Genomic DNA, 50,117 nt, shown 5'->3' with positions numbered 1-50,117 from the left:
GTAAGGCTCCCAGTAGACGACTGGGTTGATAGGCCGGAGATGGAAGCCAGGTGACTGGTGGAGTTGACCGGTACTAATAGGCCGAGGGCTTGTCCATAGAGACTCGCGTCCACTGTGTGGTTCCCGGATTGCGAACAGTCGCTGCCGGTGACTATGTGCGTCATGCATTACTCAACTGAAGAGAGTGCTTGTTCGCCGATCCATTAGGGTGTCGGTGGTTATAGCGTAGGGGAAACGCCCGGTTACATTCCGAACCCGGAAGCTAAGCCTTATTGCGCCGATGGTACTGCAAGGGGGACCTTGTGGGAGAGTAGGTCGCCGCCGAACAATCATTGAATAAAGAGGGAGGGCCCGCGCCGGGTGGTGCGGGCCCTTTCTGCGTTCACGGTACGGTGGCCCTGCGGATGGTTCGAGCAGGCCCCCTGATCGGGTATGCTTTTCTTGTCGCTGCGCCCCAATAGCTCAGTCGGCAGAGCGTCTCCATGGTAAGGAGAAGGTCTACGGTTCGATTCCGTATTGGGGCTCTGATATGAGGAAGGCCCCCGCCAGTCGGCGGGGGCCTTCCTCATATGCGAGGGCGGTCAGCCGAGTTCCGCGAGCGCCGTGCGGACGGAGTCCGCGAGCGGGGTCGTGGGGCGGCCCAGGAGGCGCGCCAGATCGCCGGGCGTCGCCGCGAGCAGACCGCGGCTGATGGCCGCGTCCACGTCCACCAGAATGTCGGCGAAGGTCTCGGGGAGGCCGGCGGCGACGTAGGCGGCCTTCTGCTCCTCGGGGGTCACCCGCCGGTGAACGACCGTACGGCCGGACTGGCGTGACACCTCGTCGGCGATCTCGTCCATGGTCCACGCGGTGTCGCCGCTCAGCTCGTACGCCGTGCCGAGGTGGCCGTCCTCGCGCAGCACGCGGGCTGCGGCCTCGGCGAAGTCGGCGCGCGGCGCAGCCGCGATCCGCGCACCGGGGGCGGTGCTGCTGGTGATCTCGCCGCGCTCCAGGACGCCGCCCAGGTCGCCGACGATCGTCGGGGCCTCCGTGTACCAGCCGTTGCGCAGGAAGGTGTACGGCAGCCCCGACTCCAGGATCAGGCGCTCCGTCTCCCGGTGGTCGGCGGCGAGCAGGAAGTCCGCCTTCGGGCCGCCGAGTATGCCCGTGTAGGCGAGCTGGGCCACCCCCGCGGCCTTTGCCGCGTCGATCACGACGGCGTGCTGGGCCGCGCGCCTGCCGATGTCCGTACCGGAGATCAGCAGGACCCGGTCGCCGGGGTGGAACGCGCCCTCGAACAACGCCGGGTCGTCGTAGTCGGCGATGTGCACCCGCACGCCGTCCGCCGCCAGGCCCTCGGCCTTCTCCTTCGTGCGGGCCACCGCCGTGATGCCGTCCGCCGGGACACCGGCAGCCAGCAGATCGGCCACCACACGTCGGCCCAGGTGCCCTGTCGCCCCGGTGATCACGATGCTCATCGCGTCCATCTCTCCGTTCCTCGCGCTTGCGCACGCTGTACGTTCGCCGGGCCGTGCCGCGGCACGGTCCCTGAGCACCCACCGTAGGTTGGGTACAGGAAGTTTTGTAAGTACCCACTTTGAAGTAAGGTACTGGTGTGAACGTGAGTGGGACATCCGAGGTGAACCGCTTCATCACCGGCCATACGCCGGCACCCGGGACGCGGCCGAACGTCAACCTGTCCGACTGCCCGTCGCGGCTCGTTCTCGAGCATGTGACGAGCCGGTGGGGCGTACTGGTGCTCGCCGCGCTGCTCGACCGGTCGTACCGGTTCAGCGAGCTGCGGCGTGAGGTCAGAGGGGTGAGCGAGAAGATGCTCGCGCAGACCCTCCAGACCCTGGAGCGCGACGGCTTCGTGCACCGGGACGCCAAGCCTGTCATCCCGCCGCGCGTCGACTACTCGCTGACGGGGCTCGGCCGCCAGGCGGCCGAGCAGGTGTGGGCGCTTGCGCGCTGGGCCGAGGGCAGCCTGCCCGAGGTCTTCGCGGCGCGCGCCGCGTACGACGGCGCCCGCACCTGAGGGCCTGCGCCCTGGGCCCGGGTCGGCCCGGGGCCCGGACAGGGCACGGACCGGTCAGTTCTGCGGCTCGGGGACGCGCAGCGCCAGGATCGCCATGTCGTCGGAGGCAGGCGCCGCGGCGAACCGTTCCACTGCGCGCAGGATCCGCGCGGCGACCGCACCGGCCGTCAGGCCCGTACATGTGGCGAGGACCTCGGCGAGGCCGTCGTCGCCCAGCATGCGGGAGCCCTCGCGGCGCTCCGTGACGCCGTCCGTGACGCAGAGCAGCACGTCGCCGGGGTCGAGCGTCACGGTCTGCTCGTACAGCCCCAGGTCGTCCATGACGCCCAGCAGCGTCTGCGGCTCGGCCGCGGGCTCCACCGAGCCGTCCTGGCGCAGGCGCAGCGGGAGGGGGTGGCCCGCGCAGACCATCGTGAGCTTGGCGCTGCCGTCGTCCTGCGGGCGCAGCTCGCCGTACAGCAGGGTGAGGAAGCGGCTGCGGGGGCCCTCGTCGAGGATGGCGGCGTTGAGCCGCTCCAGGACGGCGGGGCCGCCGAGGCCCTCCCTGGCCAGGAGGCGCAGGGCGTGCCGGGCGAGGCCTGTGACGGCCGCGGCCTCGGGGCCCGTCCCGCAGACGTCGCCGATGGCGAAGCCGTACGTGCCGTCCGTGATGGGGAACAGGTCGTAGAAGTCGCCGCCGACCTCGTTGCCCTCGCCCGCCGCGCGGTAGATGACCTCGACCTCGACGCCCGGGATCACCGGCAGCTCGGGCGGCAGCAGGCTGCGCTGGAGCGACTGGCTGATCGCGGTGCGCTCCGAGTAGAGGCGGGCGTTGTCGAGGGCGAGCGCGGCCCTGCGGGACAGGTCCTCCGCGAGCTCCAGGATCTCCTGGCGGAAGTGGTCGTCGGAGGGCTTGCCGAGGGTGAGCAGGCCGATGACGCGGTTGCGGGCGACCAGCGGCAGGACGACCGTCTCGCCGCCGACCGCGGCGGCCGTCGCGAGGGAGGGGCCGACGCCGGCGCCCGCGGTCGCGGAGCCGCTGGCCAGCTCCCGCATGGAGGAGCGCAGCGCCGACTGGTGGGCGGCGTCGGCGGGCGCGGTCCAGATGCGGGCGCCCGGCGTGGGCACGGGCTCCGGCGGGTTGATCTTGGTGAGCAGCGACTTGAGGCCGTCGATGCGGTCCTCGTCCTCGTGGAGCACGAAGGAGAGCTCGGGCTCCGAGGCCTGGTCGGCGATGGTGTAGACGGCGCACCAGGTGGCGAGCGTGGGGACGGTCATCTGCGCCATCAGCGCGAGGGTCTGGTCGCGGTCGAGCGTCCCGGCCAGCAGGTCGGACGCCTCGACGAGGAAGGAGAGCGAGCCGCGGCGCAGCCGCTCCAGCTCGCCGAGGCGCGCGGACTCGACGGCGAGCGCGATGCGGTCGGCCGCGAACTGGAGCCTCAGGGCCTGCTCGTTGGAGTAGCGGCCCGGTGCCTCGGACGCGACGCCGAGGGAGCCGGTGAGGCGGCCCTCGACCTTGAGGGGCACGGTGACGACGGAGCGCATGCCGGTGCCGGCGAGCAGCGGCACGGCGCCGGGCACGGCGCCGAGGTCGTCGTGGACGGCGGGCAGCCGTGCGGAGCCGTAGCGGCCGGTGCCCGCCTCGACGGGGACGCGGGCGAAGCGCTGGCGTGCGGAGGGCAGGCCGGTGGTGGCCCGCACTTCGAGCTCGGTCTCGTCGTCGGTGGCGAGGAGGAGGAAGGCGGCGTCGGCGTCGAGCATGTCGCGGGAGCGCTCAACGGTCCGCTGGAGGAGGCCGTCGAGGTCGTCGGGGGCGGGGGAGCCGATGAAGACCTCGAAGGGGTCCGCGCTGCGGTTCTCGCCGCCGTTGTCGTTGGCGCTCTGCCGCGGGGGCGTCTGGATGACGGCGCGCTCGCTGTCCCGCACCAGCAGGCAGACGGTGGACGGCTCGCCGTGGGTGTCGCGTACTCGCAGGTGGGAGGCGTAGACGGGGATCACGCGGCCGTCGGAGCGGCGGATGCCGTAGCTGCCTTCCCAGCGGGAGAGCTGGAGGGCCTCCACGATGCCCATGCTGATGCCGGGGGTGTGCGGCCAGGCGGCGAACTCGGTGAGCGGCTTGCCGAGGGTCTGCTCCGGGGCGTAGCCGAACAGGGCCTCCGCGTCCTCGTTCCACCCGGCGACGGTCGCGGCCTGGTCGACCTGGAGGACCGCGACACGCACCCGGTCCTCCTCGGCGACGGGCAGCAGCGCCGTGGGCAGGGCGGGCCCGGCGGAGCGGGTGCCGACGGGCCGCTCCGGCATGTCGAGCTGGAACCAGACCTGCTTGTACGAGGGGGTGTACTCGACGCCCCAGCGGGAGGCGAGCGCGGCGCACAGCAGCAGTCCTCTGCCGTGCTCGCTGTCGAGGTTGCCGAAGGAGGGGCCCGTGGCCTGCACGGGGACCTCGCGCTCGGGGTAGCGGTCCGCGACCTCGATCCGTACGCCGTCGTCGGTGCGCAGGCAGCGCACATCGGCCGCGGTGCCCGCGTGGACCACGGCATTGGTGACGAGTTCGCTGGTCAGCACGACGGCGTCGTCCACGACGTCGGAGCAGCCCCAGCCCTGGAGGGTGTCGCGGACGAAGGCCCGGGCCGCCGCGACGGACCGCCCCTCGGGGTCGAAGGTGGCAGCCGCCCGCGCCGTGATCACAGAACTCCTCGTAAGCGTTTCCACGCCCGGCTCCGCCATGAAACGGCCCCGCCCCTCCCGGCGCCCGGTGTAGTACGTCAGTCACACCGCCCCTTGCCGGGCGACCGGGACGGGTGGACAGCCGCATGCCAGGTTACTTACCTTCGCTGTCCCGGTGGATGCCGGTCGGCTCTGATTCCGTCCTTCGAGGATGCGACGCTGGAGGAAGCTGCCGAACTGTTATCGCCTGGTTCGAGCATGGTGAAACACTGGGCAGGCTTCCGGTGAGAGACCGGAGCGGTACGGTCGACCCCTGTGGGAGGGACGCGGTGGAGTCTGGCGTGGCAGCGCGCGGCGAGCGGTCGCACGCGAAAGGCGGACGGTCCCGGAGCGGCGGGACGACCGAGGTGGACTCGGCGGCCCTGAACAGACTGCTGACGGCCCTGGTCGCGATGCGGGACGGGAACTTCCGCAAGCGCCTGACGGTGACGGGTGACGACACGATGGCGCAGATCGCCGCCGTGTTCAACGAGGTCGGCGACCGCAATCTGCACCTCACGGGCGAGATCGCGCGGGTGCGCAGGATGGTGGGCCGTGAGGGAAAGCTCACGGAGCGCCTGGAGACGGGCACCTGCGAGGGATCCTGGGCCACCGCGATCGACGCGGCGAACGCGCTGGTGGACGATCTGGCGCGGCCGGTGTCCGAGGTGGGCAGGGTGCTCTCCGCGGTCGCCGAGGGCGACCTGTCGCAGCGGATGGAGCTGCGCTCGCCGGGCGAGGGGGCGCAGGGCTCCGTCGCGGAGCGGCCGCTGCGCGGCGAGTTCCTGAAGGTGGCCCGTACGGTCAACAACCTCGTCGACCAGCTGTCCGCGTTCACCGACGAGGTGACGCGGGTCGCCCTTGAGGTCGGCACGGAGGGCAAGCTCGGCGGCCAGGCGAAGGTACGGGGCATGTCGGGGTCCTGGAAGGACCTGACGGACTCCGTCAACACCATGGCGTACCGGCTGACGGCGCAGGTGCGGGACATCGCGCTGGTGACGACGGCCGTCGCCAAGGGCGACCTGTCGCGCAAGGTCACGGTGCACGTGGCGGGCGAGATGCTCCAGCTGAAGAACACCGTGAACACGATGGTCGACCAGCTGTCGTCGTTCTCCTCCGAGGTGACGCGGGTCGCGCGGGAGGTCGGCACGGAGGGCGAGCTGGGCGGCCAGGCGGAGGTGGCCGGGGTCGCGGGCGTCTGGAAGGACCTGACGGACTCCGTCAACACGATGGCGACCAACCTGACCAGCCAGGTCCGCGGGATCGCGTCGGTGACGACGGCCGTCGCCAACGGCGACCTGTCGCGGAAGGTGACGGTCACGGCGCGCGGCGAGGTCGCGCAGCTCGCCGACACGATCAACCAGATGACCGAGACGCTGCGGACGTTCGCCGACGAGGTCACCCGGGTGGCGAGCGAGGTCGGCGCCGAGGGGCTGCTCGGCGGGCAGGCGCAGGTGCCGGGGGCCGCGGGGACCTGGAAGGACCTCACCGACTCGGTGAACACGGTCTTCCGGAACCTGACCACCCAGGTCCGCGACATCGCGCAGGTCACGACCGCGGTGGCCAACGGCGACCTGTCCAAGAAGGTGGAGGTCGAGGTCGCCGGCGAGATGCTGGCGCTCAAGAACACCGTCAACACGATGGTCGACCAGCTCCAGTCGTTCGGCTCCGAGGTGACCAGGGTCGCGCGGGAGGTCGGCGTGGAGGGCCGCCTCGGCGGCCAGGCCAGGGTGCCGGGCGCGGCCGGCACGTGGAAGGACCTCACCGACTCGGTGAACAACGCGTTCCGCAACCTGACGGGCCAGGTGCGCGACATCGCGCAGGTGACCACGGCGGTGGCCAACGGCGATCTGTCGCAGAAGGTCAAGGTCGAGGTCGCGGGCGAGATGCTGGAGCTGAAGAACACCGTCAACACGATGGTGGCGCAGCTCTCCAGCTTCGCCGACCAGGTGACGCGGATGTCCAAGGACGTGGGCTCCGAGGGCCGTCTCGGCGGCCAGGCGCGCGTCCCCGGGGTCTCCGGCACGTGGAAGGAGCTGACGGACTCCGTCAACGGGATGGCGGGCAACCTGACCGGCCAGGTCCGCAGCATCGCGCAGGTGACGACGGCCGTGGCACGCGGCGACCTGTCCAAGAAGGTCGACGTCGACGCCAAGGGCGAGATCCTCGAACTGAAGAACACGATCAACACGATGGTCGACCAGCTCTCCGCCTTCGCCGACCAGGTCACGCGGGTGGCGCGCGAGGTGGGCACCGAGGGCAGGCTGGGCGGCCAGGCGCAGGTGCCGGGCGTGGCCGGTGTGTGGCGCGACCTCACGGACTCCGTGAACGGCATGGCGGGCAATCTGACGGACCAGGTCCGCAGCATCGCCCAGGTCGCGACGGCGGTCGCGCGCGGCGACCTGTCGCAGAAGATCGACGTCGACGCGAAGGGCGAGATCCTCGAGCTGAAGTCGACGCTGAACACCATGGTCGACCAGCTGTCCAGCTTCGCCGACGAGGTGACGCGGGTGGCGCGCGAGGTGGGCACCGAGGGCATCCTCGGCGGCCAGGCCGAGGTCAAGGGCGTCGCCGGTACGTGGAAGGACCTCACGCAGTCCGTCAATTTCATGGCGAACAACCTGACGTCGCAGGTCCGCAACATCGCCGAGGTCACCACGGCGGTCGCCATGGGCGACCTGTCGAAGAAGATCACGGTGGACGCGCGGGGCGAGATCCTCGACCTGGTCACCACGGTCAACACGATGGTCGACCAGCTGTCGAACTTCGCGGACGAGGTGACCCGGGTGGCCCGCGAGGTCGGCACGGAGGGCATCCTCGGCGGCCAGGCGCGGGTGCGCGGCGTGGTCGGCATCTGGAAGGACCTCAGCGACAACGTCAACACGATGGCGAACAACCTGACCAGCCAGGTGCGGAACATCTCGCGGGTGTCGTCCGCCGTCGCCCACGGCGATCTGACGAAGAAGGTCACGGTCGAGGCGCGCGGCGAGGTCGCGGAGCTCGCGGACACGGTCAACACGATGGTGACGACGCTCTCGTCGTTCGCCGACGAGGTGACCAGGGTCGCCCGCCAGGTGGGCACGGAGGGCGAGCTGGGCGGCCAGGCGCGCGTCCCGGGCGTCTCCGGCACCTGGAAGGACCTCACCGACTCGGTGAACCTGATGGCGTCGAACCTGACCGGGCAGGTGCGGCAGATCGCGACGGTCACCACCGCCATCGCCAAGGGCGACCTGACGCGGAAGATCGACATCGACGCGCGCGGTGAGATCCAGGAGCTCAAGAACACCGTCAACACGATGGTCGACCAGCTGTCGAACTTCGCCGACGAGGTCACGCGGGTGGCGCGCGAGGTCGGCACCGAGGGCATCCTGGGCGGCCAGGCGCGGGTCCGCGACGTGGACGGCACCTGGCGCGACCTGACCGAGTCCGTGAACGAGATGGCAGGCAACCTCACCGGCCAGGTGCGCGCGATCTCCAACGTCGCCACCGCGGTGACCCGCGGCGACCTCGGCGTGAAGATCGACGTGGACGCGGCGGGCGAGATCAAGGACCTGCAGGACTACATCAACACGATGATCGCGAACCTGCGGGACACCACGATCGCCAACGAGGAGCAGGACTGGCTCAAGGGCAACCTCGCCCGCATCTCCGGCCTGATGCAGGGCCGCCGCGACCTGGACGACGTGGCCTCGCTGATCATGAGCGAGCTGACGCCCGTCGTGTCGGCTCAGCACGGCGCGTTCTTCCTCGCGATGCAGACGGGCGCGGGCGCCGACATCGGCGCCGACCCGGACGACGGCAACTTCGAGCTGTGCCTGCGCGGCAGCTACGGCTACTCGGCGGGCTCGATGCCCACGTCGTTCCGGCCGGGACAGGGGCTCATCGGCACGGCGGCGCAGGAGCGGCGCACCATCCAGATGAACGTCCCGCCGGGCTACCTGAAGATCTCGTCGGGGCTCGGCGAGGCGGCGCCCGCGCATGTGATCGTGCTGCCCGTGCTGTTCGACGGGAAGGTGCTCGGCGTGATCGAGCTGGCGTCGTTCCAGCCGTTCACACAGATCCAGCGCGACTTCCTGAAGCAGATCGCGGAGATGATCGCGACCAGCGTCAACACCATCAGCGTCAACTCCAAGACGGAGGTGCTGCTGAAGCAGTCGCAGGAGCTGACGGAGCAGCTCAGGGAGCGCTCCGAGGAGCTGGAGAACCGGCAGAAGGCGCTTCAGGCGTCCAACGCGGAGCTGGAGGAGAAGGCCGAGCTGCTGGCCCGGCAGAACCGCGACATCGAGTTCAAGAACACCGAGATCGAGGACGCGCGGCAGGTGCTGGAGGAGCGCGCCGAGCAGCTCGCCGTCTCGATGCGCTACAAGTCGGAGTTCCTCGCGAACATGTCGCACGAGCTGCGCACCCCGCTCAACTCGCTGCTGATCCTCGCGAAGCTCCTCGCCGACAACGCGGAGGCGAACCTCTCGCCGAAGCAGGTCGAGTTCGCCGAGACCATCCACGGCGCGGGCTCCGACCTGCTCCAGCTGATCAACGACATCCTGGACCTGTCGAAGGTCGAGGCGGGCAAGATGGACGTCAGCCCGACGCGGATCGCGCTGGTGCAGCTCGTGGACTACGTGGAGGCGACGTTCCGGCCGCTGACGGCGGAGAAGGGCCTCGACTTCTCCGTACGGGTGTCGCCCGAGCTGCCGGCGACGCTGCACACGGACGAGCAGCGGCTCCTCCAGGTGCTGCGCAACCTCCTGTCGAACGCGGTGAAGTTCACCGACACCGGCGCCGTGGAGCTGGTGATCAGGCCGGCCGGTGCCGACGTGCCGCTGGCGATCAGGGAGCAGCTGCTCGAAGCAGGCTCCCTGCGGGAGGCGGACGGCGACCTGATCGCGTTCTCCGTCACGGACACCGGCATCGGTATCGCGGCGAGCAAGATGCGGGTGATCTTCGAGGCGTTCAAGCAGGCGGACGGCACCACGAGCCGCAAGTACGGCGGTACGGGTCTCGGCCTGTCGATCAGCCGGGAGATCGCGCGCCTGCTGGGCGGCGAGATCCACGCGGCGAGCGAGCCGGGCCGCGGTTCGACGTTCACCCTCTACCTGCCGCTGCACCCGAGCGAGCTGCCGCCGCAGGGCTACGCGCAGATGGCACGCCCCGACCAGGGCGCGGCCCTCTCGGGCCCCGGGCGCGCCGCGGAGGCGCCGGCGGGCGTGGAGGCGGCCGAGCGGCTGCCCGAGCTGCCCGAGGGCGCTTCCACGGCGCAGCCGCAGGAGCCGGCGGCCGGGGCGCGGGCCGAGCGCGCGCCCGCGCGGCCCGGCCATGTCCCCGCCGTGGTACCGCAGGACGAGCAGGCCGACGGTGAGGCGGGCGAGAGCCCGCAGGCCCCGCGCGTGCCGGTCTCCTTCCACGCGGAGAAGGTGCTGATCGTCGACGACGACGTGCGGAACGTCTTCGCCCTCACCAGCGTCCTGGAGGCGCACGGGCTGAACGTGCTCTACGCGGAGAACGGCCGCGAGGGCATCGAGGTGCTCGAGCAGCACGACGACGTCACGGTGGTCCTGATGGACATCATGATGCCGGAGATGGACGGCTACGAGACGACGTCCGCGATCCGCAGGATGCCGCAGTTCGCAGGGCTGCCGATCATCGCCCTGACCGCGAAGGCGATGAAGGGCGACAAAGAGAAGGCCATCGAGTCGGGCGCCTCCGACTATGTGACCAAGCCCGTCGACTCCGACCGGCTGCTGGCCATGATGGGGGAGTACATGCGGCAGGAGTGAGGCCCCTGCCCGGCGGGGGCGCCCTCGTGGGGGGTACCCCCGCCGTGGTAGAGGGGATGTGGCACGGTGGGGTGACACAGGTGCCGGGAACGTTCGGCCTCCGTGCCGCGTTACCCCGTTCGTACGCCGTGACATCGCGGTGACAGGGTGTGGCGACGGGCGGGGTGCGGCTACCATGACCGGCACAAGGACGGACGGCGCGCGGATCACGTCGCCCGGCGGGCAGTTCGGTCTCGGACCGGGCCCCAGAGCCGGGGGACAGCCGCTGCCGGGGCGAGGAGGGCGGGCGGCCATGGTGCAGAAGGCCAAGATCCTCCTGGTCGATGACCGGCCGGAGAATCTGCTCGCGCTGGAGGCGATCCTCTCCGCGCTCGATCAGACGCTGGTGCGGGCATCGTCAGGGGAGGAAGCACTCAAAGCGCTTCTGACGGACGACTTCGCGGTCATCCTGCTGGATGTCCAGATGCCCGGGATGGACGGGTTCGAGACGGCGGCGCACATCAAGCGCCGCGAGCGGACGCGGGACATCCCGATCATCTTCCTCACCGCGATCAACCACGGCCCGCACCACACCTTCAGGGGCTATGCGGCGGGCGCGGTCGACTACATCTCCAAGCCGTTCGACCCCTGGGTGCTGCGCGCGAAGGTGTCCGTCTTCGTCGAGCTGTACATGAAGAACTGCCAGCTCAAGGAGCAGGCGGAGCTGCTGAGGCTGCAGCTCGCCGGCGCGGACGAGGCCAAGGAGCAGGAGCCCGCGGGGCTCCTCGCCGAGCTGTCCGCGCGGCTCGCCGCCGTCGAGGAGCAGGCCGAGGCGCTGTCCAAGCAGCTCGACGACGACGCGGCTGACGCGTCCGCCGTCGCCACCGCCGCGCACCTGGAGCGCAAACTCACCGCGCTGCGCCGGGCCCTCGACGCCCTCGGCCCCGGCACGGCAGGCGCGAGCCCCGCGGTACCGCCGCAGCTCTGACGCCTCCGCGCGCCCTGACGCCCCGCCACCGGCCGTGCCCCGCGCGGCCCGCCGTCCCGGCGCAGGCCGTACGGGCGGGGCGTGCCGAGCCGCTGACGGGCGCTCAGCCCGAACGGTGCGCCGCCTCGACACGAACGGGTGAAGCGGCGGTCGCGCGTGTCCCCGGCGCCCCGCCCCGGTAACCTCACCACCATGGCCTCACGTACGTCCGGCAAGGGTTCTCAGCCAGCGGCGGGCACCGCGAAGCCGCGGCCCGGCCGTACGACCGGCGCGGCGAAGAAGGCAGCGGCACCGCCCGCGAGGAAGGCAGCGCAGAAGTCGGCTGCGGGCCGCAAGCCGCCCGCCAAGAAGGCACCGGTGAAGAAGGCGCCGGCACGGAAGGGCGTGAAGGCGGCGCCCAGGCCCGCGCCCTCGCCGACCGGCGGCGTCTACCGGCTGGTGCGCGCGATGTGGCTCGGCACCGCGCACGGCGTCGGCGGCGCGATGCGCGGCATAGGGCGTGGCGCCAAGGGCCTCGACCCCGCGCACCGCAAGGACGGCCTCGGCCTGCTGCTGCTCGCGCTCGCGCTGATCATCGCCGCGGGCACCTGGTCCAGTCTCAAGGGCCCGGTGGGCGACCTCGTCACCATGCTCATCACCGGCGCCTTCGGCCGCCTCGACCTGCTGGTGCCGATACTGCTCGGCGCGATCGCCGTGCGGCTGATCCTCTATCCGCAGAAACCCGAGGCCAACGGGCGCATCGTCATCGGCCTGTCCGCGCTGGTGCTCGGCGTGCTCGGGCTCGTCCACATCGCCTGCGGGGCGCCGGGGCGCGACGCGGGCACCCAGGCCCTGCGGGACGCGGGCGGCCTGATCGGCTGGGCGGTCTCCGAGCCGCTGATCTTCTCGATGGGCGCAGCGCTCGCCGTGCCCGTCCTGCTGCTGCTGACGGTCTTCGGGCTGCTCGTCGTCACGGCGACCCCCGTCAACGCGATCCCGCAGCGGCTGCGGCTCCTCGGGGTCAGGCTGCGCATCGTCACGCCCACCGAGGAGGAGGCCGCAGCGCTCGCCGCGGAGGCCGAGGACGACGACGCCGACCTCTACGACACGGACGACGCGTGGCGCGACGCCCGCCCCGCGCCCCGCCGCTCGGGCGCGGCACGGCGCGGCCAGGAGGCCGTCTTCGACCACGACCAGGCGGAGGCCGAGGCGCTCGCCCGGCGCGGCAGGAGGTCCCGCAGGCCCGCCCAGGACCCGCTCGCCGGGCGGGAGATGGACCCGGTCGACGTGGCGGCCGCGGCCGCCGCCGCGCTCGACGGCGCCGTGCTCAACGGCATCTCGCCCTCGCCGGTGGTCGCCGACCTCACCCAGGGCGTGAGCGGCTCCGTGCGGCGCCCCGAGGCGGGCGAGGACGCCGGAGCCGAGCCCGCAGAGCCCGACGCCTCCGCCGACGCCGCCTCCGTGCCCACCGCCCGCGGCGCCGCGGGCCGCAGGACCGACGCGAAGCCCGCGGGCGAGAGGGCGGGCGGCGTCGCCGACCTGACCAAGCCCGCGCCCGAGCCGGCCGAGGGGCTGCCGCCCCGGGCCGAGCAGCTCCAGCTGTCCGGCGACATCACCTACTCGCTGCCGTCGATAGACCTGCTGGAGCGCGGCGGCCCCGGCAAGACACGCACCGCCGCCAACGACGCCGTCGCCAGGTCGCTCACCACCGTCTTCACCGAGTTCAAGGTCGACGCCGCCGTCACCGGCTTCACCCGCGGCCCGACGGTCACCCGCTACGAGGTCGAGCTCGGCACCGCCGTCAAGGTCGAGCGCATCACCGCGCTCGCCAAGAACATCGCCTACGCGGTCGCCAGCCCCGACGTGCGGATCATCTCGCCGATCCCCGGCAAGTCGGCGGTCGGCATCGAGATCCCCAACACCGACCGCGAGATGGTCAACCTCGGCGACGTCCTGCGGCTCGCGGGCGACGACGACACCGACCCGATGCTGGTGGCCTTCGGTAAGGACGTCGAGGGCGGCTATGTCATGCACAGCCTCGCGAAGATGCCGCACATGCTCGTCGCGGGCGCCACCGGCTCCGGCAAGTCGTCCTGCATCAACTGCCTGATCACCTCCATCATGATGCGGGCCACCCCGGAGGACGTACGGCTCGTGCTCGTCGACCCCAAGCGCGTCGAGCTCACCGCGTACGAGGGCATCCCGCACCTGATCACGCCGATCATCACCAACCCGAAGCGGGCCGCCGAGGCCCTGCAGTGGGTGGTGCGCGAGATGGACCTGCGCTACGACGACCTCGCCGCCTTCGGCTTCCGGCACATCGACGACTTCAACCAGGCCGTGCGCGAGGGCAGGGTGAAGCAGCCCGAGGGCAGCGAGCGCGAGCTCCAGCCCTACCCGTACCTGCTGGTGATCGTGGACGAGCTCGCCGACCTGATGATGGTCGCGCCGCGCGACGTGGAGGACGCCATCGTCCGCATCACGCAGCTCGCCCGCGCCGCCGGCATCCACCTGGTGCTGGCCACGCAGCGGCCGTCCGTGGACGTCGTCACCGGCCTCATCAAGGCGAACGTGCCCTCGCGGCTCGCGTTCGCGACCTCCTCGCTCGCCGACAGCCGCGTCATCCTCGACCAGCCGGGCGCGGAGAAGCTGATCGGCAAGGGCGACGGCCTCTTCCTGCCGATGGGCGCCAACAAGCCGACCCGGCTCCAGGGCGCCTTCGTCACGGAGGAGGAGATCGCCGCAGTCGTCCAGCACTGCAAGGACCAGATGGCGCCGGTCTTCCGGGACGACGTGGTCGTCGGCACGCAGAAGAAGAAGGAGATCGACGAGGACATCGGCGACGACCTCGACCTGCTGTGCCAGGCCGCCGAGCTGGTCGTCTCCACGCAGTTCGGCTCGACGTCCATGCTCCAGCGCAAGCTGCGCGTCGGCTTCGCCAAGGCAGGCCGGCTGATGGACCTGATGGAGTCGCGCAACATCGTCGGGCCGAGCGAGGGCTCCAAGGCCCGCGACGTCCTCGTGAAGGCCGACGAACTCGACGGTGTGCTGTCGGTCATCCGGGGGGAGTCTTCGTAGAGACAAGTGGCGGGGCAACCCTTTTCGACACCCGTACGTCAAGGTGGACAGGGAGGGACAGCACGGCCCTCCCTGCCCGCGCCGCAGGCCCGCACCCGCGGCGCACGAAGCTGAGTCCTCCCGCCTGCCCCACCCTTTCGTACCACCCCTAGACTGAGCGTCCAGCAGGTGGCTACACGCTCGAAAGGCCCACCCGTGTCCATCGGCAACTCATCTGACGGCACCTCACCACAGGAAGAACCCCGCCCCGCGGAGTCCGCCCCCGAGGACCGCGTCCCGCTCGGGCAGACCCTGCGGCAGGCGCGGCTCGCCGCCGGCCTGACCATCGACGAGGTCAGCGCCGCCACCCGGGTCCGCGCGCCCATCGTCCGCGCCATCGAGAACGACGACTTCTCCCGGTCGGGCGGCGACGTGTACGCCCGCGGCCACCTGCGCATGATCGCGCGCGAGGTCGGCCTCGACCCCGAGCCGCTCGTCGAGCGGTTCGACGCGGAGCACGGCGGGCGGCCCGCGCCCACCCCGACCCCGGCGGCCCCGCTGTTCGAGGCCGAGCGGATCAGGCCGGAGCGCCGCCGCCCCAACTGGACGGCCGCCATGGTCGCCGCGATCGTCGCCGTGGCCGGTTTCGCCGGCTTCACCGCCCTGCACAGCGGCAGCTCCTCCGACACCGTCGCGGGCAGCGGCGGGGGATCGGAGGCGGGCGGCCCCACCCCGGGCAGCTCCGCGGGCACGCCGTCGCACCCGGCGGCCCCCGAGAAGCCGGCCGCGCCCAAGCCGGGAGCCTCGGACAGCGCCATCGCCGCCGCGCCCCGCGACAAGGTGACGGTGAAGCTCTCGGCCGTCGACGACAAGAGCTGGATCTCGGCCAAGGCGCACAACGGAAAACTGCTGTTCGACGGCATCCTCGCCAAGGGCGAGTCCAAGACGTTCCAGGACGACAAGCAGGTCGACCTCATCCTCGGCAACGCCGGGGCCATAGAGCTCTACGTCAACGGCAAGAAGGTCGACGACGAGTTCCAGCCAGGCCAGGTCGAGCGTCTCTCCTACACGCAGGGCGACCCGACGGCCGGCTGACGGGCCGCTCTGTGCGGGGTCCTGGCGCCGCCGGGACCCTGCGCGAGCTGCGCGGCGCCGGGACAACGTAGTCTTGAGCGCATGCCCGAACGCCGTACCGTCGCTCTCGTCACGCTTGGCTGCGCCCGTAACGAGGTGGACTCGGAGGAGCTCGCAGGCCGCCTGGCGGCGGACGGCTGGGAGCTCGTCCAGGAAGCCTCCGACGCGGATGTCGCCGTCGTGAACACCTGCGGCTTCGTCGAAGCCGCGAAGAAGGACTCCGTCGACGCGCTCCTCGAAGCGAACGACCTCAAGGACCACGGGAGAACCCAGGCCGTGGTCGCCGTCGGCTGCATGGCGGAGCGGTACGGCAAGGAGCTCGCCGACGCCCTGCCCGAGGCGGACGGCGTGCTCGGCTTCGACGACTACGCCGACATCTCCGACCGGCTCCAGACCATCCTGTCCGGCGGCGTCCACGCCCCCCACACGCCGCGCGACCGCCGCAAGCTGCTGCCGCTGAGCCCCGTGGAGCGCCAGGAGGCCGCAGGGGTCGCGCTGCCGGGCCACGGCGACATCGCGCCCGGCCCCGCCGACCTGCCCGCCGGGGTCGCCCCCGCGTCCGGGCCCCGCGCGCCGCTGCGCCGACGGCTCGACACCAGCCCCGTCGCGTCCGTGAAGCTCGCCTCCGGCTGCGACAGGCGCTGCTCCTTCTGCGCCATCCCGTCCTTTCGCGGCTCCTTCATCTCCCGCCGCCCGAGCGACGTGCTCGGCGAGACGCGCTGGCTGGCCGAGCAGGGCGTCAAGGAGGTCATGCTCGTCTCGGAGAACAACACCTCCTACGGCAAGGACCTCGGCGACATCAGGCTCCTGGAGACGCTGCTGCCGGAACTGGCCGCGGTCGACGGCATCGAGCGCATCCGCGTCAGCTACCTCCAGCCCGCCGAGATGCGCCCGGGACTCGTCGACGTGCTCACCTCGACGCCGAAGGTGGCCCCGTACTTCGACCTGTCGTTCCAGCACTCCGCCCCCGGCGTGCTGCGCGCCATGCGCCGCTTCGGCGACACCGAGCGCTTCCTCGGCCTGCTGGAGACCATCCGCGCCAAGGCGCCGCAGGCGGGCGTCAGGTCCAACTTCATCGTCGGCTTCCCCGGCGAGAGCGAGGCGGACTTCGCCGAGCTTGAGCGGTTCCTCACCGAGGCACGGCTCGACGCCGTCGGCGTCTTCGGCTATTCCGACGAGGAGGGCACCGAGGCCGCCGGGTACGACACCAAGCTGGACGAGGACGTGGTCGCCGAGCGGCTCGCCCATCTCTCCAGGCTCGGCGAGGAACTGACGTCCCAGCGCGCCCAGGACCGGCTCGGCGAGACCGTCGAGGTGCTGGTCGAGTCGGCGGACGCCGCGGACACCGGCGTCGAGGGCGCCGTCGCGGTGGGCCGCGCCGCGCACCAGGCGCCGGAGACGGACGGCCAGGTGGTCCTCACCTCGGGCGCGGAGCTGCGTCCCGGTCGTATGGTCGAGGCGAAGGTGACCGGCAGCGAGGGCGTGGACCTGGTCGCCGAGCACCTGACCGTCCGTCCGGGGGATCAGCCCAGGACCGCCGTCGAGGAGGCCGCCAGATGACGGGAGTCCCCGCGTCCGCGACGGGCGGTGCCGGCTCGAAGCAGGCGCCCGCCGGGAAGCTGGGGGCCGCCGTCGACCAGGCGAGCCTGTGGAACGTGGCGAACCTGCTGACCATGGTGCGCCTGCTGCTCGTCCCCGCCTTCGTCGTGCTGATGCTGCAGAACGGCGGCTACGACCCGGTGTGGCGGGCCTGGGCGTGGGCCGCCTTCGCCGTCGCGATGATCACGGACGTGTTCGACGGGCACCTCGCCCGCACCTACAACCTCGTCACGGACTTCGGGAAGATCGCCGACCCGATCGCCGACAAGGCGATCATGGGGGTGGCGCTGGTCTGCCTGTCCGCGCTCGGGGACCTGCCGTGGTGGGTGACGGCGGTGATCCTCGTCCGGGAGCTGGGGATCACCCTGATGCGGTTCTGGGTGATCCGTCACGGGGTGATCGCGGCGAGCCGCGGCGGCAAGCTGAAGACGCTCGCCCAGGGCATCGCCGTGGGCATGTACGTCCTCGCGCTGGTCGACTGGTGGGCCACGTTCCGCTTCTGGGTGATGGCGGTCGCCGTCGTCCTCACGGTCCTCACCGGGCTCGACTACGTACGGCAGGCCGTGGTGCTGCGGCGCAAGGGCCTGGCGGCGGAGCGCGCCGCCGCGGCCGAGGCGTCCGCGCGGCGCCCGCAGCGGCAGGAGGGGGAGCGGTGAGCACCTCCCCGAAAGCCGCAGCAGCCCCATCAGCCCCAGCAGCCACGGAAGCCACAGAGGCCGCGGACGCCCCCACGGCCGCAGAGGACGCCGTGCGGCTCCTCGCGGAGCTGGGGACGACCCTGGCGGTCGCCGAGTCCCTCACGGGCGGCCTGGTGGCCGCAGCGGTGACGGGCGTGCCGGGCGCCTCGCGGGTCTTCCGTGGCTCCGTCACGGCGTACGCGACGGAGCTCAAGCGCGACGTCCTCGGCGTCGACGGGGGACTGCTCGCGGCCCGCGGCGCGGTCGACCCGGACGTGGCCAGGGCCATGGCCGCAGGCGTACGGCGGGCGCTGGGCGCCGAGTGGGGCGTCGCGACCACCGGCGTCGCGGGGCCCGAGCCGCAGGACGGACAGCCGGTGGGCACCGTCTATGTGGCGGTGTCGGGACCGACAGGACAGGACAAAGTGCGCGCACTGCGATTGAACGGCGACCGCGCGGACATCCGTAGAGAGAGTGTCCGGTCCGTCCTCGCCCTGCTGCTCGGCGAACTGCCCCGGAACGGGCGGGCACAGGATACGGAACAGAACGGGGGGACTTGATGTTTGCAGCCCTGAGTGAACACGACATCGCTCCCCGCACGGCCGCGTCGCGAGGCGGTACGGTGGGGCGTGAAGGATGCGGCTACGCGGTCCGAGGAGGGAGCCACCGATGATCCTGCTCCGTCGCCTGCTGGGTGACGTGCTGCGTCGGCAGCGCCAACGCCAGGGCCGTACTCTGCGCGAAGTCTCCTCGTCCGCCCGAGTCTCACTCGGCTATCTCTCCGAGGTGGAGCGGGGGCAGAAGGAGGCGTCCTCCGAACTGCTCTCCGCCATCTGCGACGCGCTTGACGTACGGATGTCCGAGCTCATGAGGGAAGTGAGCGACGAGCTGTCGTTGGCGGAGCTGGCGGCGTCGGCTGCGGCCGACGAGCCTGTGCCCGCACCAGTACGTCCGATGCTGGGCTCCGTGCCCGTGACATCGGTGCCGAAGGTGCCGACGGAACGTGTGACGATCAAGGCGCCGACCGAAGCGGTCGACGTGGTCGCCGCCTAGCGGCACCCCAGGTCAGAAGCGAGCCCCCGGCAGGTACCCCGCGGTACCTGCCGGGGGCTTCGCCGTGCCGGGACCCGCGCCCGCGGCCCAGGAGGGCCGCTCAGGGCGCCGGGGGCGGCTGGCAGCGCGGGCACCAGTACGTGGGCCGGTCCAGCTGCGGGTCCCTGCGGATCAGGGTGCGGCAGCGCGGGCAGGGCAGGTTCCTGCGGCCGAAGACATGCAGGCGGCGGCTGCCGCTCGACACCCGCTTGTTGAGTTCCAGGAGGCGCCTTGCGGCCTCCACCAGACGCTCGGGGCCGCGCACCTCGCCCACGGGGCTCCACGGGTGGGCGCGGGCCACGAAGCACGCCTCCGACTTGAAGATGTTGCCGATCCCGGCCAGATTGCGCTGGTCGAGCAGGGCCTCGCCGACGGGCCGCGCCGGCTGTGCCAGCAGGTTGGCCAGGGCCAGGTCCGCGTCCCAGTCGGGGCCGAGGAGGTCGGGGCCCAGATGGCCGACGACGGCCGCCTCCCGCTCCGTGCGGACCAGCTCAAGGACCTTCAGTCGGTACGCGACGGCCGTCGCCGACGCAACGCCGAGGATCGCCCGGATCTCGTGCGCCGGGCCCCCGCCCCAGCGCCGCTGCGGCGCGTACACCTTCCACGCGCCCTCCATGCCGAGGTGGGAGTGGAGCGTGAGACCGCCCTCGACGCGGGTCATCAGGTGCTTGCCGCGCGGCGTCACATCGAGGACGGCCCGCCCCGTCAGGTCCGACGTCGCGAACCTCGGCACCCGCAGATCGCTGCGGACCAGCTCATGGCCCGCGAGCGCGGCGTGCAGCGCCCTGGCGGCCCGCCACACCGTGTCTCCCTCCGGCACCCCTCCTCACGCCCTCAGGCGCAGGCCGCGCGGCGTCGCGTGGAAGCCCGCGGCCTCCAGCGCCCGGCCGAACGGCGAGGTGAGCGCCGCGGCGCCGTTCACCCGCTCCACGGTGACCGTGCCGATCGCGCCCGCCGCTGCCGCCGAGGCCAGCGCCCCGGCCGCGGCGCGCAGCGCGGGGGAGTCCGGATCGGGCGCCCACGACAGCAGCGTCCTGCCGCCGCGCTCCATGTACAGCGTCAGCTCGCCGTCGACCAGCACGACGAGCGAGCCCGCCTTGCGGCCCGGCTTGTGGCTCGCACCCTCCGGCGGCTCGGGCCACGGCAGGGCGGCGCCGTACGCGCTCGCCGGGTCGGCCGCCGCGAGCACCGCCGCCTGCGGCTCAGGCGACTCGGCGGCGCGCTCCCGCGCGGTGGCCGCCGCCCGCAGCCGGTCCACGGCGCCGTCCATCGCGAACTGCGCCGCGCCGAGGCCCTCCACCACATAGCCGCGGCGCGCCTGCCCGCTGTCCTCGAACGCGGACAGCACGCGGTACACCGCGGAGAAGCCGCCCTCGACGCCCTCCGCTGCGACCGCGCCGCGCGTCACCACGCCGTGCCGGTCCAGCAGGGCGTGCGCGAGCGCGTGCGCCCGGTGCGTGGGGTCCTGCTCCCTGCCGGGCAGCAGCGACCAGCGCCCGCTGACCGTGGGCGGGCCCGCGCGCGACGCGGTGCGCGCGGCGGCCGTCAGCGACCCGTACCGGCCGCGGGGGACGGGTCTGCGGGCGCGGTGCGCCGTCGAGCCCGCCGTACGGCCCGAGCCGAGGAAGGACCGCAGCGGCGCGAGCGTGTCGTTGGTGAGCCGGCCCGACCAGGCCAGGTCCCAGACGGCGTCCGCGAGCTGCGGGTCCGTGGCGTCCGGATGGGTGGTGGCGCGCACCTGCTCGGCGATCTGCCGGAAGAACAGGCCGTAGCCCCCGCTCAGCGCCGTCAGGACGGACTCGTGCAGCGCGGTGGTCTCCAGCGGGTGCGCGGGCGGCAGCAGCAGCGGCGCGGAGTCCGCCGGATACAGCGCCACCCAGCCGTCCTTGCCCGGCAGGGCGCCCGCGCCCGCCCAGAGCACCTCGCCTGTGGTCGTCAGCTCGTCCAGCAGGGCGGGCGTGTAGCCGGCGACCCGGGACGGGAGGACGAGCCGCTCCAGCGCGGACGCGGGGACCGCGGCGCCCTGGAGCTGCTCGACGGCGCGCGCCAGACCGTCGACGCCGCGCAGCCGGTGCGCGCCCAGGTGCTGCCACTGCGGCAGGAACGACGCGAGCGCCGCCGGCGCGACCGGTTCGAGCTCCTCCCGCAGCGCCGCGAGCGACCTGCGCCTGAGCCGGCGCAGCACCGTCGCGTCGCACCACTCCTGGCCGATGCCCTCAGGATGGAACTCGCCCTGCACGACCCGGCCGGTGGCCGCGAGCCGGTGCAGGGCGCCGTCGGTGACGGCCGTGCCGAGGCCGAAGCGCGCCGCTGCCGAGGCCGAGGTGAACGGCCCGTGCGTGCGGGCGTGCCGGGCGAGCAGGTCGCCCAGCGGGTCCTTGACGGGCTCGGTGAACGCCTCGGGCACCCCGACGGGCAGTGCCGTGCCCAGCGCGTCCCGCAGCCTGCCCGCGTCCTCGACCGCGGCCCAGTGCCAGGACCCGGCGATCCGCACCCGGATCGCGCGCCGCGCCGCTTCGAGCTCCTCGGCCCAGCCTGGCTCGGCGCCCCGCCCGGCGAGCTCGGCCCCGGTCAGCGGGCCGAGCACCCGCAGCAGGTCGGCCACGCCCTCGGCGTCCTTGATCCGCCGGTCGTCCGTCAGCCACTGGAGCTCGCGCTCCAGCTCCGCGAGCACCTCGGGGTCGAGCAGCTCCCGCAGCTCGGCCTGGCCGAGCAGCTCGGCGAGCAGCCGGGAGTCGAGCGAGAGCGCGGCGGCCCTGCGCTCCGCGAGCGGAGAGTCGCCCTCGTACAGGAACTGCGCGACATAGCCGAACAGGAGCGAGCGGGCGAACGGCGAGGGCTCCGTCGTCGTGACCTCCACGAGCCGGACCCGGCGCGCCTCGATGTCGCCCATCAGCTCCGTGAGGCCCGGCACGTCGAACACGTCCTGGAGGCACTCGCGCACCGCTTCGAGGACGATCGGGAACGAGCCGAACTCGCTCGCCACCTGGAGCAGCTGCGCGGCCCGCTGCCGCTGCTGCCACAGCGGGGTGCGCCTGCCGGGGTTGCGGCGCGGCAGCAGCAGCGCGCGGGCCGCGCACTCCCGGAACCTGGCCGCGAACAGCGCGGAGCCGCCGACCTGGTCCGTGACGACGCCGCGCACGTCCCCCGCGTCGAACGCCACGTCGCCCGCCCCGATCGGGGCCTGCTCGCCGTCGTACGTCGCCTCCGCGGCCGCGGGGTCCGCGTCCAGCAGGTCGAAGCCCATCAGGTCGGCGTCGGGCAGGCGCAGCACGATGCCGTCGTCCGCGTGCATCACCTGCGCGTCCATCCCGTACCGCTCGGCGAGGCGGGCGCCGAGCGCCAGCGCCCACGGGGCGTGGACCTGCGCGCCGAACGGCGAGTGGACCACCACGCGCCAGTCGCCCAGCTCGTCGCGGAAGCGCTCCACCACGATCGTCCGGTCGTCGGGCACATGCCCGCACGCCCTGCGCTGCTCCTCCAGATACGACAGGACGTTGCCCGCCGCCCAGGCGTCGAGGCCCGCCGTCATCAGCCGCAGCCTGGCGTCCTCGTCGCCGAGCGCGCCGATCTCGCGCAGGAAGGCACCGACCGCGCGGCCCAGCTCCAGCGGGCGGCCCAGCTGGTCGCCCTTCCAGAACGGCAGTCGGCCCGGCGTGCCGGGCGCGGGCGTCACCAGGACCCGGTCGCGGGTGATGTCCTCGATCCGCCACGAGGTCGTGCCGAGCGTGAAGACGTCGCCCACCCGGGACTCGTAGACCATCTCCTCGTCGAGCTCGCCGACCCGGCCGCCGCCCTTCTTCGGGTCGGCGCCCGCGAGGAAGACGCCGAACAGGCCGCGGTCCGGGATCGTGCCGCCCGAGGTGACGGCGAGGCGCTGCGCGCCCGGCCGCCCCGTGACCGTGCCGGCGACGCGGTCCCACACCACGCGCGGGCGCAGCTCGGCGAACGCGTCCGAGGGATAGCGGCCCGCCAGCATGTCGAGCACCCCGGTGAACGCCGACTCCGGCAGCGAGGCGAACGGCGCGGCCCGCCGCACCGTCGCCAGCAGGTCATCCGCCTGCCGGGCGTCGAGCGCGACCATCGCGACGAGCTGCTGCGCCAGCACGTCCAGCGGGTTGGCGGGCACCCGCAGCGCCTCGATCGCCCCCTCCCGCATGCGCTCTGTGACCACCGCCGCCTGCACCAGGTCGCCGCGGTACTTGGGGAAGACCACGCCGGTGGAGACCGCGCCCACCTGGTGCCCCGCGCGCCCCACCCGCTGGAGCCCGGAGGCGACGGAGGGCGGCGACTCGACCTGCACGACCAGGTCGACCGCCCCCATGTCGATGCCCAGCTCAAGGCTGGACGTCGCCACCACCGCGGGCAGGCGGCCCGCCTTCAGGTCCTCCTCGACCTGGGACCGCTGCTCCTTCGACACCGAGCCGTGGTGGGCGCGGGCCAGCAGCGGCGGCGCGCCCTGCGCCGCGCCCGCCTGCGCCATCACCTCGGCGGGCGCGTGGTCGGCGGGCATGGCCTCGCCCGTGGCGCGCTCGTACGCGATCTCGTTGAGCCGGTTGCACAGCCGCTCGGCGAGGCGCCGCGAGTTGGCGAAGACGATGGTCGAGCGATGGGCCTGGACGAGGTCGGCGATGCGCTCCTCGACATGCGGCCAGATCGACGGCTTCTCGCCGCCCGCGGGCCCTTCGCCGCCGCTGCCGGCGGCGGGCGGGCCGCCGAGCTCGCCGAGGTCCTCCACCGGCACGACCACCGACAGGTCGAACTCCTTGCCCGAGGGCGGCTGCACGATCTCCACCCGGCGCTGCGGGGAGAGGAAGCGCGCCACCTCCTCCACGGGGCGCACGGTCGCGGAGAGACCGATCCTGCGGGCCGGGCGGGGCAGCAGCTCGTCGAGGCGCTCCAGGGACAGGGCGAGGTGGGCGCCGCGCTTGGTGCCCGCCACGGCGTGCACCTCGTCGAGGATCACCGTCTCCACCCCCGCGAGCGCGTCCCGCGCCGACGAGGTCAGCATGAGGAACAGCGACTCGGGCGTCGTGATCAGGATGTCCGGCGGCCGGGTCGCGAAGGACCGCCGGTCGGCCGCGGGCGTGTCGCCCGACCGGATGCCGACGCGGATGTCGGGCTCGGGCAGCCCGCGCCGCACCGACTCCTGCCTGATGCCCGTGAGCGGGCTGCGCAGATTGCGCTCGACGTCCACCGCGAGGGCCTTCAGCGGCGACACGTACAGCACGCGGCAGCGCTTCTTCGCCTCGGCGGGCTGCGGCACCGACGCCAGCCGGTCCAGCGCCGCGAGGAACGCGGCGAGCGTCTTGCCCGAGCCCGTCGGCGCCACCACCAGCACGTCCGAGCCCTCGCCGATCGCGCGCCACGCACCCTCCTGCGCCGCGGTGGGCGCGGAGAAGGCGCCCGAGAACCAGCCGCGGGTCGCGGGGGAGAACGAGTCGAGCGCGCTGCCTGCCATGCCCCCATCGTGCACCCCGCCACCGACAACACCGCAGAATGGAGCGATGGGAACGGGTACGGGCCGCCCGGCACACGGGCCGGGGGACGGCGCAGCGGCCGACGCGCAGGCGGCGGGCGGGCCGGCGCCCGCGCGGGGCCCCGGCGCGGCCGGGCGCGAGCAGGCACGGCACTGGCTCTACCCCGATCTGCCCGGCGTCGACCTGCTGCGGGCCCGCTACGTCCGCAAGACGTTCCTGCGCCACACCCACGAGACCTACGTCATCGCCGCCATCTCGCACGGCGTCGAGGGTTTCCACCACGGCGGCGCCGACCGCTACGCGGGCCCCGGCGGCCTCGCCCTGATCAACCCGGACACGCCGCACACCGGCTTCGCCAAGGAGCCGGAGGGCTGGCGGTACGGGGCGCTCTACCCGTCGGCCGACGTGGTCGCCGCGATCGCGGCGGAGACGACGGGCCTGCGCGGCGCCCCCGGCTTCGTCTCGCCGGTGCTCGACGACGCGCACACCGCGCGTCTGGTGCACGGGGTGCTGCGCGCAGCCGACGAGGGCAACGCGCTCGCAGCCGACACCCTGCTGCGGACCGTCGTGACGCGGCTGATCCGCAGCAACGGCGGCAGGCTGCCCGCGCGCACCGTGCGCGGGGCCGGCGCCAGGGCGGCCGCGCGCGCCAGGGCCGTACTGCTGGAGCGGCTCGCGGACCCGCCGTCGCTCGCCGAGCTCGCCGACGCCGTGGGCACAGGACCCTTCCCGCTGCTGCGCGCCTTCAAGGAGGCGTACGGGATGCCGCCGCACGCCTGGCTCACCGACGCCAGGGTACGGGCGGCGCGGCGGCTGCTCGACGCGGGGCACGCGCCCGCGCACACCGCGGCCGAGGTCGGCTTCAGCGACCAGCCGCACCTCAACCGGCACTTCAGCCGCATCGTGGGCGTGCCGCCGGGCGCCTACAGGCGCGAGCGGATCGCGGCCGCAAGAACGTACAAGACCGCGCGGCACCCCCGCCCGTAGCGTGCGGGCGTGGAACGAGCACAGGAAACCGCCCCGCCCCGCCCGCCGGGGTCCCAGAGCCCGCAGGACGCCGAGGCCCGCGGGGACGCGGCCGTCGTACGGGACGCGCTCGGCGTCGGCGTGGCCGTCGGCCTGTCCGGCTTCGCGTTCGGTGTGACCGCGGCGGGCGCCGGGCTCTCCGTGTGGCAGGCGTGCGCGCTGAGCCTGCTGGTGTTCACGGGCGCCTCGCAGTTCGCGCTGGTCGGCGCGCTCGCCGGCGGCGCGGGGCCGTTCGCCGCCGCGGCCGGCGCCCTCTTCCTCGGCGTGCGCAACACCTTCTACGGCCTGCGGCTCTCGCAGCTGCTGCGGCTGCCGCGCGCGGTGCGGCCGCTCGCCGCGCACTGGGTCATCGACGAGACGACCGCGGTCTCCCTCACCCGGAAGGACCGGCGGGGCGCCAGGATCGGCTTCACCGTCACGGGCGCCACCCTGTACGCGCTGTGGAACCTCACCACCTGGGCGGGCGCGCTCGGCGCCAGGGCGCTCGGCGAAACCTCGGCCTGGGGTCTCGACGCGGCGGGCCCCGCCGTCTTCCTCGCGCTCCTCGCCCCGATGCTGCGCACCGGGACCGAGCGTGCGGTCGCCGGGCTCGCCGTCGCGCTGGGGCTCGGGCTGCTGCCCGTCCTGCCCGCGGGCGTCCCGGTACTCGCTGCGGCGCTCGCCGCACCGGCGGTGCTCGGGTTCCGCGCGGTGCGCGGGCACGGGCCGGAAGCGGTGCGCGGGCGCGGCCCGGAAGAGGGAGGGGGCGCATGACCGGCTGGATCGCGATCTTGGTCACCGCTGCGGGCTGCTACCTCGTGAAACTGCTGGGGCTCCTGGTGCCCGCGGGAGCTTTGGAGCGCCCGCTCGTGCGGCGGCTCGCCGCCCTGCTGCCGGTGGCGCTGCTCGCGGCGCTCACCGCGCAGCAGGCGTTCAGCACGGGCAGCCACCTCGTGCTGGACGCCCGCGCGGCGGGGCTCGGCGCGGCGGTGTTCGCGCTGGTGCTCAGGGCGCCGTTCCTCGTGGTGGTCGGGGCCGCCGTCGCGGTCACCGCCGGCGTCCGGGCCCTCGGCGGCTGACCGAAGCGCCGGCGGGATACTGGGGCGCATGCGGTTGACGATTTTCTGGGAGCGGATGGCCGAGCACTTCGGCCCCGCCTACGCCGACTCCTTCGCGCGCGACCATGTGATGTCAGAACTCGGCGGCCGCACGGTGCACGAGGCCCTGGCCGCGGGCTGGGACGCGAAGGACGTGTGGCGTGCCGTCTGCGAGGCGATGGCGGTCCCCGAGGAGAAGCGCTAGGCACGGCGACGGCGGTCCCGGAGGCGAAGCGCCGGGCGGCCCGGCGGGCCGCGCGCGGCCCGCGGCGGAATCTGCGTCCGGTTCGTGATCAGCGCGTGCCGGGTTCGCCCCGCCGGTGGGCGAGACTTGCACCGTGGCACCCACAGACGAGAGCGCGGCCGGCGCCGCCGCGCCCCTGACCTCCTCCCAGACCGCACCACCGCCCTCGGACGGCCGTGCCCGGATGCCGCGCTGGCTGCCCCGCGCCGCCGTGCTCGTGCTGGGGCTCTACGCCTGCTTCCAGCTCGGCAGCTGGGCATTCCACCAGCTGGTCGGTCTGCTGGTCAACGTGCTGATCGCCTTCTTCCTCGGCCTCGCGGTCGAGCCCGCCGTCAGCAGGATGGCCGCGCGCGGCATCCGCAGGGGGCTCGCGACGTTCCTGGTCTTCCTCGGCGTCGTGGCGTTCAGCGCCGGCTTCGTCGTGATGCTCGGCTCGATGCTCGCAGGACAGATCACGCAGATGATCGACGACTTCCCGCAGTACCTGGACTCGGTGATCAGCTGGACCAACGGCCACTTCCACACCAGCCTCTCCCGCCTCCAGATCCAGGACAGCCTGCTTCACTCGGACTGGCTCCAGCGGTACGTGCAGAACAGCGCGAGCGGCGTGCTCGACGTCTCCACAACGGTGCTCGGCGGACTGTTCCGGCTGCTGACGGTCCTGCTGTTCTCCTTCTACTTCGCCGCCGACGGCCCCAGGCTGCGCCGCGCCCTGTGCTCCGTGCTGCCGCCGGCCCGGCAGGCCGAGGTGCGCCGCGCCTGGGAGATCGCGGTCGACAAGACCGGCGGCTACCTCTACTCGCGCGGTCTGATGGCCCTGGTCTCCGGCGTCGCGCACTACGTGCTGCTCCAGATCCTCGGCATCCCGTACGCGCCGGTGCTCGGCGTGTGGGTGGGGCTCATCTCGCAGTTCGTGCCGACCATCGGCACCTATCTCGCGGGCGCCCTGCCGATGCTGGTCGCGTTCACCGTCAACCCCTGGTACGCGCTGTGGGTCCTCGGCTTCGTCGTGGTCTACCAGCAGTTCGAGAACTACCTGCTCCAGCCGAAGCTCACCGCCAAGAGCGTGGACATCCACCCCGCGGTCGCCTTCGGCTCGGTGATCGCGGGGACCGCGCTGCTCGGCGCCGTGGGCGCGATCATCGCCATCCCCGCGGTCGCCACGCTCCAGGCGTTCCTCGGGGCGTACGTGCGGCGCTACGACGTGCTCGACGAGCCGTCCGTCCCCGGCAGCAGAGGCCCCCGCACGGGCGGGGAGCCCGGGCGCGGCGGCGGCGCGCGGCCCGACGGCCCGCTGCCCCGGGGCCTGCGCGCGCTGCGCGGGAGGCTGCTGGACCGGCGGCGCCCGGGGAGCGGCCCCGGCGACCGGTCCGGAATGTGAGCCACCTCGCCGCCCGGGACGGATGAGGTCCGTCCTGTGATGCGTTGTGCAAACGGTCAGAAACGCACAAGACCATAAGAAAGCGACATCTTCGAAGGAGCGCACGACCCGTGTCCGATCCCGTAACCGACACCACCGCCAGGCTGCGCGCCACGTTCCGCACCGGCCGCACCAAGGGGAACGACTGGCGGACGCGGCAGCTCACCGCGCTGCGCGCGCTGCTCACCGAGCACCAGGGCGACTTCGTGGCCGCGCTCCACGCCGACCTCGGCAAGGGCGAGGAGGAGGCGGTCAGGACCGAGGTCGCCTTCACCGTTCGGGAGATCGACCACGCGCTCGCCCACCTCGACGCGTGGACCCGGCCCACGCCTGCGCCGGTCCCCGAGCGCCTCGCGGGCTCCACGGCCTGGAGCGTGCTCGAACCGCTCGGCGTGGCCCTCGTGATCGGCCCGTGGAACTACCCCGCGCAGCTCGTCCTCGCTCCGCTGGCCGGCGCCCTCGCCGCGGGCAACTGCGTGCTCGTCAAGCCGAGCGAGCTGGCCCCCGCCACCTCGGCCCTGCTGGCCCGGCTCGTGCCCCGCTTCCTCGACCCGGAGGCGGTCGCGGTCGTGGAGGGCGGCATCCCGGAGACCACGGCCCTGCTCGCACAGCGCTTCGACCACATCTTCTACACCGGCAACGGCACCGTGGGCCGCATCGTGATGCGGGCGGCGGCCGAGCACCTCACTCCGGTCACGCTCGAACTGGGCGGCAAGTCGCCGGTGTTCGTCGACCGGGACGCCGACGTCGCCGAGGCGGCCACCCGCCTCGTCGCCACCAAGTTCATGAACGCGGGCCAGACCTGCGTCGCGCCCGACTACGTCCTCACGGATCCCGGCACCGCGCCCCGCCTGGTGGCGGCGCTCGCCGCGGAGATCCGCGCCGTCCACGGTGAGGACGCCGCGACGTCGCCCGGCTACGGGCGGATCGTCAACGAGCGCCACTTCGACCGGCTGAGCGGCCTGCTCGACTCCGGCACCGCGGCGGTCGGCGGCGGCCGGGACCGCGCCACGCGCTACCTCGCCCCGACCGTGCTGACCGGCGTCTCGCCCGACGCGCCGGTGATGCGCGAGGAGATCTTCGGCCCCATCCTGCCGGTCGTGGAGGTCCAGGGCCTCGACGAGGCCATCGCGTTCATCGTCGCCCGCGACAAGCCGCTCGCCCTGTACGCCTTCACGGGCTCCGCCACCACCCGCGAGCGGCTGCTCACCGAGACCTCGTCGGGCGCCGTCACCTTCGGCGCCCCTGTCGCCCACCTCGGCGTGCCCGACCTGCCGTTCGGCGGTGTCGGCGAGAGCGGCATGGGCCGCTACCACGGCCCCTACTCGATGGAGACCTTCAGCCACCGCAAGGCGGTCCTCGCGGCCCCCGGCGCCGTCTGACCCGGCCGGCCGGCCGCCGCTCAGCGCGCGCCCGGCGGGCGGTACGCGCCGCCGCTGCCGTCGTCCCCGTTGCCGGTGCCGCCGGGGCCCTCGTACGGCCCGTACGGGTACGGCCCGCCGGCACAGGGCGGCTCCCCGGGCCCGGGCCCGGGCCCGGGCCCGTACGGCGGCTCCCCCGGCGCCCCGGCCTCGGGCCCGTACCCGTACCCGTATGGGTCCGCGCCGTACGGGTACGGGTAGCCGGGCCCGCAGCCACCGTCCTCGGGGCCGTACCCGGAGTCCCCGTAGCCCCCGTAGTCCGCCGGGCCGTATCCGTACCCGTACCCGCCCTCGTACGGCGTGTACGGCATCGCGAAGCCCGGCTCGCGCGGCCCGCGCGCCCTGTCCCGTCTGCGGCGGTCGCGGGCCGCGCGCTCGGCGGCCAGGGCGGACCTGGACGCCACGTGCACCGGGAGCAGGCTCAGCCCCCAGCCACCCGCCACGACGACCCGCTCGACGGCCCCGGTGCGCTCGGGGGCCAGGGCCAGCCGCACCACCGCCCACCACCAGGCACCGCCCAGCGCGAGCGCCGGTATGAGGGCCGGTGTGCGGGGTACCGCTGGCCTCGCCACGACTGCCTCCTCGGGCCGGGACGCGCCGGCGTCGGCCTTTACGTCCTGGCAGTGTGCCCCGGGCGACCGCACGCCGCATCCACACGGAGGCGGGCCGCGGCCGCCGGCGCGGCGGAGGCCCGCCACCCTCCCCGCACGGCCGGGGCGTGGAGCGAGCGGCGCCGTTAGGCTGATCGCATGGGATCTGTGGGCGGGCTCACGGGTGAGCCCGTACGGAGCGTCCGCGCCGGCCGTGCCAGTACGGACGCGCAGCTCGACGCGTTGAGCGGCGCCGTGGAGGACCTCGCGGGGCAGTTCGCGCTCCAGCCCCTGCTGCACCGGATCCTGCGCAGGGCCGTCGCGCTGCTCGGGGCCGGCGCAGGATCCATCAGCACCGTCGACGAGCGGGCCGGCACCTACCGCAAGGAGGCCGACCTGGGCGTCGGCTGCCAGGAGGGCCGGGTGTTCCCGCTGGCCGAGGGCGCGACCGGCGCCGTCGTCGCCCGCCGGGGCCCCTGCCTCTTCGACAGCTACAGCGAGGTGCGCGGCGGCCATGTCGACCCTGCGGACCGGGAGCGGCTGCACGCGACCGTCGCCGTCCCCATCGAGTGGCGCGGCGCGATCATCGGCGTCTGCGTCGTCTTCAGCACCGAGCCCGCGACCCGTTTCACCTGCGAGGACGTGGACCTCCTCGGTCTTTTCGCCCGGCACGCCGCGATCGCCATCGCCAACGCGCGCCTGCATCGCGACGCCGAGGAGCGTGCCAGGAGGCTCGCCGTGGGCGCGGAGCGCGAGCGCGTGGTGCGGGACGTGCACGACACCGTCGCCCGCGCCCTCGGCTCGATCATCACCCATATGGACGCGGCCGCCGTCCAGGACCCCGGCGGCCGCCTCGACGCGGCACGCGCCGCCGCACGCGCGGCGCTGCGCGAGACCCGGCGCACCGTGCTCGGCCTCGGCCCCTCGCTGCTCGACCTGGCCTCTCTCGACGAGGCGCTCGCCGTCGAGCTCGACTGGGTGCGCTCCACCGCCCCGGTCCGTACGGACCTCGTCGTCACGGGCGAGCCCAGGCCGCTCGACCCCGACCTGCGCGCCACGGCCCTGCGGCTCGCCCAGGAGGCGCTGACCAACGTGGTGGCGCACGCGGCGGCCTCCCAGGTCAGGGTGGGCGTGCTGTACGGGGACGCCGAGCTGTCCGTGGTCGTGGAGGACGACGGCCGCGGCTTCGACCCGCAGGACCCGTCCGTGCGGCGCGCCGGGCTCGGGCTCACCGGCATCGTCACCCGGGCCCGCCGGCTCGGCGCGGAGCTCCAGGTCGAGTCCACGCCCGGCTGGGGCACCCGCATCAGGCTGCGGATCCCCTACGCCCGCGACGGTGCGGAGCCGGGCGCGGGCGCCGTGCGGGCCTGCCGGGTGCTCGTCGTGGACCGCAGGCCCGTCGTGAGGGCGGGGCTGGTGCGCCTCCTCGGCGGCGGGGAGCCGGGCGTCGAGGTCGTCGGGGAGGTCGGGGACGCGCGGGAGGTCGTGGAGGCCGTGCGTGTGCTCGAACCCGATGTCGTCCTGCTCGACCTGCGGATGCCGGGGCTCGACGGCGCCCGCCTGACCTCGTACGTACGGGCCGCGAGCCCCGCGACCGCGGTCCTCGTGATGACCGACGACCTCGGCGACGAACTGCTCAAGGAGGCCGTGCAGGCGGGTGCGCGCGGCTGTGTCGGCTCCGACCTCGACGGGCCCGCCGTGGTCCGCGCCGTGCTGGCGGCGGTGCGCGGGGACGCCCTGCTCAGCGAGCGCGTGCTGCGCCGGTTCGCCGACCGGGACGGGCCGCGGCCCGAGTCGCTCACCGACCGGGAGCGCGAGGTGCGCGCGCTGGTCGAGCAGGGGCTGCCGGACAAGAGGATCGCCTCGGCGCTCGGGATCTCCGTCAAGACCGTCGAGAAGCACGTGGGGGCCGTGCTGCGCAAGACCGGCGCGCCCAACCGCACGGCGCTCGCCCACCGGGCCGCCCAGCACTGAGCCGCCGCCTGCGGGGATTCCCTACTCGCCGATGGGGAGATTCCCCCGCGACCCGCGCGCCCCCTGCGCCTAGCGTCGAGGGCGTCAGGCGCATGCGAGCGCCGCGCGCGGCGCGGCCGGAGAACCCTGGAGCGTGCCGTGCCCGTCGTACCGCTGACCGACATCCTGTCCGACGCCTTCGACAGGCGTTACGGCGTCCCCGCGATCAACATCGTCAACGACCTGACCCTGGAGGCGGTGCTCGGCGCCGCCGTGGAGCAGGCGTCCCCGCTCATCGTGCAGACCTCGGTGAAGACCGTGAAGTCCATCGGCAGCGACGTGCTGTACGCGATGTGGGCCGCGATGACGGCGGGCATCGAGGTGCCCGTCACCCTCCACCTGGACCACTGTCCGGAGCGTGCGGTGATCTCCGAGTGCCTGCGCACCGGCTGGAACTCCGTCCTCTTCGACGCCTCCCACCTGCCCGTCGAGGAGAACATGCGGCAGACGGTCGAGGTCGTCGCCGAGGCACGCGGCCACGGCGCCGACGTCGAGGGCGAGATCGAGTCCATCACCGGCGTCGAGGACGGCGTCGGCAGCGAGACGGAGGCCGCGCGGCAGGACCTCCGGGTCGCGCTCGACTTCCTGCGCACGACCGGCGTCGACGTCTTCGCGCCCGCGATCGGCAACGCGCACGGCCACTACAAGCGGGCGCCGGTGCTCGACTTCGACCGGGTCTCCGACATCGTCGCCGCGTACCCGCTGCCCATCGCCCTGCACGGCGGCAGCGGCATGTCCGACGCCCAGTTCCACGAGCTGATCTCCCGCGGCTGCGCGAAAGTCAACATATCGACCGCGCTCAAGGAGACGTACATGCAGTCCAACCTCGCCTTCCTCACCGAGGCCGCCGAGCGCGGCACGTGGGACCCGCCCGCGCTGTTCCGCGCGGTGCGCGCCGATGTCGTCGAGCTCGCCGGGTCCCTGATGACGCTGTTCGGCAGCGCGGGCCGCGCGCACGCCCCCGCGGGCGGGGCCGGGTGAGCGCCGTGCCCGCCCTCGTCTTCGACTGCGACGGCGTCCTCGCCGACACCGAGCGCCACGGCCATCTGCCCGCGTTCAACCAGACCTTCGAGGAGTTCGGCCTGCCGGTCCGCTGGAGCGACGCCGCGTACGCGCGCCTCGTCGCGGTCGGCGGCGGCAAGGAGCGGATGAGGACCCTGCTGACCCCCGACTTCCGCGCGGCCGCGGGTCTGCCCGACGACCCGGCGGCCCTCGACGCCGAGGTCGCGGCGTGGCACCGGCGCAAGACGGAGATCTACACCGGCATCATCGCGGGCGGCGCCATCCCGCCGCGCCCCGGCGTGCGGCGGATCGCGGCGGAGGCAGCCGACGGGGGATGGACGCTCGCGGTCGCCTCCACCTCGGCGGAGCCTTCCGTGCGCAGCGTGCTCGACCTCGCCGTCGGCAAGGAGCTCGCCCACCGCTTTGCCGTCTTCGCGGGCGACGTCGTCGACCGCAAGAAGCCCGCACCCGACATCTACGACCTGGCGGTGGAGCGCCTCGGCGCCGACCGCTCCGCCACCGTCGTGGTCGAGGACAGCAGGAACGGCATGCTCGCCGCCCTCGCGGCCGGACTCGGCTGCGCCGTCACGACCAGCGCCTACACCGCGGAAGAGGACTTCACCGGTGCCTCGCTCGTCGTCTCCTCCCTCGGCGACCCGCCCCCCGAGGAGACCGTCACCGAGGTGCGGGCCGACCCGCTCGGCCTGCGCCCCGAGCCCTTCGTACGGCTCGCGGACCTGGCGGCGCTGCGGGGGAGGGGGACCGCGCGCGGCCGCGCCTGAGCGCCGCGCCGCGCGGCAGCGCGCAGGCCGCGGCCCCGACCGATCCAGGAGAGGCAGAGGGACATGCCGCAGGAAGACAGCGACCTCGAACACGTCGTCAGGACCATGGCGAGGACGGCCGTGGACAACGAACGGTACTTCTGTGACCTCGACGCGGTCGTCGGGGACGGTGACTTCGGCTACTCGCTCGCGCGGGGCTTCGAGATCGTCCTCGCGGACTGGGACGGCCTCGACCGCACCACCCCCGCCCAGTTCCTGAAGAAGGTCGCGCTGGTCATCTCCCGGCGTGTGGGCGGTACCTCGGGGCCGCTGTGGGGCACCGCGTTCCTGCGTGCCGCGTCCGCGGTGAACGACCGGCCGTCGCTCGCCGGCCTCACCGCGCACGACGCGGTCGCGATGCTCAGGGCCGCGATCGAGGGCATCAAGGTGCGCGGCAGGTCCGACCTCGGCGACAAGACCCTGCTCGACGCGCTGATCCCGATGACGGACGCGCTGGAGCGGCAGGTGGGCGGTGGCGCCCCCGACGCCGCCCGCACCCCCGCAGAGCTGGCGCGCGTCGCCGCGTCCGCCGCGCGGGCGGCGGCCGACGCCACCACGGCGATGCAGGCCATGCGCGGCAGGCCGAGCTACACCGGCGAGCGCAGCATCGGCTCGCCCGACGCCGGCGCCGTCGCGGTGGCCGTCATGGCGGAACGCGTCGCCGACGCGTGGCCGGGACGCCCCTGAGCCCGCAGCCCCCCGAAACCGGCAGCCCCACCTCGACACCTCGACGACGAGACCCAGGAGCGCTCCGATGAAGAAGTTCGTCAACGACCCCAAGGACTACGTGCCCGAGATGCTGGAGGGGCTGGCCCTCGCCAACCCGGACAGCCTGCGGTACGTCCCCGAGTTCAACCTGATCATGCGGTCCGATGCGCCGGACGCCGACAAGGTCGCCCTCGTCCAGGGCTCAGGATCGGGACACGAGCCCGCGCACGCGATGTCCGTGGGCAAGGGCATGCTGAACGCCGCCTGCCCCGGCGACGTGTTCTCCGCGCCGCCCACCGACTACGTGTACGAGACGGTCAGGCTGGTCGCCTCCCCGAAGGGCGTCCTGCTGCTCGTCAACAACTACACCGGCGACCGGATGGCCTTCGAGATGGCGCAGGAGCTGTCGGAGGCGGACGGCGTGCGCGTGCGCACCCTGTTCATCGACGACGACGTGTCCGTCCAGGACTCGACCTACACCGTCGGCCGCAGGGGCGTCGCGGGCAACTTCTTCGTGATGAAGGCGTGCGGGGCCGCGGCGGAGCGCGGCGCCGACCTGGACGAGGTGTGCAGGATCGGCGAGAAGGTCAACTCCGTGACCCGCACCATGGGCATGGCGCTGACCGCGTGCACCCCGCCGGCGAAGGGCTCGCCGCTGTTCGATCTGCCCGACGACGAGGTCGAGATGGGCGTCGGCATCCACGGCGAGCCCGGCAGGCGGCGGGAGAAGCTGGCGCCCGCGAGGGACATCGTGGCCGAGCTGGTGACCGCGGTCGCCGACGACCTGCCGTTCGCCTCGGGCGACCGGGTCGCGCTGATGGTCAACGGCCTCGGCGGCACCCCGATCGGCGAGCTGTACCTCGTCTACGGCCTGGCCCACAGGCAACTCGCCGACCGGGGCATCGCGGTGGGCCGCTCCTACGTCGGCGAGTACTGCACCTCGCTCGACATGGCGGGCTGCTCGATCACCCTCGTACGGCTGGACGACGAGATCACCGGGCTGCTCGAGGACCCGGCGAGCACCGCGATCCGCGTCTTCTGAGCCGCCGGGCCGCGGCCGGCGCGCGCTCCCGGCGCGCCGACAGCGGCGGCGGCCCGGCGGCCGGGCTCACGCGGCGAGCAGCGCCATGTCCTCGTCGGTCAGGGCCAGGTCGGCCGCCGCCATGTTCTCCTCAAGATGCGCGAGCGAGGCCGTGCCGGGGATCTGCACGATCCACGGCGAACGGGCGAGCCCCCAGGCCAGTGCCACCTGGTGCGGCGTCGCGCCGTACCGCTCCGCGACCTTGGCGAGCCGGTCGTCGGCGAGCGAGCCGCCCGCGCCGCCGAGCGCGAAGAACGGGACGAACGCGATCCCCGCGGCCGTGCACGTGTCGACCAGCGCGTCGTCCTCCCGGTCGAGCACCCCGTAGCGGTTCTGCACGGCGGCCACCGGTGCGATCGCGCGCGCCTCGGCGAGCTGGGGGCCGGTCACGTTGCTGACGCCCAGGTGCCGGATGAGCCCCTCGTCGCGCAGCTCGGCGAGCGCCGCGAAGCGGTCGCCGAGCTGCGCGCCCGCCCCGCCGACCCGCAGGTACACGAGGTCGAGGACGTCGAGGCCGAGCTCCCTGAGGTTCTGCTGCACGGCGGTGCGCAGCTGCCCGGGCTCGGCCTCGCCGACCATCTCGCCCTCGGGGTTGCGGACCGGGCCGACCTTGGTGGCGATCGAGACGCCGTCGGCGTACGGGTGCAGGGCGCTGCGCAGGATGTCGTTGGCGCGCACGCCGCCCGCGAAGTAGAAGGCCGCCGTGTCGATGTGCAGGGCGCCGAGCTCCACCGCCCTGCGGGCGACGGCGGCCGACTCGTCGGCGGAGCGCGGCGCGCCGCCCCAGCGGCCGGGCAGCTGCATGGCGCCGAAGCCGACGCGGGGGACCTCCAGGGTGCCGCCGAGGGAGAGAGCGCTTCGGGTGCCGCGTGGTGCGCTTGACATCAAAATCGAACATCCATTCTTATGGGGGTGCTGGCGCCACAGGCTCTGCCGGTCGTCCGGACCCATTGTCAGTGGCAGGGGATAGCGTCATCGACGTGAAGCGATCGACTCAAGCAAATCGGGTGGAACCCATGGCAGGTACGGACCGCGAGAAGGCGCTCGACGCCGCACTCGCTCAGATCGAGAGGCAGTTCGGCAAGGGCGCGGTGATGCGCCTAGGCGAGCGGCCCAACGAGCCGATCGAGGTCATCCCCACCGGCTCGACCGCGCTCGACGTGGCGCTCGGTGTGGGCGGGCTGCCCCGCGGCCGCGTCGTCGAGGTGTACGGCCCGGAGTCGTCGGGCAAGACGACCCTCACCCTGCACGCCGTGGCGAACGCCCAGCGCGCGGGCGGAGCGGTCGCCTTCGTGGACGCGGAGCACGCGCTCGACCCCGAGTACGCGAAGAAGCTCGGCGTCGACATCGACAATCTGATCCTCTCCCAGCCGGACAACGGCGAGCAGGCCCTGGAGATCACGGACATGCTCGTCCGTTCCGGCGCGCTCGACCTGATCGTCATCGACTCCGTCGCCGCGCTCGTGCCGCGCGCCGAGATCGAGGGCGAGATGGGCGACTCGCACGTGGGCCTCCAGGCCCGGCTGATGAGCCAGGCGCTGCGGAAGATCACCAGCGCGCTCAACCAGTCGAAGACGACGGCGATCTTCATCAACCAGCTCCGCGAGAAGATCGGCGTGATGTTCGGCTCGCCCGAGACCACCACGGGTGGCCGGGCCCTCAAGTTCTACGCCTCGGTCCGCCTCGACATCCGCCGCATCGAGACGCTCAAGGACGGCACGGACGCGGTCGGCAACCGCACCCGGGTCAAGGTCGTCAAGAACAAGGTCGCCCCGCCGTTCAAGCAGGCCGAGTTCGACATCCTCTACGGGCAGGGCATCAGCCGCGAGGGCGGCCTGATCGACATGGGCGTGGAGCACGGCTTCGTGCGCAAGGCCGGCGCCTGGTACACGTACGAGGGCGACCAGCTCGGCCAGGGCAAGGAGAACGCGCGCAACTTCCTCAAGGACAACCCCGACCTGGCGAACGAGATCGAGAAGAAGATCCTCGAGAAGCTGGGGGTCGGCGTCCGGCCGGAGGAGCCGGCGGAGAGCGCGGCCGGCCTCGCGGCCCCCGCTGTCGATGCGGCCAAGCAGGTGCCGGCGCCGGCGACCGGAGCGGCCACCGCCACGGCCACGTCTGCGGGCAAGGCCAAGACGGCCAAGGCCGCGGCCGCCAAGAGCTGACCCGTCCGTGCCCGAGGAGGAGCCTTCCCGCGCCGTGCCCGGCGGCCGGGGCGGGAAGCGGGGACGGACAGCACGGCCGGGCGGCGGCTCCGACCCGTCGAGGGCCGGGGCGGAGCCGCCGCCCCAGGACCCGGCCGAGCGGGCGCGGGCGATCTGCCTGCGCCAGCTCACCGGCATGCCGCGCACACGCAAGCAGCTCGCGGACGCGCTGCGGAAGCGGGAGATCCCGGACGAGGTGGCAGAGGAGGTCCTCTCCCGCTTCGTGGACGTGGGGCTGGTCGACGACGCGGCCTTCGCCGGCGCCTGGGTGGAGTCGCGCCACCACGGCCGGGGGCTCGCCCGGCGCGCGCTCGCCCGGGAGCTGCGGACGAAGGGGGTCGAGTCCGCGGTCATCGACGAGGCGGTCGGACAGCTCGACGCGGAGCGCGAGGAGGCCACGGCGCGCGACCTGGTCGCGGCGAAGCTGCGCTCCACCCGCGGCCTCGACCGCGACCGCCGCCTGCGCCGCCTGGTCGGCATGCTCGCCCGCAAGGGCTACGGCCAGGGGCTGGCGCTGCGGGTGGTGCGCCGCGCGCTGGAGGAAGAGGGGGAGGACACGGAGGGCCTGGACGAGGCGTTCCCCGACTGACACCGCCACGCGCGCACTCCGACCCGGCCCGGAGCGGTGCCGGGCGGACGGCGCGCGGGCCCGTGGCGCCGGGCCCGCGCGGAGCGGTTCCGCCGCGTGGTCAGGGGGTGAGGGGGAGGCCCGCGGCGCGCCAGGCCTGGAAGCCGCCCACGAGGTCCGTCGCGCGGTGCAGGCCGAGCTGCCTGAGGGAGGCCGCCGCCAGCGATGACGCATAGCCCTCGTTGCAGAACAGCACGATCCTGCGGTCGTGGTCCGTCGCCTCGGGGACCTTGTGGCTGCCCTGCGGGTCGAGGCGCCACTCCAGCTCGTTGCGCTCGATCTGGAGGGCGCCGGGGATCACCCCGTCGCGCTCCCGCTGCTGCTGGTAGCGGATGTCGACGAGCAGCGCGCCGTCCCGCGCGACCGCGCGGTGCGCCTCGTCGGGGCCGACCCTGTCGAGGCCCGCCCTGGCACGCTCCAGCACCTCGTCGACCGATGCGGGGCCCGCGGGTTCTGCCGCTGCGCTCACTGCCACTCCTCGGGAAGTTCGACCTCTTCGAGCCGCAGCACCTGGCCGGTCCTGCTGTAGCGGCGCATCAGGGGCAGCGGCGGGTAGTAGGCGTGCACCGAGACGGCGTGCCGCGTGCCCGACTCGTTGCGCACCTCGTGCACATGGTGCTCGCCGAACGCCCGCGCGTCACCCGCGTCGAGCACCCGCCCGCGGTCCACGCCCTCGGCGAGTTCCAGGGTCTTCCAGCCCTCGGTGGGCAGCCGGGCGGCCAGCGAGTCCTCCCTGAGCGCGCCCGCCGCCGTGGCGAACGCGCCGTGCGAGCCGCCGTGGTCGTGCCAGCCGGTGCCGGTGCCGGGCGGCCAGCCGATCAGCCAGGCCTCGCTGCCCGCGGGGCCTCGGAGGCGGATCCACGTACGGCCCTCGGGGTCGAGCGGCAGCGAGGAGACCAGCGTCTCGTCCGCGGCCGTCGCACGGACGAAGGCGAGGAGTTCGGCCGCCGAGGGGCCCGCGGTCCGCGCGGCGGAGCGGGCCGGTGCGGCGGGGTCGGACGAGGGGGCGGGGGATGCGGAAACAGACATGGCGCCGTCCTGGAGAAGAGTTCGCGATGCGCGCGAGGGGCCGCCCCCGACCGCCCGGTACGCGGGCAGGGCGGTGCGGCGCGGAGCGCGCGAGAGGGAGGAGAAGGCGAATCAGCAGGAGGGGCGACACACACAGCCCGCATAGCGGACGAGGTCCATATGGACCCTCCGCCACAGGCGCACACAGGTGTCGGTCACGATCCGGAGTACACCACGCGTGTCCGCTCCGGTCAATTGACCGGAGCCGTACGGCCCCCCGCGTCCTTCCGGTCGTCCGACGGCTCCCCGCCGCGCACCGCGTCCGCCGCCGCCCGCAGCTGGGCGGGGCGCACGCCGGCGAAGGCGGCCGCCAGGTGCCCGTCGGGCCGTACGACCAGCACATGGTGGGCGGCGGCCCCCGGATACGCCTCCGCCACCAGGAGTTCCGCGTCCACCGGCAGGCCGTCGACGGCCGCCGCGAGCCGCGGCATCACCCCCGCTGTCACCCAGTGCCTGCGGTCCCACACGGCGGTGCCCGGCGCCACCAGCACCACCAGCAGCCTGCCGCGGCCGAGCCGCTCCCGCAGCCGCCCCGCCGTGCCGTCGGGCGCCGTCACCCGCACATCGGTGACCTGCGCGCCCGGCGCCGTGCCGACGTCCGCGGCCCCGTCCGTCCAGGCGGGCGCCAGCGGCGAGTTGGGGTAGGCGGGGGGCGCGCCCAGCGGCCCCTGGCCCAGGTGGCCGTCGGCGAGCAGCGCCTCCCTGCTGCCGGCCGAGCCGGGCAGCAGCCCCCGCAGGCCGCCCCCGCCGCGCAGTATCGGCAGCGACTGGTCCGCGGCCCGCAGCCGCGCCGCCACCGCCGTGCGCCGCTCCGCCTGGTAGCTGTCGAGCAGCGCCTCGCCCGGCCCCTGGTGCCAGGCGAGCGCCAGCTTCCACGCCAGGTTGTCGACGTCCCGCACGCCCTCGTCGAGGCCCTGGGTGCCGACCGCGCCGAGCAGGTGCGCCGCCTCGCCGGCGAGGAACGCGCGCCCGACCCGCCAGCGCTGCGCCAGCCGGTGGTGGACGGTGTGGACGCCGGTGTCGAGCAGCTCGTACGGCGGGGTCTCGCCGCACCAGCCGGCCAGCGCCTCCCGCACCCGGGTCACCAGCGCGTCCGGCGTGACCAGCTCCCCGCGCGAGGGCAGCAGCCAGTCGACCCGCCAGCCGCCGCGCGGGAGGGGCCGCGCCGCGACCTCCTCGCCCCCGGTGCGCCAGGGCGGCTGCCGGTGCAGGACCGCCTCGCGCGGCCATGGCAGCTCTGCGCTCAGCGCGGCCACCGCGTACCGCTCGACCCCCGTGCGGCCGGGGAAGCGGACGCCGAGCAGCTTGCGGACCGTGGACCGCGCGCCGTCGCACCCCACCAGGTAGCTGCCGCGCCAGTACGCCTTCCCCGGGCCGCGGATGTGCGCCGTGACGCCCGAGCCGTCCTGCTCCAGGGTGTCGACGCGGCTGTCGGCGACGACCTGCACCAGGGGCGTCTTCGCCGCCGCCGCGCGCAGCCCGCGCACCAGCGCGTGCTGCGCGATGTGCACGGGGGAGGGGAAGCCCTCGACGCCGAGCGGCAGCCTGCGCACCAGCTGTCTGCGCCGCATCAGCCGCCACGCCTCCCACCGCGCCCCCTCGTCACGGAGAGTGGCGCAGCCGAGACGTGCCGTCAGAGCTGCGGTGTCCGGCCTGAGCACGACCGTGCGCGCGGCCCGGCGGTCCTCCTCACCGCCCGTCTCGTCCAGCACGACGGACGGGACCTCCGCCGCCGCGAGGGCCAGGGCGAGCGTGAGCCCCACGGGGCCCGCGCCGACCACGATCACCGGGTCCACGGAGCCGCCTCTCCGGCCCGAACGGTCTTGCGGTCAGTGGCGGCTACCGCCCGGTGCGTGATCACAGAACGTATGCAACCGACTGGGGGTTCCCGCGTCAAGCGACGGCCTCGGCGGCGCGTACACCCTCGGCCAGAAGTCGAGCTGATCCCCCGTCACCTCCGCCTCAGCCCTCCCGCGGCCCCGCGCCCTTGGCGGTGGTCGCGGCGATCTCCTCGACGCCGTCGGTGGCGTCGGCGGCGAGCACCACGCCGCCGGAGCGCCTGGCCCTGCGCAGGCGCCGCTCCAGCCACCCGGCGAATCGCGTCAGCGAGGAGTTGACGGCGATGTACAGGAGGGCGATCACGGTGAACGCGGCGATCGTGTTGGCACCGTAGTTGGCGGTGATCGTGCGGTTCTGGGAGAGCAGTTCCGGCAGGCCGAGAAGCGCGCCGCCGAGTGCGGTGTCCTTGACGATCACGACCAGCTGGCTGACGAGCACCGGCAGCATCGCCGTCACCGCCTGCGGCAGCAGCACGGAGACCATGGTCTGGCCCTTGCGCATGCCGATCGCGAGCGCCGCGTCGCTCTGCCCGCGCGGCAGCGAGAGGATGCCCGCCCTGACGATCTCCGCGAGTACCGAGGCGTTGTACAGGACGAGCCCCGTCACCACCGCGTACAGCGGCCGCACGTCCGAGGAGAGCGAGCTGAACTGCACGTACAGCTGGGCGGCGAAGACCATCATCAGCAGGACGGGGACGGCGCGGAAGAACTCCACCACGACGCCCACCGGCACCCGCACCCAGGCGTGGTCGGACAGCCGGCCGAGGCCGAGGAGCGCGCCCACCGGCAGCGCGATCACGATGGAGAGCCCCGCCGCGAGCAGCGTCTCCCGCAGTCCCGGCAGCAGATAGGTCGTCCAGACCTCCGGGTCCGTGACGAACGGGCGCCACTTCGCCGCCGTCAGCTGCTGCTTGTCCGCCATCGCGGACAGCAGCCACCAGACGGCGAAGGCGAAAGCGGTCAGGAAGACCGCCGTGTAGAGGATGTTGCGCCGCCGCGCACGGGCCCCCGGCGCGTCGTACAGGACGGAATGACCGCTCATCGCTTCACCGCCACCCTCCGGCCGACCCAGCCGAGCAGCAGCCCGACCGGCAGCGTCAGCACCACGAAACCGAACGCGAACACGGCGAACACCGCGAACAGCGCGTCGCTCTCGTTCTCCGTCATGTCCTTCATCAGCGCCGCCGCCTCCGCGACGCTGATCGCCGCGGCCACCGTGGTGTTCTTGGTCAGCGCGATCAGGATGTTGGCGAGCGGTGCGACCACCGAGCGGAACGCCTGCGGCAGCACCACCAGGGTGAGCACCTGGAAGAACCCGAGGCCGAGCGCGCGCGCCGCCTCCGCCTGCCCCACCGGCACCGTGTTGATGCCGGAGCGCAGCGCCTCGCAGACGAACGTGCCGGTGTACGCGACGAGTCCGAGCACCGCGAGGCGGAAGCCCGTCTCCCTGAACGTCTGCCCGCCCAGGGTGATCTGGAGGGTCTGGTTGAGGCCGAGCGAGCACGCCACGATGACCACGGTCAGCGGGATGTTGCGCACGACGTTGACATAGCCGGTGGCGAAGCCCCGCATCAGGGGCACCGGGCTGACCCGCATCCCCGCGAGCAGCGTGCCCCACACCAGGGAGCCCGCCGCCGAGTAGAGGGTGAGCTGCACGGTCACCCAGAAGGCGCCGAGCACGTCGTAGTCGGGATTGCCGAGGAAGTCGAACACGATGCCCCCGCGCTCAGTCCGCGAGGGCGGGAGCGGGCTCGTTCTTGTAGTGCGCGGGGCCGAAGTTGGCGGTGACGGCCTTCTGCCAGGAGCCGTCGGAGACCATCTTCTTCAGCGCCGCGTCGATCTTGTCCTTGAGCGCCGTGTCGCCCTTCTTCAGGCCGATGCCGTAGTTCTCGTCGCTCAGCTTGAGGCCCACGAGCCGGAACTTGCCCCGGTGCTCCTTCTGCGCCGCGTAGCCGGCGAGGATGGAGTCGTCGGTGGTGAGGGCGTCGACGGCCTTGTTCTCCAGGCCGGTCAGGCACTCCGAGTAGCCGCCGTTCTGCTGGAGGTCGGCCTTGGGGGCCAGGTCCCGCCTGATGTTCTGCGCCGAGGTCGAACCCGTCACGGAGCACAGCTTCTTGGAGTTGAGGTCGGCGGCCTTCGTGATCGACCTGTCGTCGGCGCGCACCAGCAGGTCCTGGTGGGCCAGGAGATAGGGGCCGGCGAAGTCGACCTTCTGCTTGCGCTCGTCGGTGATCGAGTAGCTGGCGACGACGAACCGGACGTCACCGTTGGCGATCATGTTCTCGCGCTCGGCGCTCGGCGTCTGCTTCCACTCGATGTCGTCCGCCTTGTAGCCGAGCTGCCCGGCCACATAGGTGGCGACGTCGACGTCGAAGCCGGAGAAGCTGCCGTCCGGCTTCTTCAGGCCCAGGCCGGGCTGGTCGTACTTGATGCCGATGGCGATCTTCTTGCCGCCGTCGGCCGAGCCCTCGTCGCCGCCGCCCTTGCCGCACGCGGTGGCGGCCAGGGACAGGACGAGTGCGGCCGCGGCGGCCGTGCCTGCCGTGCGAAGCTTCATGCCGGGTCTTCCCTCGGTGAGTTGAGCGGTCTCGGTGGTGTGCCGCGGGCGCCTGGCGCGCCCCGCGGGCGTCAGTGGTGCAGGATCTTCGACAGGAAGTCCTTGGCGCGCTCGCTGCGCGGACTGCTGAAGAACGCGTCGGGGGCGGCCTCCTCGACGATCCGGCCGTCCGCCATGAAGACGACCCGGTTCGCGGCGGAGCGCGCGAAGCCCATCTCGTGGGTGACGACGATCATCGTCATGCCGTCCCGCGCCAACTGCTGCATGACGTCGAGGACTTCGTTGATCATCTCGGGGTCGAGCGCGGAGGTCGGCTCGTCGAACAGCATGACCTTCGGGTCCATGGCGAGCGCCCGCGCGATCGCGACGCGCTGCTGCTGCCCGCCGGAGAGCTGCGCCGGGTACTTGTCGGCCTGCGCGCCCACGCCCACCCGGTCGAGCAGGACGCGGGCCTTCTCCTCGGCCGCGGCCCTGCCGAGCCTGCGCACCTTGACCTGGCCCAGGGTCACGTTCTCCAGCACGGTCTTGTGCGCGAAGAGGTTGAACGACTGGAAGACCATGCCGACGTCGGCCCGCAGCCTCGCCAGCTCCCTGCCCTCCTGGGGCAGCGGGCGCCCGTCGATGGTGATGCTGCCCGAGTCGACCGTCTCCAGGCGGTTGATCGTCCGGCACAGCGTCGACTTGCCGGAGCCGGAGGGGCCGATGACCACGACGACCTCGCCGCGCGCCACGCTCAGATCGATGTCCTGGAGCACGTGCAGCGCGCCGAAGTGCTTGTCCACGCCGCGCAGCACGACCAGGCCGTCCGCGGCGCGTGCGCCGTCCGCAGGTTCCTCGACCACTCGTACCTCGCCCATCGGTGACGCTCCGTCCTCCTCGGTCTGCCCCGGACAGTAGGCAGCGGCCCGCGGCGCCGTCAGCACATCTGAGCGAAGCTTGAGCATCACGATCCCGTCTCGCGCCGCCGCGGCCCCGCCTTCTGCGGGGACCCGCGGAACGCGGCGTACCGGGCCGGTGACGGAAGGGGTGCCGGCCGGCGCCGCACTTGACGCGGCGGGCGTCATCGGGGTGGATGCCAGGTGTACGACGACACAGGGGGGAACGGGTGAAACTGCTGCTCGTCGAGGACGACGACCATGTGGGCGCCGCGCTGTGCGCGGTCCTCGCCCGGCACGGCTTCGAGACCGTGCACGCGCGCTCGGGGGAGGAGGCGCTGCGGGCCCTGCTGCCGGCGCCGGCCCGCGCCTTCGGGGTGGTCCTGCTCGACCTCGGCCTGCCCGACCTGGACGGCTTCCAGGTGTGCGACCGGATCAGGAAGGTCACCGACACGCCGCTGATCATGGTGACGGCGCGGGGTGACGTGCGCTCCCGCATCCACGGCCTGCACCTCGGCGCCGACGACTACGTCGTCAAGCCGTACGACATCGGCGAACTGCTCGCCCGCATCCACGCCGTGAGCCGCCGGGCGCCGGGGCCGCGCACCGCGGCCGACACCGCGGACGGGCCGGCCGCCGAAGCCGTGGCGCTCGGCCCCGTCGTGCTGGAGCCCGCCACCCGCCGCGTCACCGTGGACGGCGCCGATGTCCAGCTCACCCGCAAGGAGTTCGACCTGCTCGCGCTGCTCGCCCGGCGCCCCGGCGTGGTGTTCCGGCGCGAGCAGATCATCAGCGAGGTGTGGCAGACCAGTTGGGAGGGGACGGGCCGCACCCTCGAAGTCCATGTCGCCTCGCTGCGGCAGAAGCTCGGTCTGCCGGAACTCATCGAGACCGTCCGGGGCGTCGGCTACCGGATCGCCGCGCCCGCGGCGCCGCAGCAGAGCGCCTGACGCGGAACAGCGGCGGGGCGGGACACGGGACGGCGGGGGACAGGACGCGAGGCGGAAGGGAAGGGACGGCGTGCGCTCACGGCTGCTGCCGCTGCTGCTCGTGCTGATGGCGGCCGTGCTGCTGGCGCTCGGCGTCCCGCTGGCCGTCAGCATGGCCGCCGCCAGGCAGCAGCACGTCGTGGTCGACCGCATCGACGACACGGCGCGGGTCGCCGCGCTCGCCCAGTTCGCCGTGGACGAGGCGGGGCCCGCAGCGGGCGGCGACGAGCGCAGGGCCGCGCTCGCCACCGAACTCGCCCGCTACCACGAGGTGTACGAGATCAGGGCGGGCGTCTTCCTGCGCGACGGCACCGCCCTGGCGAAGGCCCCCGCCGACTGGCGGCCGCCCGCGGCGGGGGAGGGGCGCGACGCGTTCGGCGAGGCGCTGCTCGGCCGGCGCAGCGACGACCCGGAGCAGGTGTGGCCCTGGCAGCACCGGCGCCTGTTCGTCGCCTCGCCCGTGGTGCGCGACGGCGACGTGGTCGCCGTCGTGGTCACCGACTCGCCCACCGGTCAACTGCGCTCCCGCGTCCTGCGCGGCTGGCTGCTGATCGCCGCAGGCGAGTCGGCCGCCCTGCTGGTCGCCGTCGGCGCCGCGGTGCGGCTCGCCGGCTGGGTCCTGCTGCCCGTACGCGTTCTCGACGCCGCCACCCACGCGATCGCCACCGGACGGATGAAGGCACGCGTGGCGCCCGCCGGAGGCCCGCCGGAACTGCGGCGCCTGGCGCGCTCCTTCAACGAGATGGCCGACAACGTCGAGGACGTGCTCGAACAGCAGCGGGCGTTCGTCGCCGACGCCTCGCACCAGCTGCGCAACCCGCTGTCGGCGCTGCTGCTGCGGATCGAGCTGCTCGCCCTCGAACTCCCCGACGACAGCGCGGAGATCGCCTCCGTGCGCACCGAGGGCAAGCGGCTCGGCGCGGTCCTCGACGACCTGCTGGGGCTCGCGCTCGCCGAGCACTCGGCAGCCGACGCCCGCGTCACCGACGTGGGCGCGCTCGCCGCCGAGCGGGTCGCGGCATGGCGTGCGCTCGCCGACGAGCGCGGCGTACGGCTCGCCTGGCGCGGCGCCGCCGTCGCCGCCTGGGCCGACCCGGTCGCCCTCTCCAGCGCCCTGGACGCGGTCATCGACAACGCCCTGAAGTTCACCCCGAGGGGCGAACGGGTGACGGTGTCGGCCGCCGCCGCGAGCGAGTCGGTCTCCGTCGTGGTCGAGGACGGCGGCCCCGGGCTCACCGACGAGGAGCTGGCGCGGATCGGGGACCGCTTCTGGCGCAGCGGGCGCCACCAAAACGTGGCGGGCTCAGGTCTCGGCCTGTCGATCGCCCGCGCCCTGCTCGCCGCGTCGGGCGGCACCCTCAGCCATGCGCGCGCCGCCCCGAAGGGGCTGCGGGCCACCCTCGCGCTGCCCCGCTCGGCCCCGCACACTCAGGGCTTCGAGGACCGGTAATAGCGGACCGCGCCCTCGTGCAGGGGCAGCGGGTCCGTGTAGATCGCCGTGCGCAGGTCCACCAGCTGGGCCGGGTGGACGACCCGGCCGATCCTGTCCCTGCTGCCGATCACCGTCCTGGTGAACCCCTCCGCCAGGTCCTCGCCCACCAGGTCCGTCGTGACCAGCAGATTGGCCACGGCCACCGTGGGCACCGCGGCGGCGCCGCCGGTCGGCCCGTACGCGTCCGCCGGGATGTCGGCGGCGCGGTAGAACGCGCCGTCGGGGCCCGTCGCCGCGTGCAGCCGCCGCAGCAGCCCCGCCTCCAGCGGGACGAGGCGCACCGGGAACCGCTCGGTCAGCCGCTGCACCGCAGCCGTCGGCAGCCCGCCCGTCCAGAAGAACGCGTCGATGCGCCCCGCCGCCAGCTCGTCCGGCATCCGGTCGATGCCGTGCAGCACCTCCGTGAGGCCGGTGCCCGGGTCGACGCCCGCCGCGCGCAGCAGCCGGTCGGCGACGAGCCGTACGCCGGAGCCCGCCTGCCCCACGCCGACCCGCAGCCCCCGCAGGTCCGCGACCGACCGCACCCGCGACCCGCGCGGTACGACCAGCTGCACATAGTCGTCGTAGAGCCGGGCGCAGCCGCGCAGGTGCTCCCAGCCGGTCCTGTGCCCGCGGCGGTAGGCGGCCACCACGTCGGCCGTCGCGAAGGTGAACTGCGCCGCACCGGTCGCCACCCGCTCCAGGTTCTGCCCCGAGCCCTCGCTCGGCACCAGCGAGACCCGCACGCGCGGCAGGTCCCTGCGCAGGTACTCCTCCAGCAGGTCCCCGTACCTGTGGTAGACGCCCGAGCGCACGCCCGTGCTGAAGACCGCCGAGCCGTGCGGCACCGGCGGCCCCTTCGGCACCACCCACCACACCAGCAGCGCAGCCACCGCGAGCAGCGCGCCCGCGCCCCGTGCGAGACGCCGGCGGCGGCGCGCGGGCTGTGCGGACATGCGGCGATCCTGCCAGCACCGCCCGGCGTGCGGCCAGGGCGCGTGCCGGGCCGCCGCGCACCGGCCGGGCCCGGGCGCCCACCCGCACGGCCTACCCTTGTCCCATGAGCAGCAGTGAGCCGGCCCGGACCGTGGGCGCCAACCGAAGCTATGCGATCCGCACGTACGGATGCCAGATGAACGTGCACGACTCGGAGCGGCTCTCGGGACTGCTGGAGGACGCGGGCTACGTGCGCGCCCCCGAGGGCGCCGAGGAGGCCGACGTCGTCGTCTTCAACACCTGCGCCGTACGGGAGAACGCCGACAACAAGCTCTACGGCAACCTCGGCCGCCTCGCCCCCGCCAAGACCCGGCGGCCCGGCATGCAGATCGCCGTCGGCGGCTGCCTCGCGCAGAAGGACCGCGACACGATCGTGCGCAAGGCCCCCTGGGTGGACGTGGTCTTCGGCACGCACAACATCGGCAGGCTGCCGGTCCTGCTGGAGCGCGCCCGCGTCCAGGAGGAGGCGCAGATCGAGATCGCCGAGTCGCTGGAAGCGTTCCCCTCCACGCTGCCCACCCGCCGCGAGTCCGCGTACGCCGCCTGGGTGTCGGTCTCCGTGGGCTGCAACAACACCTGCACCTTCTGCATCGTGCCGGCGCTGCGCGGCAAGGAGAAGGACCGCCGCCCCGGCGACATCCTCGCCGAGGTCGAGGCGCTGGTCGCCGAGGGCGTCTCGGAGATCACCCTGCTCGGGCAGAACGTCAACGCGTACGGCTCCGACATCGGCGACCGGCAGGCGTTCTCCAAGCTGCTGCGGGCCTGCGGCACCGTCGAGGGCCTGGAGCGCGTCCGCTTCACCTCGCCCCACCCCCGCGACTTCACCGACGACGTGATCGCCGCGATGGCCGAGACCCCCAACGTGATGCCGCAGCTGCACATGCCGCTCCAGTCCGGCTCGGACAGCGTGCTGCGCGCCATGCGCCGCTCCTACCGGCAGGACCGCTACCTCGGCATCATCGAGAAGGTGCGCGCCGCCATCCCGCACGCCGCGATCTCCACCGACATCATCGTGGGCTTCCCCGGCGAGAGCGACGAGGACTTCGAGCAGACCCTGCACGTCGTCCGCGAGGCGCGCTTCGCGCAGGCCTTCACCTTCCAGTACTCCAAGCGGCCGGGCACCCCCGCGGCCGAGATGGACGGGCAGATCCCCAAGAAGACCGTGCAGGAGCGCTACGAGCGGCTGGTCGCCCTCCAGGAGGAGATCTCCTGGGAGGAGAACAGGAAGCAGGTCGGCAGGACCCTCGACGTCATGGTCGCCGAGGGCGAGGGCCGCAAGGACGACGCCACGCACCGCCTCTCGGGACGCGCCCCCGACAACCGCCTCGTGCACTTCACCAAGCCGGACGAGGACGTGCGCCCCGGCGACCTGGTCACCGTGGACATCACCTACGCGGCCCCGCACCACCTGCTCGCCGAGGGCCCCACGACCCGGGTGCGCCGCACCCGCGCAGGCGACGCCTGGGAGCGCCGCACCGCGCAGGAGAGCGGGCCCCGGGGCGTCATGCTCGGGCTGCCCACCGTGGGCGTCCCCGCGCCGCTGCCCGCGGCCGACGGCTGCGCCGTCCGCTGAGCTGCCCACGGCGGCCGGGGTGATCGCCGCGGGTTAGGGTCGCTGCATGCTGGTA

Annotated in this window: 41 protein-coding genes, 1 tRNA gene and 2 rRNA genes (1 of these 44 cut by a window edge); 29 read left to right on the top strand and 15 right to left on the bottom strand. The window is 73.5% G+C overall.

The window, feature by feature from the left end:
- The 3 genes from AB0910_RS06975 to AB0910_RS06965 all read left to right on the top strand — a co-directional run.
- Nucleotides 1-97: ribosomal RNA gene (locus AB0910_RS06975) — 23S ribosomal RNA — on the top strand; the annotation flags it as partial.
- A 113-nt stretch (nucleotides 98-210) separates the two neighbouring features.
- Nucleotides 211-327: ribosomal RNA gene (gene rrf / locus AB0910_RS06970) — 5S ribosomal RNA — on the top strand.
- A gap of 124 nt (nucleotides 328-451) precedes the next feature.
- A tRNA-Thr gene (locus tag AB0910_RS06965) sits at nucleotides 452-524 on the top strand.
- A gap of 57 nt (nucleotides 525-581) precedes the next feature.
- On the opposite strand, the gene AB0910_RS06960 is transcribed toward AB0910_RS06965, so the two are convergent.
- Nucleotides 582-1,457 carry an SDR family oxidoreductase gene (locus tag AB0910_RS06960; RefSeq protein WP_366743493.1) on the bottom strand — a complete coding sequence of 292 codons (876 nt, stop codon included), beginning with the start codon at nucleotides 1,455-1,457 and terminating at the stop codon, nucleotides 582-584.
- A 173-nt stretch (nucleotides 1,458-1,630) separates the two neighbouring features.
- On the opposite strand from AB0910_RS06960, the gene AB0910_RS06955 reads away from it, so the two are divergent.
- Nucleotides 1,631-2,017: a helix-turn-helix domain-containing protein gene (locus AB0910_RS06955; protein WP_366743492.1), complete on the top strand. Its 387-nt coding sequence runs from the start codon at nucleotides 1,631-1,633 to the stop codon at nucleotides 2,015-2,017.
- Nucleotides 2,018-2,071: 54 nt separating this feature from the next.
- On the opposite strand, the gene AB0910_RS06950 is transcribed toward AB0910_RS06955, so the two are convergent.
- A complete protein-coding gene (locus AB0910_RS06950; protein WP_366743481.1) occupies nucleotides 2,072-4,723 on the bottom strand; it encodes a SpoIIE family protein phosphatase in 2,652 nt (883 codons plus the stop codon).
- A 281-nt stretch (nucleotides 4,724-5,004) separates the two neighbouring features.
- Between AB0910_RS06950 and AB0910_RS06945 the strand changes: the two genes are divergently transcribed.
- The 8 genes from AB0910_RS06945 to AB0910_RS06910 all read left to right on the top strand — a co-directional run bounded on the left by AB0910_RS06945 (nucleotide 5,005) and on the right by AB0910_RS06910 (nucleotide 18,942).
- Nucleotides 5,005-10,476 (top strand): HAMP domain-containing protein, encoded by a 5,472-nt coding sequence (locus AB0910_RS06945; RefSeq protein WP_366743480.1) that lies wholly within the window; start codon nucleotides 5,005-5,007, stop codon nucleotides 10,474-10,476.
- A 292-nt stretch (nucleotides 10,477-10,768) separates the two neighbouring features.
- Entirely contained in the window at nucleotides 10,769-11,443 is a 675-nt protein-coding gene (locus AB0910_RS06940; RefSeq protein WP_366743479.1) for a response regulator, read from the top strand.
- Nucleotides 11,444-11,635: 192 nt separating this feature from the next.
- Complete coding sequence (locus AB0910_RS06935) at nucleotides 11,636-14,500, top strand: DNA translocase FtsK (RefSeq protein WP_366743478.1); 2,865 nt, start codon at nucleotides 11,636-11,638, stop codon at nucleotides 14,498-14,500.
- A 195-nt stretch (nucleotides 14,501-14,695) separates the two neighbouring features.
- Nucleotides 14,696-15,574, top strand: a complete 879-nt coding sequence (locus AB0910_RS06930) for a helix-turn-helix domain-containing protein (RefSeq protein ID WP_366743477.1) — start codon at nucleotides 14,696-14,698, stop codon at nucleotides 15,572-15,574.
- An 81-nt stretch (nucleotides 15,575-15,655) separates the two neighbouring features.
- Complete coding sequence (gene rimO / locus AB0910_RS06925) at nucleotides 15,656-17,173, top strand: 30S ribosomal protein S12 methylthiotransferase RimO (protein ID WP_366743476.1); 1,518 nt, start codon at nucleotides 15,656-15,658, stop codon at nucleotides 17,171-17,173.
- A complete protein-coding gene (gene pgsA / locus AB0910_RS06920) occupies nucleotides 17,170-17,868 on the top strand; it encodes a CDP-diacylglycerol--glycerol-3-phosphate 3-phosphatidyltransferase (RefSeq protein ID WP_366743475.1) in 699 nt (232 codons plus the stop codon). The genes rimO and pgsA overlap by 4 nt, the downstream gene beginning before the upstream one ends.
- 92 nt (nucleotides 17,869-17,960) lie before the next feature.
- Nucleotides 17,961-18,449, top strand: coding sequence for a CinA family protein (locus AB0910_RS06915; RefSeq protein WP_366743491.1), 489 nt, complete (start codon nucleotides 17,961-17,963; stop codon nucleotides 18,447-18,449).
- A 109-nt stretch (nucleotides 18,450-18,558) separates the two neighbouring features.
- Nucleotides 18,559-18,942, top strand: coding sequence for a helix-turn-helix transcriptional regulator (locus AB0910_RS06910; RefSeq protein ID WP_345640164.1), 384 nt, complete (start codon nucleotides 18,559-18,561; stop codon nucleotides 18,940-18,942).
- A gap of 100 nt (nucleotides 18,943-19,042) precedes the next feature.
- Here AB0910_RS06910 and AB0910_RS06905 read toward each other — a convergent pair whose 3' ends face one another.
- Together AB0910_RS06905 and AB0910_RS06900 are read right to left on the bottom strand one after the other, a co-directional pair.
- A complete protein-coding gene (locus AB0910_RS06905; protein WP_366743474.1) occupies nucleotides 19,043-19,801 on the bottom strand; it encodes a DNA-formamidopyrimidine glycosylase family protein in 759 nt (252 codons plus the stop codon).
- A gap of 6 nt (nucleotides 19,802-19,807) precedes the next feature.
- Nucleotides 19,808-24,442, bottom strand: coding sequence for an ATP-dependent helicase (locus tag AB0910_RS06900; RefSeq protein WP_366743473.1), 4,635 nt, complete (start codon nucleotides 24,440-24,442; stop codon nucleotides 19,808-19,810).
- A gap of 46 nt (nucleotides 24,443-24,488) precedes the next feature.
- Here AB0910_RS06900 and AB0910_RS06895 point away from each other — a divergent pair, with 46 nt between their 5' ends.
- From AB0910_RS06895 to AB0910_RS06870, 6 genes are all read left to right on the top strand, one after another.
- Complete coding sequence (locus AB0910_RS06895) at nucleotides 24,489-25,448, top strand: AraC family transcriptional regulator (protein WP_366743472.1); 960 nt, start codon at nucleotides 24,489-24,491, stop codon at nucleotides 25,446-25,448.
- A 9-nt stretch (nucleotides 25,449-25,457) separates the two neighbouring features.
- Nucleotides 25,458-26,240, top strand: coding sequence for an AzlC family ABC transporter permease (locus tag AB0910_RS06890; RefSeq protein WP_366743471.1), 783 nt, complete (start codon nucleotides 25,458-25,460; stop codon nucleotides 26,238-26,240).
- Entirely contained in the window at nucleotides 26,237-26,545 is a 309-nt protein-coding gene (locus AB0910_RS06885) for an AzlD domain-containing protein (protein WP_366743470.1), read from the top strand. Before AB0910_RS06890 ends, AB0910_RS06885 begins: the two co-directional genes overlap by 4 nt.
- A gap of 28 nt (nucleotides 26,546-26,573) precedes the next feature.
- On the top strand, nucleotides 26,574-26,768 hold the full coding sequence (locus AB0910_RS06880; protein ID WP_366743469.1) for a DUF3046 domain-containing protein: 195 nt from the start codon (nucleotides 26,574-26,576) through the stop codon (nucleotides 26,766-26,768).
- Nucleotides 26,769-26,991: 223 nt separating this feature from the next.
- Nucleotides 26,992-28,188 (top strand): AI-2E family transporter, encoded by a 1,197-nt coding sequence (locus AB0910_RS06875; RefSeq protein ID WP_366743490.1) that lies wholly within the window; start codon nucleotides 26,992-26,994, stop codon nucleotides 28,186-28,188.
- 110 nt (nucleotides 28,189-28,298) lie between these two features.
- Nucleotides 28,299-29,609: an aldehyde dehydrogenase family protein gene (locus AB0910_RS06870; protein WP_366743468.1), complete on the top strand. Its 1,311-nt coding sequence runs from the start codon at nucleotides 28,299-28,301 to the stop codon at nucleotides 29,607-29,609.
- A gap of 20 nt (nucleotides 29,610-29,629) precedes the next feature.
- Here AB0910_RS06870 and AB0910_RS06865 read toward each other — a convergent pair whose 3' ends face one another.
- A complete protein-coding gene (locus tag AB0910_RS06865; protein WP_366743494.1) occupies nucleotides 29,630-30,220 on the bottom strand; it encodes a hypothetical protein in 591 nt (196 codons plus the stop codon).
- Between the two features lie 177 nt (nucleotides 30,221-30,397).
- Here AB0910_RS06865 and AB0910_RS06860 point away from each other — a divergent pair, with 177 nt between their 5' ends.
- From AB0910_RS06860 to dhaK, 5 genes are all read left to right on the top strand, one after another.
- Nucleotides 30,398-32,212 carry a response regulator gene (locus AB0910_RS06860; protein ID WP_366743467.1) on the top strand — a complete coding sequence of 605 codons (1,815 nt, stop codon included), beginning with the start codon at nucleotides 30,398-30,400 and terminating at the stop codon, nucleotides 32,210-32,212.
- A 138-nt stretch (nucleotides 32,213-32,350) separates the two neighbouring features.
- Entirely contained in the window at nucleotides 32,351-33,232 is an 882-nt protein-coding gene (locus AB0910_RS06855) for a class II fructose-bisphosphate aldolase (protein WP_366743466.1), read from the top strand.
- Complete coding sequence (locus AB0910_RS06850) at nucleotides 33,229-34,035, top strand: HAD-IA family hydrolase (protein ID WP_366743465.1); 807 nt, start codon at nucleotides 33,229-33,231, stop codon at nucleotides 34,033-34,035. The genes AB0910_RS06855 and AB0910_RS06850 overlap by 4 nt, the downstream gene beginning before the upstream one ends.
- Before the next feature lie 63 nt (nucleotides 34,036-34,098).
- On the top strand, nucleotides 34,099-34,761 hold the full coding sequence (gene dhaL / locus AB0910_RS06845; protein WP_366743464.1) for a dihydroxyacetone kinase subunit DhaL: 663 nt from the start codon (nucleotides 34,099-34,101) through the stop codon (nucleotides 34,759-34,761).
- Between the two features lie 67 nt (nucleotides 34,762-34,828).
- Nucleotides 34,829-35,824, top strand: coding sequence for a dihydroxyacetone kinase subunit DhaK (dhaK, locus tag AB0910_RS06840; protein ID WP_366743463.1), 996 nt, complete (start codon nucleotides 34,829-34,831; stop codon nucleotides 35,822-35,824).
- Nucleotides 35,825-35,890: 66 nt separating this feature from the next.
- On the opposite strand, the gene AB0910_RS06835 is transcribed toward dhaK, so the two are convergent.
- Nucleotides 35,891-36,748, bottom strand: a complete 858-nt coding sequence (locus tag AB0910_RS06835; protein ID WP_366743462.1) for an oxidoreductase — start codon at nucleotides 36,746-36,748, stop codon at nucleotides 35,891-35,893.
- Between the two features lie 131 nt (nucleotides 36,749-36,879).
- Between AB0910_RS06835 and recA the strand changes: the two genes are divergently transcribed.
- The gene (gene recA / locus AB0910_RS06830) at nucleotides 36,880-38,028 is read left to right on the top strand and encodes a recombinase RecA (RefSeq protein WP_366743461.1); all 1,149 of its coding nucleotides are present in this window, start codon (nucleotides 36,880-36,882) and stop codon (nucleotides 38,026-38,028) included.
- A gap of 7 nt (nucleotides 38,029-38,035) precedes the next feature.
- Nucleotides 38,036-38,656, top strand: a complete 621-nt coding sequence (gene recX / locus AB0910_RS06825; RefSeq protein WP_366743460.1) for a recombination regulator RecX — start codon at nucleotides 38,036-38,038, stop codon at nucleotides 38,654-38,656.
- A gap of 100 nt (nucleotides 38,657-38,756) precedes the next feature.
- Here the strand turns inward: recX and AB0910_RS06820 are convergent, their stop codons facing one another.
- The 8 genes from AB0910_RS06820 to AB0910_RS06785 all read right to left on the bottom strand — a co-directional run bounded on the left by AB0910_RS06820 (nucleotide 38,757) and on the right by AB0910_RS06785 (nucleotide 45,015).
- Entirely contained in the window at nucleotides 38,757-39,164 is a 408-nt protein-coding gene (locus tag AB0910_RS06820; protein WP_366743459.1) for a rhodanese-like domain-containing protein, read from the bottom strand.
- Entirely contained in the window at nucleotides 39,161-39,724 is a 564-nt protein-coding gene (locus tag AB0910_RS06815; protein ID WP_366743458.1) for a cysteine dioxygenase, read from the bottom strand. The genes AB0910_RS06820 and AB0910_RS06815 overlap by 4 nt, the downstream gene beginning before the upstream one ends.
- A gap of 111 nt (nucleotides 39,725-39,835) precedes the next feature.
- A complete protein-coding gene (locus AB0910_RS06810) occupies nucleotides 39,836-39,907 on the bottom strand; it encodes a putative leader peptide (RefSeq protein ID WP_309544753.1) in 72 nt (23 codons plus the stop codon).
- A 47-nt stretch (nucleotides 39,908-39,954) separates the two neighbouring features.
- The gene (locus AB0910_RS06805) at nucleotides 39,955-41,559 is read right to left on the bottom strand and encodes an FAD-dependent monooxygenase (protein ID WP_366743457.1); all 1,605 of its coding nucleotides are present in this window, start codon (nucleotides 41,557-41,559) and stop codon (nucleotides 39,955-39,957) included.
- Nucleotides 41,560-41,725: 166 nt separating this feature from the next.
- Complete coding sequence (locus AB0910_RS06800; RefSeq protein ID WP_366743456.1) at nucleotides 41,726-42,643, bottom strand: amino acid ABC transporter permease; 918 nt, start codon at nucleotides 42,641-42,643, stop codon at nucleotides 41,726-41,728.
- Nucleotides 42,640-43,314: an amino acid ABC transporter permease gene (locus AB0910_RS06795; RefSeq protein WP_366743455.1), complete on the bottom strand. Its 675-nt coding sequence runs from the start codon at nucleotides 43,312-43,314 to the stop codon at nucleotides 42,640-42,642. The genes AB0910_RS06800 and AB0910_RS06795 overlap by 4 nt, the downstream gene beginning before the upstream one ends.
- A 13-nt stretch (nucleotides 43,315-43,327) precedes the next feature.
- Nucleotides 43,328-44,158, bottom strand: coding sequence for a glutamate ABC transporter substrate-binding protein (locus tag AB0910_RS06790; RefSeq protein ID WP_366743454.1), 831 nt, complete (start codon nucleotides 44,156-44,158; stop codon nucleotides 43,328-43,330).
- 71 nt (nucleotides 44,159-44,229) lie between these two features.
- Complete coding sequence (locus AB0910_RS06785; protein ID WP_366743453.1) at nucleotides 44,230-45,015, bottom strand: amino acid ABC transporter ATP-binding protein; 786 nt, start codon at nucleotides 45,013-45,015, stop codon at nucleotides 44,230-44,232.
- A gap of 248 nt (nucleotides 45,016-45,263) precedes the next feature.
- Between AB0910_RS06785 and AB0910_RS06780 the strand changes: the two genes are divergently transcribed.
- Both AB0910_RS06780 and AB0910_RS06775 read left to right on the top strand, forming a co-directional pair.
- Nucleotides 45,264-45,983, top strand: a complete 720-nt coding sequence (locus AB0910_RS06780) for a response regulator transcription factor (protein ID WP_366743452.1) — start codon at nucleotides 45,264-45,266, stop codon at nucleotides 45,981-45,983.
- Between the two features lie 70 nt (nucleotides 45,984-46,053).
- Entirely contained in the window at nucleotides 46,054-47,472 is a 1,419-nt protein-coding gene (locus tag AB0910_RS06775; RefSeq protein WP_366743451.1) for a HAMP domain-containing sensor histidine kinase, read from the top strand.
- On the opposite strand, the gene AB0910_RS06770 is transcribed toward AB0910_RS06775, so the two are convergent.
- Nucleotides 47,451-48,449 (bottom strand): TAXI family TRAP transporter solute-binding subunit, encoded by a 999-nt coding sequence (locus tag AB0910_RS06770; protein ID WP_366743450.1) that lies wholly within the window; start codon nucleotides 48,447-48,449, stop codon nucleotides 47,451-47,453. The genes AB0910_RS06775 and AB0910_RS06770 overlap by 22 nt on opposite strands.
- Before the next feature lie 104 nt (nucleotides 48,450-48,553).
- Here AB0910_RS06770 and miaB point away from each other — a divergent pair, with 104 nt between their 5' ends.
- Nucleotides 48,554-50,062, top strand: coding sequence for a tRNA (N6-isopentenyl adenosine(37)-C2)-methylthiotransferase MiaB (gene miaB, locus AB0910_RS06765; RefSeq protein ID WP_366743449.1), 1,509 nt, complete (start codon nucleotides 48,554-48,556; stop codon nucleotides 50,060-50,062).
- 46 nt (nucleotides 50,063-50,108) lie between these two features.
- A protein-coding gene (locus tag AB0910_RS06760; protein WP_366743448.1) for a hypothetical protein crosses the window boundary here: on the top strand, nucleotides 50,109-50,117 show its beginning. Its footprint extends 717 nt past the window's final position; 9 of the gene's 726 nt are visible here — the first part of the coding sequence; the start codon lies at nucleotides 50,109-50,111; the stop codon falls past the right edge of the window.

The sequence above is a fragment of the Streptomyces sp. NPDC047002 genome (genome assembly GCF_040704505.1).
Lineage (GTDB): Bacteria > Actinomycetota > Actinomycetes > Streptomycetales > Streptomycetaceae > Streptomyces.
This window is presented reverse-complemented; position numbering and strand designations above follow the sequence as displayed.

What these genes read in the sequence shown, in the direction of transcription:
- AB0910_RS06960 (WP_366743493.1), bottom strand. Translation starts at nt 1,457, where the DNA reads ATGAGCATCGTGATCACCGGGGCGACAGGGCACCTGGGCCGACGTGTG.
- AB0910_RS06950 (WP_366743481.1), bottom strand. Translation starts at nt 4,723, where the DNA reads ATGGCGGAGCCGGGCGTGGAAACGCTTACGAGGAGTTCTGTGATCACG.
- AB0910_RS06940 (WP_366743479.1), top strand. Translation starts at nt 10,769, where the DNA reads ATGGTGCAGAAGGCCAAGATCCTCCTGGTCGATGACCGGCCGGAGAAT.
- AB0910_RS06935 (WP_366743478.1), top strand. Translation starts at nt 11,636, where the DNA reads ATGGCCTCACGTACGTCCGGCAAGGGTTCTCAGCCAGCGGCGGGCACC.
- rimO (WP_366743476.1), top strand. Translation starts at nt 15,656, where the DNA reads ATGCCCGAACGCCGTACCGTCGCTCTCGTCACGCTTGGCTGCGCCCGT.
- pgsA (WP_366743475.1), top strand. Translation starts at nt 17,170, where the DNA reads ATGACGGGAGTCCCCGCGTCCGCGACGGGCGGTGCCGGCTCGAAGCAG.
- AB0910_RS06910 (WP_345640164.1), top strand. Translation starts at nt 18,559, where the DNA reads ATGATCCTGCTCCGTCGCCTGCTGGGTGACGTGCTGCGTCGGCAGCGC.
- AB0910_RS06900 (WP_366743473.1), bottom strand. Translation starts at nt 24,442, where the DNA reads ATGGCAGGCAGCGCGCTCGACTCGTTCTCCCCCGCGACCCGCGGCTGG.
- AB0910_RS06895 (WP_366743472.1), top strand. Translation starts at nt 24,489, where the DNA reads ATGGGAACGGGTACGGGCCGCCCGGCACACGGGCCGGGGGACGGCGCA.
- AB0910_RS06885 (WP_366743470.1), top strand. Translation starts at nt 26,237, where the DNA reads ATGACCGGCTGGATCGCGATCTTGGTCACCGCTGCGGGCTGCTACCTC.
- AB0910_RS06880 (WP_366743469.1), top strand. Translation starts at nt 26,574, where the DNA reads ATGCGGTTGACGATTTTCTGGGAGCGGATGGCCGAGCACTTCGGCCCC.
- AB0910_RS06875 (WP_366743490.1), top strand. Translation starts at nt 26,992, where the DNA reads ATGCCGCGCTGGCTGCCCCGCGCCGCCGTGCTCGTGCTGGGGCTCTAC.
- AB0910_RS06860 (WP_366743467.1), top strand. Translation starts at nt 30,398, where the DNA reads ATGGGATCTGTGGGCGGGCTCACGGGTGAGCCCGTACGGAGCGTCCGC.
- dhaL (WP_366743464.1), top strand. Translation starts at nt 34,099, where the DNA reads ATGCCGCAGGAAGACAGCGACCTCGAACACGTCGTCAGGACCATGGCG.
- dhaK (WP_366743463.1), top strand. Translation starts at nt 34,829, where the DNA reads ATGAAGAAGTTCGTCAACGACCCCAAGGACTACGTGCCCGAGATGCTG.
- AB0910_RS06835 (WP_366743462.1), bottom strand. Translation starts at nt 36,748, where the DNA reads ATGTCAAGCGCACCACGCGGCACCCGAAGCGCTCTCTCCCTCGGCGGC.
- recA (WP_366743461.1), top strand. Translation starts at nt 36,880, where the DNA reads ATGGCAGGTACGGACCGCGAGAAGGCGCTCGACGCCGCACTCGCTCAG.
- AB0910_RS06815 (WP_366743458.1), bottom strand. Translation starts at nt 39,724, where the DNA reads ATGTCTGTTTCCGCATCCCCCGCCCCCTCGTCCGACCCCGCCGCACCG.
- AB0910_RS06800 (WP_366743456.1), bottom strand. Translation starts at nt 42,643, where the DNA reads ATGAGCGGTCATTCCGTCCTGTACGACGCGCCGGGGGCCCGTGCGCGG.
- AB0910_RS06790 (WP_366743454.1), bottom strand. Translation starts at nt 44,158, where the DNA reads ATGAAGCTTCGCACGGCAGGCACGGCCGCCGCGGCCGCACTCGTCCTG.
- AB0910_RS06785 (WP_366743453.1), bottom strand. Translation starts at nt 45,015, where the DNA reads ATGGGCGAGGTACGAGTGGTCGAGGAACCTGCGGACGGCGCACGCGCC.
- AB0910_RS06770 (WP_366743450.1), bottom strand. Translation starts at nt 48,449, where the DNA reads ATGTCCGCACAGCCCGCGCGCCGCCGCCGGCGTCTCGCACGGGGCGCG.
- miaB (WP_366743449.1), top strand. Translation starts at nt 48,554, where the DNA reads ATGAGCAGCAGTGAGCCGGCCCGGACCGTGGGCGCCAACCGAAGCTAT.